Source organism: Micromonospora sp. WMMD998, assembly GCF_029581235.1.
GTDB lineage: Bacteria > Actinomycetota > Actinomycetes > Mycobacteriales > Micromonosporaceae > Micromonospora.
In genome coordinates, this window is the sequence record NZ_CP120740.1 from 2,866,350 (window position 1) to 2,924,020 (window position 57,671).

A 57,671-nucleotide genomic window follows, 5' to 3' on the forward strand; every position below is an offset into this window, starting at 1 on the left:
GGTAGTAGGTCAGTGCCTGTTGCCGGTCCCCGAGCCCGTCGTGCACGTGGCCGATGTTGGTGAGGGTGGTGGCTTCGCCGGCGCGGTCGCCGACTTCCCGGAACATGGGGAGGGCTTGGTGGTAGTAGGTCAGTGCCTGTTGCCGGTCCCCGAGCCCGTCGTGCACGTGGCCGATGTTGGTGAGGGTGGTGGCTTCGCCGGTGCGGTCGCCGACTTCTCGCCGGATGGGGAGGGCTTGGTGGTAGTAGGTCAGTGCCTGTTGCCGGTCCCCGAGCCCGTTGTGCACGTGGCCGATGTTGGTGAGGGTGGTGGCTTCGCCGGTGCGGTCGCCGACTTCCTGCTGGATGGGGAGGGCTTGGTGGTAGTAGGTCAGTGCCTGTTGCCGGTCCCCGAGCCCGTTGTGCACGCTGCCGATGTTGTTGAGGGTGGTGGCTTCGCCGGTGCGGTCGCCGACTTCCTGCTGGATGGGGAGGGCTTGGTGGTAGTAGGTCAGTGCCTGTTGTCGGTCCCCGAGCCCGTGGTGCACGAGGCCGATGCTGGTGAGGGTGGCGGCTTCGTTGCCGTGGTGGTCGACCTGCCGGTAGAGGGTCAGGGCCTGCTCATAGCTGGCCAGGGCCTGCCGTGGGTGCCCGGTGGCTGATTGCGTCCGGCCCAGGTGGTAGAGGGCGTCGGCGTCCGGTCCGAGGCGCAGCGTGGCCTCCGCTACCGCGGCCACGTCGGTGAACCGTGACCTGGGCAGCCACACCCGCCCGATCCGGTCCCCCACCTGGCGGGCGATGGTCGCCTCCCGACCGGCCACCGCCAACCGGTGCACCTCCACCCACCGGGCGACCACCGTAGCGAACCCGGTCCCGGTCAGGCGCTCCTCACCGACGTACCCGCCGCCCACACCTGATCCGGAATCAGCCACCAACCCGGCATCCCTCCCCAGCCGCCCGGCCGCCTCATCCGCCAGACCCGTCCACAGGCCGACAGGGTGCGGTCCCCGGCGACCCCACAACCGTGAACGCTCACCATTGCCCGCTGGCCGACACTCCCGCCCGAGCATCCCGCACCGGCCCACGTCACCGGCTTTCCAACCTAGCTGCCCGTGCCCGGCGAAAATCCACTGACAGACTGTCGATCAAACGACACACCACCACGTGCATCATCAGAAAAGGCCCCGAAAATCGGACTTGTGCATGCAGCATGATCGCCGGTCGAAACGGTGGATCCGCGCGCGACAAGAATTCCTGCGCGGAGCATCACCCGTCACGCGACGTCACCGGCTCGGGCTCGCCGCCAGGTCAGGCGGCGAGTCCGAGGTGGACCAGAGTCGGCGTCGGTGCGTACCCGCACCGAATGTCATCGGTGGATCGGGGTTCAGCGATGGTGGTGACGTCGGCCGGACGCAGTGGACCGATGGCTAGGTTGCTCTGGGTGATCATTCGGCACCGGCACGCGCCCGGCCGTCACGCTGTCCGCGAACGACCCGATCAGCGCCTCCTGCGCGCCGTTGACGTCACCGAGGGTGCCGCTGTCGACCACACATGCCTCACCCGGTCAGGGCCGGGTGGCGAAGCGGCCGGTGCGGGTGGCAGCGACGAACCGGGTCCAGCTCGCCGGGGCGACGCTCAACGTCGGTCCCTGCCGGTCCTTGGTGTCCCGCACCCCCACCGCGTCGGCGAAGCCGGCCACCTCGACGCAGTCACCCTCACCGCCGGATCGGGACGACTTGCGCCACACCCCGTCACGTCCCATGGGTCATCTCCTTCGCGATCTCCGTGATCAGCTCACGGGACTCGTCCGCGTCGAGCGCCCGCTCACCGAGTGAGCGCCACGCGTCCTCGTAGGTCTGGATCTCGTACGGCTTGTCAAGGTAGACCGCGCCGCAGGGGCCGTCCATATAGATGGTGGTCGGCTCCGGTTCCCGCACATCGGCCGGGAAGTCGAGCATGGTGAACGTCCCGGCTGCCGCCCAGCGATAGAGGCCGGCGTTGAGCGGCAGCACTCGAATGCCGATGTTGTGTCGCTGACTGGTCACCACCAGGGCGTCGAGTTGCCTGGCCATCGCACCCGGGGCGCGCAGCGGTCGGCGTAGCACCGCCTCGTTGAGTATCACGTCCAGGTAGGGCGCGCGAGGCACCGGGCGAACCAGCAGCCGCTGCCGGCGCAGTCGGACGTCCGCTTTGGCCTGTCGCTCGGCCGCGCTCATCTGCGGATTGTCGGTGGCGATCACCTCGGTCATGTACTCGACGGTCTGCAACAGGCCCGGCACCAGGTTGGCCTCGTACTTGCGGATCTTCGTGGCGGCGGATTCGAGGCCGACGTAGAGCTTGAACCAGTCCTTGACCGCCTCGCCGTAGCTGTGCCACCAGCCGTGGGCCTTGGTCTCCCGGGCCAGCGCCCGCATCGTCTCGATCGTCTCGCGGGATGCGCCGTAGACCCGGCACATCGCCTCCACGTCGTTCGGATGCATCGGGACCTGGCCCGTTTCGTAACGCCAGATCCGGGGCGTCGACCATTCCAACTCCTTGGCCGCCGCACTCACCGTGATGTGCGCGTTTTCGCGAATCTCCCTCAGATATCTGCCGAGTTGCCTACGCGGGACGGTGCTTCCCGAGTCGTCCACGTCATCTCCTCTGCTGCGGTCGCGTAAGGCACCTCATCCCTTGGTCCGCATTCTGCGGCAAAACATTGTCCGACGCCAGTAATGAATTGACCATTGTGGGCATGACCGACGCGGCCCGGGAACGCCTGCTCCCACACCACGTACGCGCTGTCGTCTTCGACACGCGCTGGCGTGGGCTGGATCCCGTGCAGGTCCGCGACCATCTCGACCGGGTGGCGGACGAACTCGAACGCCTGAATCGCGAGCTGATCACTGCGCGGACCCAGAACGACCGCGTTCGTCAGGCGCTACGCCAATGGCAGTCCCAGCATCGCGCCTGCCGCCGCCGCGATCCGGACCTCCCGGACGGCACGTGATCATGCGAATTCCACATTCACAATTCCCAGCTCGTCCAATCCGCATGGAGAGGCCCGCCGATGTCTGCCGAACGCACCGACGCCTGGCGACTTCCGTGACCGACGAGACCTGTCAATTCTGGACGGCGGTGGAAAATCGTTGTCCGGGGCTGCTGCCGGAGCGAGACGCGCCGCTGTTCTACTCCTCGCTGCGGCGGCTGCTCGAAGGCGACGACGACCGGGCCGGGCGGGTGGCGTCGCTGCGGGCGCTCGGGTCCGCGTACCGAAGCTTCGGTCTGCGGCCCTGGCACGCGGCGGCGATCGGCGACGCCCTGCTGCCCGCGCCCGGCGTGCGCTGGTGGCGGGCCTGGCGGCTGATCGAGCGCAGCGCCGCCCGTCTCGGCGACGGGCCGCCGTGGTGGCCGGTCGAGGTGATCGACCACGACCGACCCGTCGACACCATCGCCATGCTGACGGTACGGCCGTGGCGGCGGCTGCCCCACCGACCCGGCCAGGCCGTCCCGGTGCACACGCCGCGCCGGCCGGGACGGTGGCGGTGGCTGTCCCCGGCCAACGCGCCCCGCCCGGACGGGACGCTGGAGTTCCACGTCCGCGCCCTGGCCGCCGGCTCCGTCTCCCGCAGCCTGGTCGAGGAGGTACGCCCCGGCGACGTGCTCCACCTCGGCGCGCCCGCCGACACCGGTCTGGAGTTGACCGGGCGCGACGAAGATCTGTTACTTGTGGCCGGTGGCACCGGCCTCGCGCCCCTGCGCGCGCTTGTCGAACAGGTCGTCGACGCGCCGGGCGGCCGGCGGGTCACGCTGATCGTCGGGGGGCGGACGTTCGCCGACCTCTACGACGCGATCGCCCTCGACAAGCTCCAACAGGCGCACGACTGGTTGACGATCGTGCCCGTCTTCTCCGACGACCCCGAGGCCGGGCCGTCCGAGCGCGGCAGCGCCATCGCCCTGGCCGCCCGCCACCACCGGCCGGGCCAGCAGGTCCACGTGTGCGGCCCACCCGCCATGCTCGTGACCGCCCGCCGCTGGCTCACCACCGCCGCCGTACCCATCGACGACCGGCACCTGCCCACGATCGGCGAGCGATGACGTCAACGCGCTGATCATGAAGTTGTTGTCACCCCGCCCGGCGTGTCGTGACAACAACCTCATGATCGCCGGTCAGCGGTCCTGGTCGAGGAAGGCCAGGGTGACGGCGGCGAACAGTGGGGAGTCGTGGATGTCGTAGTGGCTCAGGCCGGGCAGGATCGCCAGCGCGTGCCCGCCCGCCGGGCGGCCCTCGCCGGTCCAGCCGGCGTCGCGCAGCCCGCCGTCGAGCAGCGTGAACACCTCGACGTAGTGGCTCGGTGGAGCCATGTCGGCGTCCGCGGCGACCACAAGCGTCGGCACCCGCAGGGCGCGGACCTGCTCGGTGAAGTCGAAGTCCTCCCGCATCGCCGCGCCGATCTTGTCGAGCAGCCGGGGAAAGTCCTCCGGACGTGGCGCCACCCGCTGGTACAGCTCGTACATCGGGGTGTCCGTCAGGAACTCGGCCGCCGAGGCGTTCATCTGACCCTGCTGCGCCAGCATCTCCGGGTAGACCGCGTCGCGGCGGATGTGCGCCGACGCGGAGACCAGCCGGCCCACCTTCTCCGGGTGCCGGAACGCCACGTGCATGGCCACGCCGCCGCCGAGAGAGAAGCCCACCAGGTCCGGCCGGTCCAGGCCGAGGTGGTCGATGAGCGCGGCGATGTCGTCGGCCATCAGCGCGACGTCGAGCGGCCGGTCGATGTCGGCGGTGCGGCCGTGCCCCTGGAGGTCGACCAGGATCACCTGGTGCCCGGTGGCAAGCGCGGGCAGGACCGGCGCGAACATCTCGCCCGAGCCGAGCCCGCCGTGCAGCAGGATCATCGGCCGGCCGGCCCCGTGCGACTCGACGTAGAGGCGGATGCCGTTGACCTCGGCGTACCGGCCGGGGGCGCTCGTCTCGATGGTGGCCATCGGATGCTCCTTCGCATGTTCCGTGTGGACGACTGATGGACCGGACCCGCCCGGCGAACTCATCGGCGCGCGCCACCCGACTTCGGGTGCTCGCGTTCGCGCAGCATGTGGGCTAGTTTCGAACAGGTGAGCGAGGTGGCGAGCGTCCCCGTGGAGACGCAACTCGAGGCGTACCGGTCGGAACTGACCGGCTACTGCTACCGGATGCTGGGGTCGGCCTTCGAGGCCGAGGACGCGGTGCAGGACACCTTCGTCCGGGCCTGGCGCAACTTCGACCGGTTCGAGGGGCGGTCCGCGCTGCGGACCTGGCTCTACCGGATCGCGACGAACGTCTGCCTGAACATGGCCGCCAGCGCGCAGCGCCGGGTCCGGCCGATGGACCTCGGCCCGGCCGGCAGCGGCACCGCCACCCACCCCGGCGAGCCCCGGCCGGAGCAGATCTGGCTCGGCCCGATGCCGGACGACCGGGTGCTGCCCTCGGCCGGCGATCCGGCCGAGGTGATCGCCGGGCGGGAGTCCGTCCGGCTGGCGTTCGTCGCGGCGTTGCAGCACCTCCCGCCGAAGCAGCGGGCCGTGCTCATCCTGCGCGAGGTGCTGGCCTGGTCGGCGCAGGAGGTCGCGGACCTGCTCGACACCTCCGTGCCGAGCGTCAACAGCGCGCTGCAACGCGCCCGGGCCACGCTCGCGTCCGCCGACACCGCCGCCGACGTGCGCCGGCCGCTCGACGAGGAGCAGCAGACGCTGCTGGCCCGCTACGTGCGGGCGTTCGAGGCGTACGACCTGACGGCGCTCACCGAACTGTTGCACGAGGACGCCACGCTGTCGATGCCGCCGGTGCCGCTGTGGATGCGCGGGCCCGACCACATCACGGCCTGGATGACCGGCACGGGCAGCGGTTGCCGTGGCTCGCGCCTGGTGCCGGTGGCGGCCAACGGCATGCCGGCGTTCGGGCAATACCGGCGCGACCCCGACTCAGGGCACGTGCCCTGGTCGCTGATCGTGGTCGGGCTCTCCGGCGGCCGGATCACCTCGCTCAACCACTTCCTCGACACCGACCGCCTGTTCCCGCTCTTCGGCCTGCCGGACCGGCTCGAAGAGGGCGTCGGCCAGCCCGAGCAGGCCGGCCAGGTCGCGTAGGCCGACACCCGCGCCGCGGACCTCCAGCCGCCACCCGAGCCGCCGGGCGGTCAGCCGGAGCCGGGCCAGGATCTCGACCGTCACCACGTCGGGCCGGGTCACCGCGGACACGTCGCAGACCACCACACCCCGCTCGCGACCGCGTACCGCCTCGGCCAGCTCGGCGCAGCGGACCGCGACGTCCGCGCGGGTCGACGTCCGGTCGGCCAGCCGCAGCACGAGTGTGGTCACCCCGATCAGACCGCCGTACGGCCCGAATCTCATCGCTCGTGAAAGGCGAGGACCATGACCGCGTACGCCCGGATCGGGTTGCCGCGATGGAGCCGGCGGGGCGATCCGGCGGCCCTGCGCGCGGAGATCGCCGCGTGGGCGACCTCGCCCGCCATGCGCGACCTGGTCGACTGCTTCGAGGAGAGCTGGCCGACCGGTGACGTGCTCCACGGGCTGGCGGAGATCTCGGCCCGGCACTGGGACTTCCGCCGGGGCGGCGAACGCGCTGCCGCCCAGCGCCGCGACTTCGCGGCCGACGTGACCGAGCGGGTGCGCGCGGCGGTCAGCTCGCTCGGCCTGCGGCACCGCGACAGGCCGAGCCGGGACCGGTACCAGCACGTCCTGATCCACGGCGGCCTGCTCCGTAGCTGCCTGATCCGGGCCCGGCACGCGGCGGCCCTGCTCGACGGCCGGATCACCAGCGACACGGTGTGCGGCCTGGGCAGCCTCCGTCCCACCTCGACACAGGAGCGGACCCTGGCGGTGGACCTGGGCGTCGACGCCTGCCCCACCGAGTTCGACGCCATGGACGTCGCGGTCCGGACCGCGTTCACGGACCTGCGCCGACAGGGCGGCCCCGGCGCCGCCGCGCCCCCGCTGCACGCCTACCGGACCCGCGACGGCCGGCGGTTCACCGTGCTGGCCGCGCCGTCGACCGACCCGAACCGGCGGGCCAACACCGCCGACACGTGCGCGTACTGGGCCGACTCCCGGGCCCGGCCGCAACCGGGGGAGAGCATCCTCCTGATCACCACCGAGCACTTCGTGCCGTTCCAGCAGGCGGACGCCATCCGGACGCTCGGTATCCCGTACGACTGTGCGGTGGAGACGGTGGGTGTCGACCCGGCGGCGGCGCCGGATGCGCGCCTGCGGCACTCGCTGACCACGGCCGAGTATCTCCAGGAGACCCGGTCGGCCATCCGGTCGATGCGGGCGCTGTGGGACGCGGTGCCGGCGTGAACCCGGCTCGCAATTTACCCACGTCATCTTGTCGGATGCAGTTACATCGACGTTAACTGCTATACCAATCATCGGTGGACGGCTATATGATCCCCGGTAGCTCGCCTCATAGCCTCACGAAACCGCAGCTCCAGCACGCCTCAGGCCGCGCTCCGCACCGCGTGCTCCGCGTTGGTGGGCGGCCCGATCCGCCGCGTCAGAATCGGCGCGGGTAATTGCCGGGCGCTGCGCCAGCCTGCCGGAAAGTGGGAACGGATGACAGCGATCCCGTCCTTGGTCATCGGCATCGCGTCCTCGGCGACCGAGCGCCGGCAGCTCGCCCAACTGCTCGGCGGCACCGAGACGTTCCTGATCGTCTCCAGCGCTCACCAGGCCCGCCGGTTCCTCGACCTGGTCCGCCGTCCGTCGGTGCCCCCGGTGTCCCCGGTGTCCCCGGTGCCCCCGGTGTCGCCGGTGTCCGCGGCGTCGTCGGTGTCGTCCCTGTCTTCGGCGTCGGTGTCGCCGGTGTCGGCGGTGCCCGCAACCTCGGCCGACGTCGACGCTGTCGCGCCGGTCGATGCTGTCTTGCCGGTCGATGTCGGCTTGCCGGTGGGTGCTGTTTCACCGGTCGATGCCGGCTCGTCGGTCGGTGCGGTTTCCCGTGTCGAGGTTGGCTCGTCGGTCGATGCCGGCTTGCCGGTCGTCGCCGCCGCTGCCCCCGTCGACGCCCTGCTCGCGCGTTCCTCTGTGCGGGGTACGGCTGCCGATGTCGACGCGCCGGTCGAGCTTCCGGGGCTGGAGTTGGCCGTCGACTCCGACCGGCGGGTGTTGTGCTGGCGGGAGCGGGAGGTCGGGTTGACGCCGCTGGAGCATGACCTGCTGGTCTGCCTCGTCGGCACTCCGGGTCGGGTGTGGACGTACGCGCGACTGCACCGCGCGGTCTGGGGCAACGATCATCTCGGGCGGGGCTCCGACATGCACTCGGTGGTCCGCCGTATCCGGCACAAGCTCGGCCGCCTGGACGCCGCCGCCACGATCCACGCCGTCCGAGGCGTCGGCTTCCGCCTGACCCCCGCCTAACCTGTGTCCTGCCCGCGGTGTCCTGCCCCGCGCTGCCCCTCTCGCCGGCGTGATCAAGGAGTTCGTGTCGCCGAATCCGCTCCCGCGCGACGCAAACTCCTTGATCAACGAAGAGTGCCGGGCGGGAAGGTGGGCGACCCACCCCGCACCGTCGATCATGAAGTTAATGACGACAATTCGGACAGTGCGTGCGAACAACGTCATGATCGACGGGCCGGCTCCTCCGGATTCGTCGATCAAGGAGCTGGGGTAACTGGTAAAAGGCGCAAGAGCCGTATTTCACGAGCTGCAGAGTCCATGATCGGCAAGGCAGGGCGGGAACAGGGCGAGGCGGGGGCGGGGCGAGGCGGGGGCGGGGCGAGGCGGGGGCGGGGCGAGGCGGGGGTGGGGCGAGGCAGGGCGGGAACAGGGCGAGGCGGGGGCGGGGCGGGGCTAGGCAGGAGGTGGCGGGGCGGGGCGCGCGATGTGGGGGCGGGGAGGGCTGCGCGGATGAGGGGGCGGAGGGGGCGGAGGGGGCGGCGTGGGACGGCCCGCCCGGTGGGGAACACCGGACGGGCCGGACCTGTCGGCCGCTACTGGTCAGCAGCGGGTGGGGGCGAGGGTGAAGTCCTCCACGGTGGGCGTGGCGGAATTGATCTTCGTTTGGCGCGTCTGGGGCTTCCAGCCGTCCTTGGCGACGATCAACGTGAGCGGGTTGTTGCGCCGGTCCATCCAGTAGGCGTACTTGCCCTCCGCGTCCGTGGTGAACGTGTAGGAACTAGCCCACGAATCGACCTGGACGGTCGCGCCCGGTAGCGGCGCGGTGCCGCCCTGGCAACTCGTGCCGGAGACCGTGCCGGACAGCTTGGCCCAGGTTTTCGGCGGCTGCGCGACCATGGTGACCGCCACCGGCGCCACCGTGTACGGGGTGTCCTCCTTGATCGCGATGGTCGCCGAGTACGTACCCGGCTGGTCGACGTTCGCGGTCATGCCGACCGTGACGGTGACCTTCGCGCCGGGCGCCAGCGTGACCTTGGACTTGTCCACGGTGAGCCAACTGACGTCCGCCGCGACCTCGGAGCACTCGGAGAATCCGGGCAGGACCTCGCTGTCCTTGGTGGCCGTGAAGCTGCCCGACGAACCGCCGATCTTGTAGAACCCGCAGGCCGCGCCGCCCCGGTAGCGGGGGGTGTTGGCGTTGGGCAGGTTCGCCCACGAGTTGGTCGCCGGGTCGTACGCGAATCCGGCGTTGGTGATGGCGCCGCCCTGCGACCCGCCGACGACCAGGAGCTTGCCGTTCGCCACCGCGTACGACGAGGCCCAGTTGTCGGCCGGCGCGTCCGGGATGGCGGTCCAGGCGTTGGCGGCCGGGTCGAAGGCGTAGCCGGCCTTCTGCGCCACGGTGCCGTCGTTGCCGCCGGTGCAGTAGACGATGCCGTCGATCCCGCCGCAGGACAGGAACGCCACCGACTTCGGGTAGGACGGCAGGGTCTCCCAGGTGTTCGCGCCCGGGTCGTACCTGACCACCGTGTTGGACATCGGCAGGCAACTGGCCGTGGTGCAGCCGCCGACCGCGTACAACTTGCCGCCCGCGACGGCCTGGCCGGCCGCCGACCGTGGCGCCGGGTTGCTCGCCCGGGCGGTCCAGGTGTTCGCCGCCGGGTCGTACGACCAGGTGGTGCCGTCCGGGCCGGAGGCCCCCCAGCCGGCGCTGGCGACGATCTTGCCGTCGATCACGCCGACCGTCATCGCGGTCCGGGCGCCGGGCAGGTCGGCGATGGCGGACCAGGTCTGGGCGACCGGGTCGTAGCGGTAGTTCTTCGTGCTGGACGTGGTGCCGTCACCGCCACCGATGGAGTAGACCTTGCCGTCGACGGTGACGACCCGGTTGTCCATCACGTTCGCCGGGTAGCCCGGGATGGCGGTCCAGGGGTCCGCCTGCGGTGCGGCCGGCGCGGCGGCCGAGGTGGCCGACTTGCCGGCGGGGCGGGCGGCGAAGGACGTCGCCGCGGTCAGCCGCTGGGCCGGCGCGCCGGCCGAACCGAGCAGCGCCTGCTCGGAGAGCTGCGAGCCGTCCGCGCGTTGCAGCACGAACCCGCCGTCCCGCTCGGAGAACTCGACGTTCACCGGCGCCCCGCCGGTGTTCTTCACCGTGAACGTCTTGCTGACCTTGCCGCTGGGCATCCGGGCCGTGCCGGTCAGCGACGTCGGCTGCACCGACAGCCGGCCGGCGGCGAGACTGAAGGTGGCTGCGGTGGCCCAGTCCGTCTCGACGTCCACCTGCTTGGTCTGACTCACGTAGTTGCCGGCGGTGGCCGTGAACGGGTGCGTGCCGGTCAGGGACGAGAACATCCAGTAGAAGCCGTCCGGCAACTCGGTGTCGTCCGGGGTGGCGACCGTGGTGGCCTTCTCCGCCGGACGGTCCTTGCTGGTCACGGTGGCGCCGTTGACGTACCCGTCGTCGTTGGCGTCCCGGACGTGGCCGAGCACCAGGCCGCCGTCGACCGGCTTGCAGACGAGCCCGCTGCCGATCAGCACGTTGTCGACCTCCCACCACCATTCCCAGCTCGCGTCGTAGTAGTGGAAGCGCACCCGCACCTGCGACTGGTTGGCTGCCTGCGGGATCGGCACCTCGGTCAGTTTGCTGCGCACGTCGGCCGCCTGCCGGAGCACGTTGCTCCACGTGTCGCCGCCGTCGAGGCTCAGGTCGACGTCCGCGCGATCGCTGTTCAGCCAGTTGTAGTCCTGGTTGAACCGGATCACCGGGGCGCTCACCCCGGTCAGGTCGACCACCGGGCTGACGAGCGAGGTGTCCTGCTTGCCGCCGCTGCCGTAGTTGTCGCTGTCGATGATGGCGAAGTGGCCGTCGCCGCCGGTCAGGTTGCCGCGCTCACCCGCGTCGGTGAACTCCCAGACCTGGCCGGAGGCGGCGTTGTCCACCACCGACCAGCCCTCCGGCACGTCGGTGCCGTCGAACGTCTCGTACACGCCGTCGGAGCTGACGGTGTAGCCGGGTGCGGTGGTGCACGCCTCCGGGTTCGCCGGCACCGCGATGTTCGCGGTGAGGTTGCCCGAGCCGACCGTGACCTCCTTGGTGACGGTCAGGTAGCCGGCGTACTGCGGCTCGACCTTCAGCTTGTAGGTCGACCCGGCGGGCACCTTCAGGCTGTACCGGCCGTTGGTGGGCGTGGTGTAGTCGGAGATCGGCGTGCCCTCGACGCTCACCTTCGCGTAGAGCGGCCAGCCGTGCCCGGACCCGTCGGTGACCTGCCCGCCGACGGTGACGCTCGGCACCGCGGTCAGCGTGACGTTCAGGGTGGTGGTCGTGTTCGTGGTGACCGTCGCCGTCAGCGTGCGGCTCGCGTAGCCGAACGCCGCGACCACCACCTGGTAGTCGCCGGCCGGCAGCAGCGAGGAGTACGTGCCGTCGGCGCCGGTGACGAGCGTCCGGTCCGCCGCACCGGTCAGGGTGACCGTGGCGCCGGCGATCGGGGCGCCGGCCGCGTCGGTGACCTTGCCGGCAAGGGTGCCGTTGTCCCCGATCGGCGCGGCGGCGAGCAGCGCGAGCGCGTCGAGGCGGCCCTCGCCGTAGACGTTGTTGTCATCCGCGGTGCCGCCGCACTGGGTGTCGGCCTTGTCGATCGCGGTGTCGTTGAGCAGCGCGCGGGTCGCCGTGACGTCGCCGACCAGGCTGGGCGCCGCGGACCAGAGCAGCGCGATCGCGCCGGCCAGGTGCGGCGCCGCCATCGAGGTGCCGCTGATGCTGGCGTACGAGTCGTCCGGCACGCTGGAGCGGATGTTGACGCCGGGCGCCGAGATGTTCGGCTTGATCTCGCCGCTCTGCCCGGTGCCCCGGGAGGAGAAGCTGGCGATGTTGTTGTTGATGTCGTACGCGCCGGCCGAGTAGTTGCTGGCCAGGCTGCCCGGTGACCCGCTGGTCTGACACGACGGGCCGTTGTTGCCGTTGGACCAGACGCCGAAGATGCCGGAGGCGGTCCAGGCGTCGGTGACGTCCTCCATGAACGGCTCGTTCGACGGCTGGGTGGTGCCCCACGAGTTGTTGATGATGTTCGGCCGCTTGCTGGCGTCCGGGTTCTCGCCGTCGAGGTCGGTGGGCTCCAGCATCCACTGCCCGGAGGAGATCAGCGCGGCGTCGGTCGGGCAGCACCCGTTCGCGGCGATCCACTTGACGTCGGGGGCGACGCCGATCTGGTTGGCGCCGTCCGAGCCGGCCATGGTGCCCATGGTGTGGGTGCCGTGCCCGTCGGAGTCGCACGGGCCCTCGTCGCACTCGCCGGCCGCGTCGTACCAGTTGTAGTTGTGGTCGAACGTGCCGTCGCCGTTGTTGCCCCGGTAGGCGTTCACCAGCGCCGGGTGGTCGAACTGCACGCCGCTGTCGATGCTGGCCACGGTGATGCCGGCGCCCTTGACGCCGTACTGGTTCCAGACGTCGTCGGCGTTGATGTTGGCGATGCCCCACTCCAGGGCGTTCGTCGACTTCTCGGCGGTGCCCGGCGTGGTCTTCGGAAGCTGGTATTCGACCGGGGCGTAGATGCCGTCCACCTCGGCGTGGGCGGCGAAGTTCTGCGCCATGGTGAGGGAGCCGCCGCTGACCTTGATGGCGTTGGTGGCCCAGAACGTCTGGTATTTGGTGCCCGCGCGGTCCAGTTCGGCGCGGATCTTCGCCTGGCTGTCGGCGGCGGTCTTCTTCAGCGCCGCGGCGACCGCCGTGCCGCGTTGGTTCCAGTCCTTGACCGAGGCTGCCTTGCCCAGGTCGGCCCGACCGGAGAAGTGGATCCAGAAGTCGCCTTCGCTCTTGCCCTCGAGCTGGCGGGTGAGTTCGGGGCGGATCTTGTCGCCGGCCGTCGCGCCGGTGCCCGTGCCGGCCTGCGCCGACGCGGGGGAGCCGGTGGCGGCCAGTGCGGTAGCGGCGAGGACCAGTGCGGCGCCCGCGCTCACCAGCCGCGCGGCCGGACCCCTTCTGTGTGGACGTCTCAGCATCGGTGCTGCCTCCTCGGATGACCCGCGGATGGTCGAGCCATGACAGAAGGGCCAGGAGACTGCGCTCCCGACTGGTCACACCGGTTTGAAACGAACCCCCCAGGCCCCCTAGGCGCCGTGCGGGTCTACGCCGGTCACCTGTGTGGACACTATGATCGACAGCAGAGGACGATCAATGACCGTAAGTGAGCAACTTGTCACCAACAGGTGGCGACCTGTTTGACAGTCATTGTCACGGTGGGGGCGCGGTGACAGCGGACGACCCGAACGCGACGCGCGCCGGCGCCGACCCGGCGGAGCGGCCGTTCTCGCTTGTCATCGGCGTGACGCCGTCCCCGGCCGAGCGGCTGCGGCTCACCGAGATGCTGGACGGCGTGGCGCCGCTGCTGCTCGTCGCCGACCTGGACGAGTTGCGCGAGCTGATCGCCCCTGCTGGCGATGTTAGGCGGGGGCCCCCGTTAACGCATTCGGAGGTGGCGGGGCCCCCGCCTAACACCCCCGCGCCTCCGGCCGACGGCGCGTTGGTGATCGACGCGGCCCGGTCCACCGCCCGGTGGGGGGACCGGCAGGTCGCCCTCACCCGGCTGGAACGCGACCTGCTGACCTGCCTGACCACCGAGCCGGTACGGGTGTGGAGCTACGCCGAGCTGCACCGCGCGGTGTGGCACGGCGCGCCGACGCAGCGCCGCGCCGACGTGCAGTCCCTGGTCAAGCGGCTGCGCCGCAAGCTCGACGAGCTGGGCACCGGGGTCACGATCGTCGCGGTACGCGGCGTCGGGCTGCGGCTCACCGACCACCGACGCCCGCTGGTGCGCGGCGGCTGACGCCACCTCCGGAAGCGGAGCGTGCGATCGGGGTCAGGCCGGCGCCCCCTCAAGCGCGGCCAGGAAGTCGGCCACCAGGTCGGCGGTGTCCTCGATGCCGGTGGAGACGCGCACCAGGCCCGCGCCGATCCCGGCGGCGGCGAGCTGCTCGGCGTCCACGATCCCGGCCCACATCGAGCGCGGGTGCACCACAAGCGTGCTGACGCTGCCGAGGCTGGCCGCCCGCTTGGCCAGGCGCAGCCCGGCCAGCAGCGCCGCCGCGCCGTCGCGCCCGGCGGCCAGCTCGACGCCGAGCACCCCACCGAACCCGGTCATCTGCCGGCGGGCCAGCGCGTGCTGCGGGTGCGAGGGCAGCCCGGGATAGCGGACCCGGGCCACCGCCGGGTGACCCTCCAACGCCTCGGCCAGGGCCAGCGCGTTGGCGTTGTGCCGCTCCATCCGCAGCGACAGCGTCCGCAGGCCGCGCAGCAGCAGCCAGGCGTCCACCGGCCCGAGCGTGGCGCCGGTGACGATCGCCGTCCGCCACACCCGTTCGATCAGCTCCGCGCCGCCGACCACCACCCCGGCGGACACGTCGGAGTGCCCGCCGAGAAACTTCGTGCCGCTGTGCCAGACCAGGTCCGCGCCGGCGGCCAGCGGGCGCTGGTTGATCGGGGTGGCGAACGTGTTGTCCACCACCACGAGCGCGCCGGCCGCGTGCGCCGTCTCGACGACGGCGGCCAGGTCGGTCAGCTCCAGCAGCGGGTTGCTCGGCGTTTCCACGAGCACCAGCCGGGTCTCCGGCCGCAGCGCGCGGGTGAACGCTTCCGCGTCGGTCTGGTCGACCTGGGTGCAGGCGACACCGAAGCGCGCCAGCAGCCCGGTGGTCAGCGAGGTGGTGCCGCCGTACGTGCTGCGCTGCACCACCACGTGGTCGCCGGCGGCGAGCAGGGCCAACGCGACCGTGCTGATCGCGCCCATCCCGGACGCGGTGACCAGCCCGGTCTCCGCGCCCTCGAGCGCGGCGACCACGGCGGCCACCTGCGCGTGGTTCGGGTTGCCGTACCTGGTGTAGAACGCGCTGCCGCGCGCCTCGGTGGCGATTGCGGTGAACCGCTCGTCGGACTCGGCGCTGAACGTGGCGCTCTGCACGATCGGCGGCGCGACCGCCCCGCCGGGGACCAGGCCGTCGTCACCGTGCACCGCGGCGGTGCCGAACCCGGTCATCCGCGGGCCACCCGGTCGACAAGCTCCCGATAGCTGCCGAGCGCGCTGAACTCCGGCAGCGTCAGGTCGCTGCCGTGGCGCTGGCGCAGCACGGTGACCAGGCGCAGCGCGCGCAGCGAGTCACCGCCGGCGGCGAGGAACCCGGTCGCCGGATCACGCGGCGCCGTCCCCAGCACCTCCTGCCAGGCCGCCGCCACCCGGTCCGCCCACCGCTGGCGCGCGTCCCCGGCGACCGCCGGCGGCGCGGCGACCACCGGCGGCAGCGGCGCGTCCGGGTCCGCCGCCAGCAGCCGGCGGAAGCCGTCGGTGAGCGCGTCCACCCGGTCGGCCGGTACGTGCCGGTGGTCGTACTGGACCATCAGCCCGAGCCGCCCGGCGTCCAACTCGGCGTCGACGGCGAGGCTGAACGCCACGTCCACGGTGACGCCCCGGCTGCCCACGATGCGGCTGCCGTCGCCGGCCGGGCGCGGCGGGAAGTGGGTCCAGTTGAAGAAGTGGTCGAAGCGCGGACCCGCGCCGCCCGCCCGGACGATCTCGGCGAGTGGGAAGCGGTGGCGCCCCATCAGCTCCCGCTCGGCCCGCCACGCCTCGGCGGCCAGCCCGGCCACCGACCGGTCGCCCAGCGTGAGGCGCACCGGCAGCGTGTTGAGGAACAGCCCGAGCGTGGCGGCGCTGCCCTCGCCCTCCGGCCGCCCGCCGACCACCAGGCCGCTGACCACCTCGTCCCGGCCGGTCAGCTCGCCGATCAGCCGCAGGTGCACGGCGAACAGCCAGGACTTGACCGGCACCCCGGCGTCGCGGGCGAGCCCGGCCACCCGTTCGGTGGTGCCGTCCCGCAGCGGCACCCGCTGGGTGGTGGTGGTCCTCGGCGGCGCGCCGCCGACCAGCAGCGGCGGCGCGCCGCCGGGGCCGTCCAGCCAGAACCGCCGGGTCGCCGGGTCGGCGAGCGCCGCCCGCTCCGCCGCCACGTACTCCCGGAACGGCAGCCCGGCGTCGGCCTCCGCGGGCGTGCCGGCCCGTTCCCGGTCGTACCCGGCGAGCAGGTCGGCCAGGAGCAGGTGCAGGCTCCAGCCGTCGAGGACACTGTGGTGCTCGGCGACGAGCAGGGTGAACCCGTCGCCGCCGGTGCGGACCGCGTGCAGCCGCAGCAGCGGCGGCCGGGTCCAGTCGAACGGGCGGTGGCGCTCCTCGGCGACGAGCGCGTCGATCCGGGCCCGGCGGGCCGGCGCGTCGAGGCCGGTCAGGTCCGTCACCGGCAGGTCGACCGGCACCCGCGCGTGGACGAGCTGCAACGGCTCGGCGTACGCGCCGAGCGCGAAGCCGGTCCGCAGCACCGGGTGCGCGTCCACCAGGACGGCCAGCGCCCGGCGCAGCGCCGCCGCGTCGAGCGGCGCGGCCACCTCGTGCGCGGTGACGTTGTGGTAGACGGCCGGGTCGCCGGTCAGCTCACCGTGGTAGACCATGCCGAGTTGGAGCGCGGTCATCGGGTACGCGTCGACGAGCCCGTCCGGCAGCAGCTCCCGGTCGGCGGCGTCGACCATGGCGAACCGCCCGTCGTGCGCGGCCGGCTCGGGTGTGACGCCGTCCAGCGTGATCCGGCCGTGCGTCACCAGGTCCCGGATCGTCTGGTGCGTGAAGATGTCGTTGAGCTGGAACGACAGCCCCCGCTTCTGCGCCGCGACCTGCATCTGGATGCTGCGGATGGAGTCGCCGCCGAGCGCGAAGAAGCTGTCGGTCACGCCGAACGTGGCCACGCCGAGCACCTCCCGCCACGCCTCGACCAGGATCTCCTCGGCCCGGTTGGCGGGCGTCACCGCCGGGTCGCCGGCCGGCCGATCCGGCCGTGGCGCGGGCAGCGCCGCCCGGTCGAGCTTGCCGTTGCGGGTGAGCGGCAGTTCGTCGAGGACCACCACCGCGGCCGGCACCAGGTGCGCCGGCAGCCGCTGCGCGAGCCACTCCCGAAGTGTGAGGCGGGGGCCCCCGTTATCGGATTCTGCTGTGGCGGGGCCCCCGCCAATCACCTCACCGGGGGCGGCGGCGTACTCCGGGCGGACCGCGTGCAGGGTGTGCCGGTCGGTGCCGGCCAGCAGGTCGTCCTGGCGGGTGACCACGGTGAAGCCGCGCGCCTCCAGCAGCACCACCAGCTCGGCCAGCCGACCGGCGGTGGCGGTGCCGGGAGCGTCGTGCACCTCCATGGCCACCTGCGCGACGAGTGGCCAGTGCCGGTCGTCCAGCCCGGCCAGCACGTCCGCCTCGGCGCGCTGCACGTCGATCTTGAGCAGGTCGATCCGGGCCGGCGCCAGCTCGTCCAGCACGGCCGACAGCGGCCGGACCGGCACGGTCAGCTCCCGGCCGGCGAACCGCTCGGCGAGCAACTCGTCGGCCCGGTCGAGCAGCACGTCCCGCTCGCCGGCGACCGCACCGGCCGCGGCGTCCCGCTCGTTGGCCAGGTACCGCTTGATCACCCCGATCTCGGCGTCCGGGTCGGCGTACGCGGCGTGGCCGGACATCATCGAATAGCCCGGGTAGTAGGTGAACGAGACCTCGCCCGGCTCCCGGGACAGCCCGTGCGCGTGCACCGTGGCCGGCACGCCGAACTCGGCGACGTTGCGGCGTAGCGCCTCCACCACGGCCGGGACCGGCTCGAACGCGTGGATCGTGGCGTCCGGGCAGACCTGGTGCACGAAGAGCGAGAACATGCCGATGTTCGCGCCCACGTCCAGCACTGTCGCGCCGGGTCGCAGCACGATCCCGTCGCGCAGGTAGACCCGCTGGGTGAAGATCTCGTCGTACAGGTAGCGGGTCTCGTGCGGGTTGATCCCGGCCACCCGGGTCAGGTCCAGCGACGCGCCGGCGCGGGGCCGGACGTAGGCGACCAGCCGGTCGCCGTACCCGTCGTCGTCGCGGGCGACCACGGCGGCGTCGGCCACCTCCGAGTGGCCGCGCAGCACGGCGGCGACCTCACCCGGTTCCACCCGGAACCCGTGGATCTTCACCTGGTCGTCGAGCCGCCCCAGGTAGCGCAGCCGCCGCTCGGCGTCGAAGCGGACCCGGTCGCCGGTGCGGTAGACCCGCTCGACGCCGCCGTCGGGCAGCGGCAGCTCCACGAACCGGCGGGCGGTCGCCTCCTCGTCGCCCGGATAGCCGTCGGCGAGCTGCGGACCGGCCACACACAGCTCCCCGGCCACACCCGGCGGCACCGGGCGCAGCCGCTCGTCGAGCACCCGCACCGCCACGCCCGGCAGCGGCCGGCCGATCGTCGGCGGGTCCCCGGCGCGGATCTCCGCGACGGTGCTGTCCACCGTGCACTCGGTCGGGCCGTACAGGTTCACCGCGCGCACGCCCGGCCGCGCCGCCACCTCGGTCCACAGGTCGTCGCCGACGGCTTCGCCGCCGAGCAGCAGCAGCCCGGGCAGCCGGGCGTCGCCCGCCCCGGCGAGCAGGATGCGCGCCTGCGACGGGGTCAGGTCGAGCACGTCCACCCGGTGCTCGGCCAGCGTGGCGGCGAGCACGGCGCCGTCCCGGCGGGCGTCCTCCGGCACCAGGAAGAGGCCGCGCCCGTGGGCGAGCTGCACGAGCTGCTTCACCGAGGCGTCGAAGGTCAGCGGCGCGTTCACGGCCACCCGCAGGCCGGCCGGGCTCCCCGCGTACACGGTCGCCTCCAGCGCGCCGGCCAGGTGCGCGGCGGCGGCGTGCGACACCCGCACCGGTCGGGGCGTGCCGGTGGAGCCGGAGGTGAAGATGACGTACGCCGGGTCGGTCGGCGCCGGCGCGGGCGGCGGCGGGCCGCCGGCCGCGACCAGCTCCTCGACGGACACGGTGGCCGGCCCGCCGACGCCCACCACGCAGTCCGCGCCGACCGCGCGGAGCTGCGCGGCCACGCGCGGCGCCGGTGCGTCCGGGTCGAGCGGCACGAACACCGCGCCGGCCCGCAGCACGCCGAGAAACGCCACCACCGTGTCCCGGGAACGGGCCGCGAGCACGCCCACCGGCGCGCCGGCCAGGCCGCGCGCGGCCAGCGCCGCGGCCACCCGCGTGGCCCGCCGGTCCAGTTCCTCGGCGGAGTACGCGCCGTCGGCCGCCACCACGGCCGGGGCCTGCGGGTCCATCGTGGCCAGGCCGGCGTCGAGCAGGTCGACGAGGGTACGGGTGGACGCGGCGCCCGCCGCGCCGCCGGCCTCGGACAGCCAGCCGGCCTCCCCGGCGCCGAGCACCGCCAGCGGGGCGTCCCCGGCGAGCGCGGCCGGCAGGCTGCGCAGCACCGCCACCAGCGAGTCGAGCAACCACCGCCCGCCGCTGACCCGGAGCGTGACCTCGCCGTCGCCGCTGCTGGTGAGCACGGTGAGCCGGGGGCCGGTCGGCGGCGGCGGGACGGGCACCTCGGCGGTCGCCGCGCCCCACGGGGCGAGGGCGTCCGGTGCGACCGCCGGCTGCACCGCGAACCCGGCGACCGCGCCGGTCGCCTCGTCGACCGGGTCGACCAGGTGGAACGTCTCGTCGGCGGTCGCCTCGGCGGCGCGTACCGCGGCCAGCAGCTCGGCCGGTCCGGCCGGCAGCGGCAGGGCCAGCCGGAGCGGGCCGTAGCCGCCGAGCGGGCCGACCACGGCGGCGGTGCCCTCGGCCCGCCGGCCGTCGTGCCAGCGGGCCAGCACCAGATCCGTGTCCTCGGCCCCGTCGGGCGCGTCGGCCCGGCGGGCGACCGCGAGCGCCCAGGCGGCCAGCAGCACCGTCTCGGCGGCGCAGCCGGCGGCACCGGCGATCCCGGCCAGGTCGGCGGCGGGCAGCGCGGCGGTGACCACCGCGCCCGGGTCGTCGCCGTGCGGCTCGACCAGCCGGGCGGCCGGCGCGACCGGCGCGGGCGCCGGGGCCGCCTCCCGCTCCTCCACCTGCCACTCGGTGACGTCGAGGAACTGCAACGCCTCCTCGTCGGCCGGCGGCAGGTCGTCCGCGTACGCCCGGGCCAGGTCGGCCAGGACCAGCCGCAGGCTCGCCGGGTCGGCGATCAGCGGGGTGGCGGCCAGCTCCAGCGCGTCGTCGGTGAGCGTCACCGACAGCTCGCCCTGCGCGCCGACGGTGACGGTACGGTCGTCGTCCACGTCCTGCAACGGCACCCGCAGGCCGGGATGGTGCACCAGGGTCAGCCGCAGCGCCTCGTGCCGGGCCACCACCGCGTCGACGGCGGCCTGCAACCGGGCCCGGTCGAGCGGCCGGTCCAGCCGCACCCGGGCCCGGACCAGGTCCTGCTTGCCGGCCCAGGCCAGCCGCTGGACCGGGGACAGACGGTATCCGTTCACCACACACTCCGGTTGACATAGAGGTCGGACATGGCGACCAGGATCTGCCGGTCGCCGGTGAAGGGTTCCCGGCCGTGGGTGGCCAGGAAGTTGTCCACCACCAGCACGTCGCCGCGCCGCCAGGGCACGGAGAGGGCGTGCTGCCGGTACAGCGCACGGATGCCGCCGACCACCTCGTCGGGGATCGGCTCGCCGTCGCCGTGGTAGGCGTTGCGGGGCAGCCCCTCCGGGCCGTACTCGCGCAGCAGCGCGGCGGCCACCTCGGGCGGCATGTTCGACACGTGGAACAGGTGCGCGTGGTTGAACCACACCGTCTCCCCGGTACGCGGATGCGTGGCCGTCGCCTGCCGCCGCGCCACGGTCCGCAGCCCGTCGTCACCGAGCCAGGTGAACTCGGTCGCCGAGGCGGCGCAGTACGCCTCCACCTCCGCCCGGTCGGTGGTCTGGAACGCCTCCTGCCAGGGCAGGTCCAGGTGCGGGCCGTAGTTGCGCACGTAGCGGACGCCGTCGCGGCCGAACCGTTCCCGCACCTCCGCCGGGATCAGCGGGGTGATCACCCGCTCGGCGGCGAGCGGGGTCGCGCCGCCCTCGCCGGTGGCCGGCTGCGCACAGTGGAAGAAGAGGTGGGTCGGCCAGTTGTGCGAGTACGACATCTCGTGGTGCAGCGGAATCCACTGGGCGGCGTTGAACTCGGTGGAGGTGAAGACCCGGTCGGCCACCTCGTGCCGGGGCGCCGCCCGCTCCAGGTAGCCCAGCAGCTCCGGGCCGACCGTCCGGGCCGCCCGGCCGAAGTCGTCGGCGCTGCGCACGTCGAAGCCGCGGAAGAACACCGCGGCGTGCCGGTCCAGGTCGGCCAGCAGCTCCGCCCGCCGCCCGGCGAGCCAACCGGCCAGGTCGAGGTCGGGCACGGCGGCCTCGACGAGCAGCACGAAGTCGTCCGGCCCGAGCGTGCGGCGGGTCACCGGCTCGGTGGTGGTGCCGCCGGCGGCGCGACGGCGGGGTCCCGGGGCGCTCATGCGGCACCACCGGTCAGCTCGGGCGCGGCCACCGGGTCGGCCATCGCGGTGAGGATCCGCCGGGGCGGGGTGAACGGTTCCCGGGCGTGTGCGGCGAGCATGTTCTCCACCAGCAGCACGTCGCCGACGCGCCAGTCGAAGGAACGGGTCTCCGCGGCGTACGCGGCCCGCAGCTCGGTCAGCACCTCGTCCGGGATGGGCGTGCCGTCGCCGTACGCGGTCTGGTAGGGCAGGTCCTCCTCGGCCAGCGCGGCCCGCAGCCCGGCGCTCACGTCCGCCGGCAGCGAGGTGACGTGGAAGAACAACGCGTGGTTGAACCAGGTGCGCTCCCCGGTGACCGGGTGCCGCCGCACCGCCGGGCGGACCTGCCGGGTGCGCAACTGCGTCTCGCCCACCCACTCCACGTCGATCATCGCGCGCCCGCAGTACGCCTCCACCTCGGCGCGGGAGTCGGTCTGGAACGCGGTCTGCCAGGACAGGCTGATGCCGGGCAGGTAGTTGCGCCGGTAGAGCACGCCCCGCCGCTCGAACCCGTCGACCGTCTCCGGGCGCAGCCGGGCCAGCACCCGGCGGCTGTCCGCGAGCGGCGTACGCCCTCCGGCGGCCGGGGCGACCTCGCAGTGGAACACGATGCGCAGCGGCCAGGTGACCGTGTAGGACTGCTCGTTGTGCAGCACGATCGGCTGGTCGGCCGGGTGCTCCGTGGAGGTGTAGACGCCCTCGGCGACCCGGCTGCGCGGCGAGGACCGCTCGCCGTAGGACAGCACGTCGCCGGAGAGCGCCGCCATCACGGTGCGGAAGTCGTCCGCGCCGGCCACCGCGAAGCCGCGGAACAGCACCGCGCCGGCCCGGCGGGCCAGCTCGTCCACCTCGTCGCGGTGCCCGGCGAGCCAGCCGGCCAGGTCCACGTCGGGCACGGTGGCGCGCACCAGCGCCGGCAGCGGGCCGCCGGGCCAGTCCGGTCGTACGTCCACCAGGGTCCGTTCCCGGCCGCGGCGGGGGACGGGCCGCGCGACCCGGATCTGATCGGTCATCTCTCACTCCCAGCGGTGTCGACGCAGTCGGCGAGACTGCGCCGGGGGTCGGCGGCGGCGGTGCGCAGCAGCGCGGTGAGGCGGCGGTGCCACTCCACCACCGTGTGGTGGTCGAACAGGTCGGTGCGGTAGGTCCAGAGCGCGTCCAGCGCGTCCCGCCGGTCGTCCAGCCAGAGCGTCAGGTCGAGGCGGGCCGCGTCCGGGGTCAGCTCGACGCCGGTGAACTCACCACCGGCGACGCTGACGTGCCGGGCCGGCGGGGCGTTCTGCACCCCGAACGCGACCTGGACGAGCGGGTTGCGGTCCGGCCGCCGGACCGGGCGTAGCCGCTCCACCAGCAGGTCGAACGGGACGTCCTGGCGGGCGGCGGCGAACAGCGTCACCCGCCGCGCCTCGGCGAGCAGGTCGGCGAACGTCCGGTCCGGCGCCGGGCGCAGTCGCAGCGGCAGCGTGTTGACGTGGCAGCCGACGCTGTGTTCGGCGGCCACGCTTGTGCGCCCGGCGAACGCGACGCCGACGAGCAGGTCGTCGCGGCTGGCGGCGGCGCCGAGCAGCGCGGCGAACGCGGCCAGCCCGACCATGTGCAGGCTGACCCGGCGGGCGCGGGCGAGTTCCCGTACCGCCGTGGCGGTCGCCGGGTCCACGGTGGTCCGCAGCGCGGCACCGCGTCGGCCCGGCGTGTTAAGCGGGGCCCCCGCCTCTACCGAATGCGTTAAGCGGGGGCCCCTCCTTACCTCCAGCAGGGTGGGGGCGCCGTGCAGCTCGTGTAGCAGCTCGGCCGCCGCGCGCTGGCCGGCGGGGCCGGCCAGCCAGGCGCGCTGTGCGGCGGCGAAGACGGCCGGGCCGGGCGCCGGAGCGCCGGGGGGCGCGTCCGGGGCGTCGTACGCTTCCGCGAGGTCCCGCACCAGCACCCCGAACGACCAGTCGTCGGCGACGGCGTGGTGCACGACCAGCAGCAGCGCCTCCGCCCGCCCCTCGCCGTCGGAGAGCAGGTGGGCGCGCAGCAGCGGCCCGGCCGCCAGGTCCATCGGGCTCGCGGTGGCCTCGGCGGTCAGCCGGGCGAGGCGGGTGTCGAGCGGGATGCCCGGCTCGGGGGGCGCGACGACGAGACGCGGCCGGGCGTCCGGCCGGACCACCTGCACCGGCCCCTGCGGGCCGGCGGGGAAGACGGTGCGCAGCGCGGGATGCCTGTCGACCACCCGGTGCAGCGCCCGGGTCAGCCGCGCCGCCTCCACCGGCGCGGCGAAGCGGACCGCGAACGCCAGCAGGTAGGACGTGTCGGTCGGGTCGAGCCGGTGCAGGAACCAGAACCGCCGCTGCGTCGCGGACAGCGGCGCCGGCTCGTCACCGCCCGCCGCCGGCCCGGTGGCGGGCGTGGCGTCCGGTGTGGACGGGGCGTCGAGGTGTTCGATGAGCGCGCCGACGGTGGGGTGGGCGAACAGGTCGCCGGGGTCGACCCGGCGGCCGGTGGCGGCGGTCAGCCGGGTGGCGCAGCGCACGGCGAGCAGCGAGTCGCCGCCGAGCGCGAGGAAGTCGTCGGCCGGGCCGGTGACCGGCACGCCGAGCAGATCCCGCCACACCGCCGCCACGAGCGCGCCGGTCACGCCGAGCGAGTCGACGCCGTTGTCGACGCCGGAGTCGGCGGTGGAGCCGAACGCCGGCGCGGGCAGGGCCGCGCGGTCCACCTTGCCGTTCGGCAGCGTCGGCAGCCGGTCCAACCACACCACCGCCGCCGGGACCAGCGGCGCCGGCAGCACCTCGGCCAGCCGGGCCCGGACGTCGTCGCGTCGTGCCCCGACCAGGTAGCCGACAAGCAGCGGGTCCCCGCTCGGGCCGGGCCGGACGGCGGCGGTCGCCTCCCGCACGCCGGGCAGGGCGGCGAGCCGGGCGGCCACCTCGCCCAGCTCGATCCGGTAGCCGCGCAGCTTCACCTGGTCGTCCAGCCGGCCCAGGTAGGCCAGTTGCCCGTCCGGGCGCAGCCGGACCCGGTCACCGGTGCGGTACATCCGCTCGCCGGGCCGGAACGGGTCCGGCCGGAAGCGGGCCTCGGTCTCCGCCGGCCGGTCCAGGTAGCCGCGGGCCAGCCCGGCGCCGGCCAGGTACAGCTCGCCGGCCTCGCCGGGCGGCACCGGACGGCCGTCCGGGTCGAGCACGTACGCCCGGGTGCCCGGCAGCGGACGGCCGATCGGCGGGTCACCGCCGTCGCGCGGCACCTCGGCCCAGGTCGAGTACGTGGTGTCCTCGGACGGCCCGTACAGGTTGCACAGCCGGCGCACGTGCGGACGCGCCCACACCCGGGCGGCAAGCGCGGCGGTGAGCGGCTCACCGGCCAGGCAGACCGTGCGGACGCCCGGCGGCAGCGCCCCGGCGGTGAGCAGCTCGCCCATCGCCGCCGGGACGGTGTTGACGAGCGTGACCGGCAGCCGTTCCGCGCCCGGCGTCGCCAGCGCCAGCACGTCGTCGACGAGCAGCACCCGCCCGCCCCACGCGAGCGGCCCGAAGATCTCGAAGACGGACAGGTCGAAGCAGACCGAGGTGGCGGCGAGCATCCCGCCCAGCTCGGTGTCGTCGAACGTCTGCCGGACCCAGTGCAGCAGCACCGACGCCGAGCGGTGCTCGATGGCCACGCCCTTGGGACGTCCGGTGGAGCCGGAGGTGTAGATGACGTACGCCAGGTCGTCCGGCGTGACCGGCGTCGCCGGGTCGGTGGCGTCACCGGCCGGGTCGAGCCGGTCCACGAGCACGGTCGGGCCGGTGAACACCTCGGCGAGGCCGGCGGTGGTCAGCACCAGCCGCGCCCCCGAGTCGGCGGTCATGAACGCCACCCGGGCCGCCGGGTACGCCGGATCCAGCGGCACGTACGCGGCGCCGGCCTTGAGCACGGCGAGTAGCGCGACCACCAGGTCCGGCGTACGCGGCAGGCAGACACCGACCCGGTCGGCGCGCGTGACGCCACCGGCGAGCAGCGCCCGGGCCATCCGGTTCGCCGCCCGGTCGAGGTCCCGGTAGGTGAGCGTGGTGTCGCCGTGCCGGACCGCCTCCCCGTCCGGGGTCCGCGCCGCCTGGGCGGCGACCATCCGGTGCAGGCAGTCCACGGTGGCCGTGCCGCCCCCGGGTCGGCGGGCGGCGCGGCGGGTCGGGCCGGCGGGCCGGGCGGGCGCGCTCACCGGGCACCACCCACGGCGGCGAGACGGCGGTCCGCCTCCTCCTGGATGCGGTCCTTGTCGGCCAGGACGACGCGGCCCGGGTCGTTGTCCGGCAGCTCGTCCTCCAGCCGCCGGATCCGCCGGTACGCGATGCCGCCGGCGGCGAGCGCCAGCGCGCAGAGCCCGGCCAGGATCGCGGCGAGCGCCATCCCGCGCCCCGGCCCGGTGCCGACCAGCCCGGCGAGCGGGCCGCCGGGCCGGGCCAGCGGCGCGAGCACGTGCTCGGCGAGCGGGCCGGCGCTGAGGAAACCGGCGGGCACCATCAGCCAGGACAGCATCTGCGCCATGGCGAGCACCCGGCCCTGGAGTTCCAGCCCCACCTTGGCCTGCACGATGGCCAGCCAGTGCGTGTTCACCAGCGCGGTGGCCAGGCCCATGCCGAACAGGCCGAGCGCCGGGAACAGCGGGTCCGGCCGCAGCCCGACGGTGAGCAGCGAGACGCCGAGCAGCACGACGCTGGCCAGGATGCCCGTGGTCCGCCGGGCGGTGCCGCCCCAGACGCCCATCAGCACCGACCCGACGACCATGCCGACGCCGCTGGCGGCGAGCACCCGGCCGAGCACCGCCGGGTCGCCGAAGGAGAGCGTGAGCGGGGTGACAAGCACCTCGACCATGGCGAAGAAGTAGTTCAGCGACGCGACCAGGACGACCAGGGCGACCAGCCCGTGCCGCCGGACGATGAACCGCCAGCCGCCCAGCACCTCACGCCGGAACGGTTCCTCCCGCCGTACGAACAGCGTGTCCGGGAAGCGGACCGACAGCGTCACGGTGACCGCCACCGCGAACGTGACCAGGTCGATCACCACGATCCCGCGCAGTCCGACCGCGAGCACCAGCGCGCCGCCGACGAGCGGGGCCAGCACGGTGCTGGTGGCGGTGCCGAGCGAGACGATGCCGTTGGCCCGCCCGTAGTAGCGCTTCGGCACGAGCTGGGTGACCGCCGCCTGGTAGGCGGGTTGCTGGAACGCGGTGGCCACGGCCGTGACGGTGATCGCGGTGAGGATGTGCCAGAGGTGGAGCTGACCGAGCCAGAGCAGCAACGCCAGGCTCACCGTGCCGGTGGCGGCCAGGCAGTCGGCGAGCACCATGATCCGCCGTCGGTCCCACCGGTCGGCCAGCGCGCCGGCGATCGGTGACAGCACCACGGCCGGCAGCAGCGCCAGCACGGTGGCGGTGGCGAACAGCGACACCGAGCCGGTGCGCTGGTAGACCCACAGCCCCATCCCGAACGCGGTCAGCCCACTGCCGATCAGCGAGACCAGTTGACCGATCGCGACCAGGTAGAACACCGCCAGGCTGGGCGTCGCCCGGCGCCGCGTCGCGACGTCCCCGGCGGGCGAGGTCCGCGCGGCGGTCCGGTCCGCGTCCGCCGGCAGGGGCACGGCCGCGGCCCGGTCGGCGTCCGCCGGCGCGGATCCGGCGGCGGTGCCGTCCGGCGCGGCGGCGCAGTGCCGGAGAATGATCCCGGCCAGCTCGGCCGGCTGGTGCTTGGCGAAGTAGTGGCCCGCGCCGTCGATCACCTCCAGCGACACCCGGTCGGCGAAGAACTCCCACTCCAGGTAGCGCTCCTGGTACAGCTCGGTGGCCCGGTCGCCGCCGCCCACCACGCACACCAGCGGCGCGGACAGCTTGCGCGGCAGCCCCTCGGCGTAGACGTCGGTGTAGTAGTCCTCGCCCCGGGCCGCGTCGGCCAGGACCACCCGCATCACGAAGTCCTTCTCGGCGGCGTCGAAGACCTCGGTGAAGAAGCCCATCGCGCGCAGCGACTCCAGGGTCCGCCGCTTCGACGCCCAGCGTTCCACCGGGAACCACCGGCGCAGCCAGCCGAACACCCGGCCGGGCAGCCGGGGCGCGGGGAAGTGCGCGCCGATCACCACGCCGGTGACGTCGACGCCGGCCGCCTCCAGCCGGCGGGCCAGTTCCACCGCCTCCGCGCCGCCCACGCAGTGCCCGTACACCGCCACCGGGCCGGTGATCTGCTCGACCACCTCGGCCACGCAGCGGTCGACCAGCTCGTCCAGGTCGAGCATCGGCTCGTCCGGGCGGTTCAGGTCGTGCCCGGGGCGTTCCAGCGCGTAGAGCGACACCCCGGCCGGCAGGGCGTCCGCGAGCGGCTGGAAGGTGATCGCGGAGCCGCCGCCGAACGGTACGCAGAGCAGCGTCAGCGTGGTCGGTGCGCCCGGCCGGGCCGGGGTCAGCTCGTGCAGCAGCTTCCCGGCGGAGCCGCCGGTGGCGTCCAGGTGCGCGGTCAGCGCCCGGATGGTCGGGTGGCGGAACAGGTCGAGCACGCTGATCGCCGGGTCGCTGCCGGCCAGCGCCTTGATCGCCCGGAACGAGTCGCCGCCCAGGTCGAAGAAGTCGTCGTCGATGCCGACCCGGTCATAGCCGAGCACCTCCGCCCAGCGTCGGGCCAGCGCCGCCCGCAGCGGGGTGTCCGGCTCGCCGGCGCCGGCCGCGGCGCGGTCGCGGCGGGGCGCGGGCAGGGCGGCCCGGTCGACCTTGCCGTTGGCGTTGAGCGGCATCCGGGACAGCGGCACGAACGCCGACGGCACCATGTAGTCCGGCAGCCAGGTCCGGACGTACGCCCGCCACGGCGCCGGGTCGGCGGTGAAGTCGGCGGTCAGCTCGCTCCCGGCGTCGGGCTCGGGCCCGCCGGCCAGGGTCAGGTAGGCCACCACGGTCTTCTCGCCCGCGTCCTCGCGGACCACCACGGCGGCGTCGCGGACCGCGTCGTGCCGGCGCAGCACCGACTCGATCTCGCCCAGCTCGATCCGGAACCCGCGCACCTTCACCTGCGAGTCGCCCCGCCCGAGGAACTCGATCCGGCCGTCAGCGAGGCGGCGGCCGAGGTCGCCGGTGCGGTAGAGCCGGCCACCGCCGTCCGGGTCGGGCACGAAACGCGCGGCGGTCAGCGCCGGGTCGCCGTGGTAGTCCCGGGCCAGCCCCGGCCCGCCCAGGTGGATCTCGCCGGGCACGCCGACCGGGACCGGGTGCGACGTCGCGTCGAGCACGTGCGCCCGCATGTTGCCGATCGGCCGGCCGATCGTGGGCCGGCTCTCGTCCGGGGTGATCCGGTCCATGGTCGCCCAGACGGCGGCCTCCGTCGGGCCGTAGAGGTTCCACAGCGCGTCCACCCGGTCGGCCAGTTGCCGGGCCAGCGGCGCGGGCACCGCCTCGCCGCCGCAGACCGCGGTCAGCCCGGGCGTGCCGGTCCAGCCGGACTCGATCAGCAGCCGCCAGGTCGTCGGCGTGCCCTGGGCCAGGGTGACCCGCTCGGCGGCGAGCAGCGCGGCCAGCCGGGGCGCATCGTAGGCGACGTCGCGGTCCACCAGCAGCATCCGGGCGCCGACCACGAGCGGCAGGAACAGCTCCGGCACGGACATGTCGAAGGCGAAGCTGGCCATCGCCAGCATGGTGCCGTCGCGGGTCAGGCCGGGGCGGTCGCGCATCGCGGCGAGCGTGTTGACCACCGCGCCGTGGGTGGCCCGGACGCCCTTGGGGCGGCCGGTCGAGCCGGAGGTGTAGATCAGGTACGCCAGGTGGTCCGGCCCGACCGACGGCGGGGGCGCGGTGTCCGGCTCCCCGGGCGCATCCGGCGCCGTCACCGTGCCGTCGAAGTCGGCGAACCGGTCGACCAGGCCCGGATCGGTGACCAGCACCGGCGCGCCGCTGTGCGCCAGCACGTAGCGCTGCCGCTCCACCGGGTACTCCGGGTCCACCGGCACGTACGCGCCGCCGGCCTTGAGCACGCCGAGCAGCGCGACCGGCAGCTCGGGCGAGCGGGGCAGGCAGACCGCGACCGGCACGTCCGGGCCGACGCCGGCGCGGCGCAGCCGGTGGGCGAGCCGGTTGGCGCGGGCGTCGAGGGTGGCGTAGTCGAGTGTGGTCGGGCCGAACGTGACCGCCGGCCGGTCGGGGTCCGCCGCCACCCGGTGGGCGAAGAGGTCGACGAGCGTCGGCGACCGGCCCGGCGGGGTGTCCCAGCCGGCCGGCGTGGCGGTGTCGTTCCACTCGGCGAGCCGCGCCCGCTCGGCGGCGGTGAGCAGCGGCAGCGCCGCCAGCCGGACGCCCGGGTCGGCGACCGCGGCGGCGAGCAGGGTCTCCAGGTGGCCGACCATCCGCTCGGCGGTCGTCGGGTCGAACAGCGCGGTGTTGTATTCCAGCCGGAACCGCAGCCCCTCGGCCACCTCGTACGCGTACAGCGCCAGGTCCTGCTGGGCGATGCCCGGCTCGACCGCGAACGGGGTCATCCGCACCCCGGCCGCGTCCACGTCCCGCTGCTCGGGCACGTTGAGCAGGTTGAACATCACCTGGAACAGGGGGTTGCGGCTCAGGTCGCGGGGCGCGTCGACCAGGTCCACCAGCCGCTCGAACGGCACCTCCTGGTGGTCGTAGGCGTCCAGCGCGGTGCGCCGGACCCGACCGAGCAGCTCGGTGAACGTCCAGTCGCCGTCCAGCACGGTCCGCATCGGCAGCATGGTGACGAAGAAGCCGACCATCGGTTCCAGTTCGGCGCGGACCCGGCCGGCGACCGGGGTGCCGACGCAGACGTCCCGCTGGCCGCTCCAGCGGAAGAGCAACGTCTGCCACGCGGCCAGCAACGTCATGGCCAGCGTGGCGCCGTGCTCCTGGCTGAACCGGCGCAGCGCGTCGGCGGCCGGTCGGGACAGGACCAGCGTGCGGACCGCCCCGTCGAACGTCTGCACCGGTGGGCGCGGCCGGTCGGTGGGGAGTTCCAGGGCGGCCGGCACTCCGGCGAGTTGCCCCCGCCAGTACGCCAGGTCCGGGTGGTCCGGGTCGGCCAGCCGGCCGCGCTGCCAGCGCGCGTAGTCGCCGTACTGGACGGCCAGCTCGGGCAGCGGGTTGGCGCGTCCCTCCCGCGCGGCGGCGTAGAGGGTGGCCACCTCGCGGGCCACCACGCCGAGCGACCAGCCGTCGGAGACGGCGTGGTGCATGGTCAGCGAGAGCACGTGCCGGTCGTCGGCGACGCGCAGCAGCACGGCCCGGAACAGCGGCCCGGCGGCCAGGTCGAACGGGCGTCGCACGTCGGCGGCGAGGGCGGCGTGCACCCATCCGGGCAGCGCGCCGGCCACCGCCGGCTCGACGATGCTCGGCGGCGCGTCCGGGTCCGGGTCGGCCGGGGCGCACCGCACCGGCAGCTCCACCGGCCCGGCCGGGAGCACCCGCTGCACCGGGTCGCCGTCGGGGCCGAGCGGGAACACGGTACGCAGCGCCTCGTGCCGCCGCACCAGCCCGGCCAGCGCGGCGCGCAGCGCGTCCTCATCGAGCGTGCCGTCGAGCAGCAGCGTGGTGCCGACGGTGTAGGCGTTCTGCGCGTACGCCTGGTCGAGGAACCACAGGCGGTGCTGCCCGGAGGAGAGCGGCGCCGGGCCGGCGTCCGGCGCGGCGCGCGCGATGCGCTCCCCGTTCGCCGCGTCCGGGGCGACGACCGCTGGCCGGGTCGCCGCGTCGTGGCTGTCCGCCGCGGGCCGGGCCGTCGGCCAGCCGTCGACCGGTACGGGCAGCGCCGCCGCCAGCGCCGCGACGGTGGGCCGGGCGAAGACCGTCTCCATCGGCACCGCCACGCCGAGGCGGGCGCGCAGCCGCACCACCACCTGGGTGGCGAGCAGCGAGTGCCCGCCCAGTTCGAAGAAGTCGTCGTGCGCGCCGATCGGCCGGATGCCGAGCAGTTCCGCCCAGACCTCCGCCACCACTTCCTGCGCCGCCCCGTCCGGCGCCACGAAGGCACTCCCCAACGCCGGCCGATTCCCCCCGTCCGCCGCGCGCTGATTCCCGGAAAGCGTGGCCATCTCGCCAGGAATAGCCACGCTTTCCGGGAAAGAGGCCCCGGCGGGTGAGGGGCGGGCGGGGGCGATCCAGTGGCGGTGTCGGGCGAAGGGGTAGGCGGGCAGGGGCACCCGGCGGTCACCGTCGCTGTGGAAGCGGTCCACGTCGACCGGGACGCCGGCCAGCCAGAGCCGGCCCACGGCGTCGAGCAGCGTCGTCAGGTCGTCGGCGTCGGCGCGGGGATGCCGCATCGCCGCCACCGCGTGCGCCGGGCGCAGCCCGGCGAGCCGGGCCAGGCCGCCGAGCGCGTGCCCGGGGCCCAGCTCGACCACTGCCGCCTCCTGCTCGGCGAGGAGCGCGGCCGACTCGGCGAAGCGGACCGGCTCCCGCAGGTGCCGCACCCAGTACGCCGGATCGGTGACCAGGCCCGGGGTGACCGGACCGCCGGTCAGGTTGCTCAGGTAGGGGCGTTCGGGTTCGGCGTAGTCGACGGCGGCGGCGTGCGCGGCGAACTCGTCCAGGATCGGATCGAGCAGCGCGGAGTGGTAGCCGCGGGCCACCCGCAGCGGCCGGCAGTCGACGCCGTCGGCGGCCAACCGGTCCCGCAGCCGCCCGACCGCCGCCGGGTCGCCGGAGACCACGCACAGCTCCGGGGCGTTCACCGCGGCCAGCGACAGCCCGTCGTCGAGCAGCCCGGTCACCGCCGCCTCGGGCAGCCCCACCGCGAGCATCGCTCCGGCCGGGGTCCGCTCCACCAGCTCGCCGCGCGCCCGCACCAGGCGCAGCGCGTCGGCGAGGGAGAAGACGCCGGCCAGGCAGGCGGCCACGTACTCGCCGAGGCTGTGGCCGACCATCAGGTCCGCGGTGACGCCCCGGGCCAGCAGCGTACGGGCCAGCGCGTACCCGGTGACGAAGAGCGCGGGCTGCACCAGCGCGGGCCGGTCGAGCAACCGCTGTGCCGCCGCGTGCCCGCCCGGCGGCGGGTCGAGCACCTCGCGCAGGTCCCGGCCCAGGTCGGCGCCGAGCAGGTCGGCGCACTCGTCCACCACGGCGCGGTAGGTCGGCTCGGTCCGGCGGAGTCCGGCCCCCATCGCCACGTGCTGGGCGCCGTGCCCGGGGAAGGCGAACGCGAGCGTCCGCCGGCCGCCCGGGTGGCTGCCGGTGAACCGCCGCGCCGGGGTGTCCAGGGCGGACACCGCGTCGGCGCGGTCCGCCGCCACCACGTACCGCCGGTGGGTCATCGGCTGCCGGCGGCCCAGCGCCGCCGCGACGTCCGCGAGCGCCACCTCCGGGTGGGCGTCGAGGTGGTCGCGGAGCTGCCGGGTGGTGCGCTCCAGCGCGGCCGGGGTACGCGCCGACACCACCAGCAGCCGCGGCCCCGGCGCGGCCGGGACCGGTGGTCGGGCCGGCGTCGCCGGCGGCTCCTCCAGCACCACGTGCGCGTTCGTGCCGCCCATGCCGAACGAGCTGACCCCGGCCCGGCGCGGACCGTCGGCCGCCCACGGGCCGCCGACGCGGTCGAGCCGGAACGGGCCGGTCGTGACGTCGATCGCCGGGTGCGGCCGGTCCACGTTGATGGTCGGCGGCAGGGTCCGCGTCCACAGCGCCATCACGGTCTTGATCAGACCGGCCACGCCGGCCGCCGCGTCGGTGTGCCCGATGTTGGCCTTGACCGAGCCGAGCGCGCAGAAGCCCCGCGCGTCGGTGCCGCGCCGGAACGCCTCGGTCAGCGCGGCCACCTCGATCGGGTCGCCGAGGGTGGTGCCGGTGCCGTGCGCCTCCACGTAGCCCACCGAGCGCGGGCTCACCCCGGCTGTGGCCAGCGCCCGGCTGATCACCTCGACCTGCCCGGCGACGCCGGGCGCGGTGTAGCCGGTGCGACGCGCCCCGTCGTTGTTGATCGCCGAGCCGCGGATCACCGCGTAGACCGTGTCGCCGTCGGCGAGCGCGTCGGCCAACCGCTTGAGCACGACCACGCCCACGCCGCTGGACTCGATGCTGCCGCGCGCGTCGGCGCTGAACGGCCGGCAGTGCCCGTCGGGGGAGTAGATGCCCCCGTCGTGCCAGAGATACCCGCGCCGCTGGGCGGGGAAGACGCTGACGCCGCCGGCGAGCACCACGTCGGACTCGCCGGTGAGCAGGCTCTGCCGGCCCAGGTGCACGGCCACCAGCGAGGTCGAACAGGCGGTGGCCACGGTGACCGCGGGGCCGGTCAGGTCGAGCTGGTAGGCGACGCGGCTGAGCAGGAAGTCCTTGTCGTTGCCGAGCGAGATCTGATGTTCGCTGAGCCCGCCGGTCAGCTCCGGGTGGCCGTTGAGGTGGTCGAGCAGGTAGGAGCTGCGGCCCGAACCGGCGAACAGGCCGACCCGGCCCCGGTGGCGGGACGGGTCGTGACCGGCGTGTTCGAGCGCGTGCCAGGCGCACTCCAGCAGCAGCCGGTGCTGCGGGTCCAGCGTCTCCGCCTCGCGCGGGGTGAAGCCGAAGAAGGCCGCGTCGAACTCGTCGATGCCCGGCAGGTACGTGCCGGCGCGCACGTACGCCGGGTCGTCGACGCGGGCCGGGTCGGCGCCGTCGGCGAGCATCTCCTCGACGGTGAACTCGCGGACCGACTCCACCCCGTCACGGATGTTCGCCCAGAACTCGTCTACCGTGCGGGCGCCCGGGAACCGGCAGGCCATGCCCACCACGGCGACCGGGCCGTCGGCCGGACCCGCGCCCGCGGCCGGCGGCGTGACGGGCGGGGCCTGCGTCGCCGGCTGCGGGTCCGCGCCGGTCGTCGTGACCCCGACGAGGTACGCGGCCAGCGACTCGGGCGTGGGATGGCGGAACAGGTCGGTGGCGGTCAGCACGTCACCGAGGCGGGCGCGGAGCCGGTCGAGCACGGCCAGCAGCCGCATCGAGTGCCCGCCGAGGTCGAAGAAGCTGTCCCGGGGGCCGACCTCGTCCACGCCGAGCACCTCGCGCCACACGTCGGCGACGAGCCGCTGAAGGCGTACCCGGTCGGCGTCCCACCGGTCCGGCGCCGCCGTCGTCGTGCCGCCGGGCCGGGCGGGGACGGGCGTGGCGCTGTCGGCGCTGCCCGGCGCGGCGGACCTCCCGGTGGCGTCGTCCGGCCCGGTGACGCGGACGGCGGCCGGACCGGGCGCGGGCAGCGCGTCCGGGTCGAGCTTGCCGTTGCCGGTCAGCGGCAGCGCGTCGAGCCGGACGAACGCGGCCGGCACCAGCCAGGACGGCAGTTCGGCGGCGAGCGTGGCGGCCAGCCCCGCCGGGTCCGCCCCGTCGCCGGCCAGGTAGGCCACCAGGCGCGGGTCGGCCGGGTCGTCGTGGCGCAGGTGGACGGTCACGTCGGCGCCCGGCCGGTGCCGTCGGATCGCCGCCTCGATCTCGCCGCACTCGATCCGGTAGCCGTGCAGCTTGACCTGCCGGTCGGTGCGGCCCAGGTATTCCAGGATCCCGTCCGGCCGGCGACGCGCCAGGTCTCCGGTGCGGTACAGGCGCGCGCCGGGGACGCCGGAGAACGGGTCGGGCCGGAACCGCTCGGCGGTGCGGTCCGGCTGCCCCAGGTAGCCGCGCGCCACCCCGGCGCCGCCGACGTACAGCTCGCCGACCACGCCCACCGGCACCGGGTTGCCCCACGTGTCGAGCAGGTACAGCGCGGTGTTGGCGATCGGCCGGCCGATCGGCACCGAACCGCCGGCCGGGGTGTCCGGATCCACCTCGTACGCGGCGCAGCCGACCACGGTCTCGGTCGGGCCGTACTCGTTGACGAGCGCGGTCTCCGGCGCGTGCGCCCGCCACGGCGCGACCTGGTCGGCACGCAGGTTCTCGCCGCCGATCACGAAGCACCGGGTCCGCCCGGCCAACTCGTCCGGGCGGAGCTGGTGCGTGACCAGCTCCAACTGGGCCGGGGTGATCTTGACGAGGCCGAACGGGGCGGCGGTGTCGCGGAGCGCCTCGCCCAGCGCGGCCGGGCCGAGGTGCGCGCCGATCATCCGGACGGTCGCGCCGGCGGCCAGCGGCACCAGCAGGCTCGTCACGGTCAGGTCGAACCCGACCGACGAGTGCAGCGGGACCACGTCACCGGCGCGCAGCCGATAGGACTGGACGGCCCAGCGCACGTAGTTGGACACCCCCCGGTGGGTGACCATCACGCCCTTCGGGCGGCCGGTCGAGCCGGACGTGTGGATGACGTACGCCAGGTCGTCCCCGGCGGGCGCGGGCCGTCGTCGCGGCCGTCGGCGCGGCCCGCCGCCGCGCGCCGGCTCCACCACCGTCGCCGGGCTCTCCGGCCCCGGCACCAGCAGCGCCGCGTCCCCGGGGACCAGGTGCGCCAGCTCGGCGCAGGTGAGCACGACCCGGGCGGCGGTGTCGTCGATCAGGTGCCGCAGCCGGGCCGGCGGGTTCGCCGGGTCCATCGGGACGTAGGCCGCGCCGGCGCGCAGCACCGCCAGCACCGCCACGGTGAAACCGACCGTGCGGGGCAGCAGCACCCCGACCAGGGCGCCGACGCCGACCCCGCGTGCGCGCAGCGTCTCCGCCAGCGCCTCGGCCCGGGCCTGCAACTCCCGGTAGCTCAGCGCGGCCACGTCGTCGGTCACCGCCACCCCGTCGGGGGTACGCCGGGCCTGCTCCTCGATCAGCACGTGGACCAGCTCGTCCGGCTCGGCCGGCGTGGCGGTGCGGTTCCACTCGGCGACCAGCCGCCGGTGCTCGGCGGCGGTGAGCATCGCCGCCGAGCCGACCGGCGCGCCCGGATCGGCCAGCAGCGACGCCAGCAGCCGCTGGAAGTGCCCGGCGAGGCGGGTCATCGTGTCGGCGTCGAACAGGTCGGTGCGGTACTCCAGCACGGTCCGGAGACCACTGTCGTTCTCCCGGACGGCGACCGTGAGGTCGAACTTCGCGGTGTCGACCGGCACCTCCACGGCGCGCACCTGGAGGCCGTCCAGGCGGGGCGGGGCGGTCTCGCGCCCGTACACGAACATCACCTGGAACAGCGGGCTGAACCCGGCCCGCCGGGCCGGGCGTACCGTCTCCAGCACGGTCGAGAAGGGAAGCTCCTCCCGGCTCAGGGCGTCGAGCACCGCGCCGCGCACCCGGTCCAGCAGCATGTCGAAGGACGGGTCGTCGTCCAGTCGGGCCCGGATCGCGACGGTGTTGAGCAGCAGGCCGACGAGCTGCCGCGTCTCCGGACCGCGTCGGCCCGCCACCGGCGTGCCCACCACCACGTCACGCTGGCCGGTCCACCGGGCCAGCAGCACGTGCAGCACCGCCAGCAGCACCATGTACGGCGACACCGGGGCCCGCCGGCAGAACGCGGCCAGCTCCTCGGCGGGTATCTCCAGCGGCACCGTGAGGGTGGCGCCGGCGGCGGACGGCACCGCCGGGCGCGGACCCCGGGTGGGCAGGTCGAGCGCCGCCGGCGCGCCCGCGAGCTGTTCCCGCCAGTAGTCGAGCTGGGCTGCGGACTCCGCCCCGGCGAGCCAGTCCCGTTGCCGGATCGCGTGGTCGCGGCAGTCGCCGGCCACCGGATCGAGCACGGCCGGCCGCCCGGCACGGTGGGCCGCGTAGAGCCGTTCCCACTCCTCGGTCAGGATGCCCAGCGACCACTCGTCGATCGCGACGTGGTGGAACGTCAGCAGGAGCAGGTGCTCCTCCGGCGAGCACCGCAGCAGATCGGCCCGCAGCACCGGCCCGCGTCGCAGGTCGAGAGGTTCGCGGGCGGCGGCCCGGAGTCGGGCCCGCACCTCCCGGTCGCGCTGCCAGCTCGGCAGGCCACTGAGGTCGTGCAGCCGCAGCAGCCCCGGGCGCGACTCGTGGACCACCTGGACCAGACGGGCGTCGTCGCCGTCGCCGTGCCCGGGCGCGAGGGTGGTGCGCAGCGCGGCGTGCCGGGTCACCAGATCGTCGAGCGTCGCGGACAGCGCCGGCACGTCGAGCGGGCCGTGCAGCCGGTAGGCCAACGGCACCAGGTAGCCGGCCGATCCCGGGTCGAGTCGGTCCAACTGCCACATCTGGCGCTGAGCGGCGGTGGCCGGCGCGGTGTGGTCGGGCTCGGGCCGCGCCGGTCGGGCCGGTCGCCGGGTCCGCAGGACGTCGGTCATCGCCTCCGCCTTCGTCATTCCCAGCCGCCGGGTGGGCGTCGTCCGGGCACGGCAAACCGCGCCCGGATCGGCCGGGTGATGGAAAAGATCAGGATTCCTCGATGGGGAACCTGGCCCATCATGGCACCGGCGATCTTCGGCCGCCGATCCCCGGATCGTGTCGGCGGTTGATGCGTTCGGTGCCTGAGGCAACACGTTCGGCCAATTCCCGAGCGACGGCAAGAAATGCGATTGCGGCACCCCGGCCCCCGATGGTGTCGACCGGGCGAGAGTATTGCCTGCTCACGGTGTTGCCGGGCGGTGTCGTTGACAGCCTGAACTTGATCGATTACCGTCACGATCGATCTTCGCGTGGTCGGCCGGGCGATCGTCGACGTGTTCGTCCGGGACGGATCGCGCCGGCCTCGTCAATGATTCGACAATTGCGTCGGCATGCTGCCGGCCGCGTCGGAATCGCTCCTCGGCGCACTTCTCCGATCGCTGTCGACATTTCCCGCGAGGACAGTCGTCCACATGTCAGATCGGGCATGGTCGACACCATTTCGCCGAGGTGGTGGGTGGCGGCCACCCGATCGGTGGACGGGAGCCGCCGGTGTGGCCGAAATTGATGCCGAGCGGTCGATAACCGGCGCGGCGGCGTATCGCGAGAACTCCTTGCTTCCCTACGGTGACCTCCGGCACGCGGACGGAGGGAGTCGGGAGCCACCCGAGGGCGCCGTCCGCGCGGACAGGGAGAGTTGACTCGATGCGAGTTTGGAGTCGCGCCGTCGCGGTGCTCGCCGCGGGCGCGGTCGTGGTGGCGGGGGTGCCGGCGCTCGCCGCCACCGTCACCGTCACCGACGCCGGCACCGCCGGGCGGACCGGCGCCCGGGCGATGGGGGGCAGCGCCGCGCTCGGCGCCGCCCGTACGGTCGCCACCAGGGCTCAGGTGACGCCGGGGGACACCCGGCTGATGCCCACCACGCCCCGCGCCGACACGCCGCGGATCAACAACGGTGAGATCACCGACATCGAGGTGATCGGCAACCGGGTCTTCATCGCCGGCACCTTCACCTCGATCACCAACGTCGGGGGCAGCGCGATCGCGCAGCGGTCGCTGGCGTCCTACAACCTCGACACCGGCAAGGTGGACACCGGCTTCAAGCCGACCATCGACGGCGCGGTGGCGGCCGTCGAGGCGTCGCCGGACGGGTCGTCGCTCTACATCGCGGGCTCGTTCAACACGATCAACGGGGTCACCAAGCGCAAGATCGCCCGGCTCAACCCGTCCACCGGCGCGCCGGTCGCCGCGTTCACCGCGACCGCGAACGCGCGGGCGACCGCGCTGGCGGTGAGCCCCACCGCGGTCTACGTCGGTGGCCAGTTCGCCACCGTCAACGGGGTCTCCCGCAGCGGCCTCGCCGCGCTCAACCCCACCACCGGCGCGGTCGACACCGCGTTCGACCTGCCGCTCACCGGCGGCATCGGCGTCGGCGGCATGCTCACCGTGCAGCAGCTCAAGCTCACCCACGACCGCAGCAAGCTGCTCGTCGTGCACACCGGTCGCCAGATCGCCGGCGAGGACCGCTACGGGGTGGCGCTGATCGCCACGGCCAGCAAGTCGCTGCTGCCGTGGCGGACCCGGCTGTGGGAGGACAACCTCTCCTTCGTCGGCGGCATCCAGCGCGTTTTCGCCGGTGACATCGCGCCGGACGACTCGTACTTCGTCGTCACCAGCGGCTCCGGCGGTGACCGCCCGCCGATCAACGACACCGCCATCGCGTACTCGCTGACCGGAAACGACCACGTCGAGCCGCTCTGGGTCTCCCGGCACTTCGACAGCATCTACTCGGTCGCGATCACCGAGACCGCCGTCTACGTCGGCGGCCACTTCAGCTGGCAGGAGTCGCCCACCTCGAACGTGCCCTGGCCCGGCCTGGACAACGTCGGCTACGGCACCGGCCAGGGCCTGAGCGGTTACGGCCTCGGCGACCAGGTGGTCCGCCGCGACCACCTCGGCGCGCTGGACCCGGTCACCGGCACCGCGCTGGAGTGGAACCCCGGCTCCAACTCGTACGAGGGGGAGAAGGCGATGCTCGCCACGTCGCGCGGCCTGCTCGTCGGCGGCGACGGCAACGTCAAGGGCGGCAAGACGACCGGCCGGGTGGCCTTCTTCGACCTGTCCGCCGAGCCCGCGCCGTCGCCGCTGGACACCACGATCACCACCCCGATCGAGGGCGCGGTGAAGCAGGCCGGCGAGTCGTTCGACCTCGCCGGGCAGGCGCTGGCCCCGGCCGGCGTGTCGAAGGTCCAGGTCGAGATCATGGACCGCGTCAGCGGTCGGTACCTCCAGGACGACATGACCACCTGGGGCGCGTTCAAGGGCATCAAGGCGACGCTCGCCGAGCCGAACGCCACGTCCACCACGTGGACGCTGCCGGTGTCGCTGCCCGCCGGCACCTACCAGATCCAGGCCAAGACGTTCGCCGTCGGCGGGGCCGGCGACACCACCAAGGCGGTCAAGAAGATCGAGGCGTTCCGCTTCGACGACCTGCCGCCGTCGACCCGGATCAGCGCGCCGGCCGCCGGACTGCTGGCCACGCAGAGCTTCGTGGCCAGCGGCACCGCCACCGACGACCAGGGCGTCAGCTCGATGATCTACTCGTTCCGCACCCCGGACAACCGCTACCTCCAGGACGACGGCAGCGTCGCGGCGGTCTACAACACGTTCCGCGGTGAGCCGGACGTGATCGGCGCGACGTCCGCCACCTGGCAGTACGAGGTGACGCTGCCGATCGAGGGGCAGTGGCGGATGACCGCCACCGCCGTCGACACGGCCGGGCAGAGCGACCTGCGCGGCGACACCCGGGACTGGACCATCTCGGCCACCGGCGTCCCGCCGACGGTGGCGATCACCGCGCCGGTGGCGATGACGCCGCCGACCGCCGCCCCGCCGCTGACCGTGGAGCCCGGCGCGACTGTCACGTTCGCCGGCACCGCCACCGACGAGGACGCGCTGCGGTCGGTCGAGATCTACCTACGCAACAACACCACCCGCGAGGCGCTGGCCGCCGACGGCACCTGGGGCGCCGACTCGGTCGCCGCGTACCACCGGATCTCCCCGACCAACCTGAACGCCGCGACGTTCGACTGGTCCTTCACCAGCGTGCCGCTCACCCCCGGGGTCTACGACTTCCGGGTACGCGCGACCGACAACCTCGGCCTGACCACGTCCAGCTCCAACATGGGCCGGCTCACCGTCACCGCGCAGACGCCCGGCGACGCCTTCCCGAACGGGCGGCTCACCTTCACCGGCACCGACCAGAACGTCGACCAGTTGCACCTCGACCTGGCCGGCACGGCCACCGACGACAAGGGCGTCCGGGCGGTCCGGGTGGCGTTGCGCGACCTGGACACCGGCCGGTACGTGCAGCCCAACGGCACCATGGCCGCCGCGTTCGCCACGGTCGACGCGACGCTCGCCGATCCGGACGCGACGAGCACCGCGTTCACGCTCTCGATCGACCTGCCCACGAAGGGCACCTACAGCGTCGAGGCGTGGGCCGTGGACACGGCCGGCCAGCAGGACGGGAACACCTCCGGCGCCACCGCGAGGTACCTGGTCTACCCCGGTGACCTCGACCCGACGCTGGAGCCGAGCATCACGCCGGTCGAGGGCGAGGTCTACTCCGGCGGCCGGATCGTGGTGACCGGCCGGGCCGTCGACGACGTCGGCATGCAGAAGGTGGAACTCCAGATCACCAACAGCGCCGGGCAGGGGATGAACGCGGCCGGCACGTTCGGCCGGAGCACGTGGATCGCGACGTTCCTCACCAGCCCGGGTTCCCCGGGGTCGAACTTCGCCTACACGTCCCCGGTCATCCCGGCCGGCACGTACACGGTGACGATCCGCGGGATGGACAACTACGGGCAGTACCAGCAGCCACCTCGTGCGGTCTCGGTGACCGTCACCGACTGAGCCGGTCGGTCCGCGGGCCGGTCCGCGTCGAATCCTTCGACGCCGGGCCGGCCCGCGGCCGTTTCACGTGGACGGCTCCCATGCGGCACAACCCCCTGATCACGGGCATCCGGACGGCAAGGAGCAGGGCGCAAGTTGCGGGAAAGCGGCAGAAACAGATTGATGCCGGCACATCTTGACTCGTGTTCGACCGGAAGCGCACGGTAAGGACAGCGGCCGGTAGCGCAGGAGGCGGTCATGCGGTTGAATCCGTTCGCGGGGGCCTATATCACCGATCCGGCCGGCGTCTGGGCCCGGCTGCTGGACCGCGACGGCGGGGTGCACCACGACGAGCAACTCGGGTTGTGGCTGATCACCCGGCATGCCGACGTCCGGCGGGCGCTCGCCGACGCGCGATCCTTCGGCAACGCCCTCACCCTCGCCCCGGTCTACGACATCTGCCCGGAGGCGCTGGCCCTGGTCGCCCGGATCGACGCGCCACCCACCACCGCCGCCGCCGACCCGCCGGTGCATCCGCGGACCCGGCGGGCGCTGCGGGTGACGTTCGCCAACACCCCGGAACGGGTCGAGCAGCGCTACGGCCGGATCGTCCGTCGCCGGGTGGACGAGCTGGTGGCACGTCTGGTCACCCGGGCCGGAGCCGAGGTCGACCTCGTGCCGGAGTTCACCGCCGAGTTGCCGCTGCTGGTCCTGCTGGACATCCTCGGCGTGCCGGCGCGCGACGTGCCGCGGATCCGGGCCTGGGCCGACGGCCAGATCGCCCTGGTCTGGGGGAGTCCGGAGCCGGCCGAGCAGGTCCGGCTGGCCGGTGGGCTGCTGGAGTTCTGGCGCTACTGCCAGGATCTCGTCCGGCGCCGGCTCGACGGCGGTGGTGACGACTACGTGACCGAGCTGCTGGCGTACCGGGACGGCGACGACGAGGTCCTGACCATCGCCGAGGCCGCGAGCATCGTGTTCAACCTGCTGGTCGCCGGCCACGAGACCACCGCCGGGCTGCTCGCCCACGCGGTGGACCGGGCGCTGTCCGAGCCGGGCCGGTGGCGGGCGCTCGCGGCCCGGCCGGAGCGGGTGCCGGCGTTCCTCACCGAGACGCTGCGGTACGCGCCCGCGATCGACGGCTGGCTGCGGGTGACCAACCAGCCGGTCACGCTTGGCGGTGTCACCATCCCCGCCGGGGCGCGCTGCCTGCTGCTGATCGGCGCGGCCAACCGGGATCCGGCGGTGTTCGACCATCCGAACCGGTTCGATCCGGACCGGACGGACGCGCACGACCACCTCTCCTTCGGGCACGGGCCGCACTTCTGCATCGGCGCGGCGCTGGCCCGGCTGGAGGCGGGCACCGCGCTCACCCGTCTCGCCACGGCCCTGCCGGAGCTGCGTCCGGCGGCCGGGCACCACCGGGTCTTCCGGCCGAACCTGGCGTTCCGTGCGCACCGCGCGCTGCCGGTGACCGTCGACGTGACGGTGCCGGCAGGTCCGCGTCCGGCCGCCCGACCGGCGGCGTGACCGCCTCCGGTGCGGCCGTCGACCGACCGGCGGGAGTGGACACGCAGCGCGTTCACGTCTTCACACCCACGTGCCGGTGGGTTAAGAATGGCTCCCTGCGAACGCCCATTCATCACCCACCCTCGATCTGCTGCCGATGCCGGCCCGGCGTCGCGAAGGTGAGCACATGGATCGCACGCCCGCTCCCTCCGCCGCCAGCCACCAGTTCCGTGCCGAGCTGCGCCGCTGGCGGACCCGGCGCGGCCTGACCCAGCGGGCGCTGGCCGAGCGGGTGCGGTTCAGCCGGGAGACGGTCGCCGCGGTCGAGTCCGGCCGGCGGTTCGGCAGCCAGGAGTTCGCCGTCCGCTGCGACGAGGTGCTCGCCACCGGCGGCCGGCTGGCCGAGTTGTGGCCGCTTGTCGCGGCGGAGCAGTTGGCGGCGGACGGGCGGCGGGGCCCCCGGCCCGGCGAGCCGGAACCACTCGGCCGTCCGGCCGCGCGACGCGACCCGCGCGATCCGCAGGCCGTGGTCGCGGCGATCGACGAGCTGCGGGAGCTGATCGGCCAGGTGCTCGCCCAGCCCGAACCCGAGGGCCCGTCGTCGGCGGCCGGCCGGCGCTGACCGGCCCGGCCCCAACGCCTTCGGGCCGCCGTCGGTGTCGCCAACTCTGGGTACAGATGCTGGTACGGCCTGTTTGTACCACGGTCGGGTCTGGTCTCGACACGTCGCTTCCGGCGCAATGAACGTGCAATCCGCAAATGCAGATGGAACGTTGCCGATCAGCGCGGGGAGTCAGCAGTGGCGTCGAGCACGAGGTCCCACGCGGCCCGACCCTACCCGACCCGCCGCCGCCGGTGGCGCATCGGTGGCCGCATGCGTCTCATCGTGGCCGCCCCGCTCGTCGCCGTGATGGGCTTCGCCGGCCTGGCGCTCACCGAGAGCGCCCGGCAGACCGCCCGCGCCAGCGATCTCGGCCAGCTCGCCCAGCTCGGCGCCGAGGCGGGCGGCCTGGCCCACCGCCTCCAGCACGAGCGGATCGTCGCCGCCGACCTGCTGACCCGGGGCGCTCCGCCGCAACAGGACGCCTTCGCCGCCGCCACCGCCGCCACCGACACCGCGGTCGCCGGATACCGCCGGCAGCGCGCCCGGGTGCCCGCGGGCGTCGCCGCCGAACGGGCCGTCCTGCCGCGCATCGACGCGGCGCTGGCCGGGCTCGCGCCGCTGCGCGCGCAGGTACGCACCGCCGAGCGCGCCTCGGTCTCGGCGATGACCTTCAGCTACCGGATCGTCATCGCCGACCTGCTCGCCCTGCGGGAGAGCGTCACCCTCGGCGTGGTCAACCCGCGGATCGCGGACGGCATCCGCGCCTCCGCCGCGCTGTCCAAGGTGGCCGAGACGGTCGGCCAGCAACAGGTGGCCGTGCTGCGCGCGGTCACCGCCGGCCAGGTCACGCCCGCGTTGCAGCAGGACATCACCGCCGCCCGGACCGGCTTCACCGAGGCGTCGCTGGCTTTCCTGTCCCTCGCCCGGCCGCCCTGGCAGGGCTGGTGGGAGCAGGCCGGCAGCGGCGAGAGCGCCGTGCGGCTGCAACGGATCCTCGACCAGGTGGCCCGGACGGCCGCCGGCGACCGCCTCGAACTGGACCTGGACACCTGGCTCACCGCCACCGGGCAGTGGGCGGTACGCCTGGCCGAGCTGCGCCTGCGGGTCGACGGGGCGGTGCTCGACGACATCCGCGCCGCCCACGCCGACCAACGGCGGCGCACCGTCGTGGAGGCGGCGGCGGCCGTGCTGGCCCTGCTGCTGACCGCGCTCGTCACCTGGGCGGTGGCCCGCCAGATCACCCGGCGGCTGCGCCGGCTGCGGGACGCGGCGAACGCGGTCGCGTACGAGCGGCTGCCCCAGGTGGTGGCCCGGTTGCAGGAGCGGGACAGCGCCTCGGTGGACCCGGACGAGCTGGCCCGCCGGCAGGCCCTCGACACGATCGAGGTCTCCGGCGACGACGAGATCGGCGAGGTCGGGCAGGCGTTCGACGCGGTGCACCGGGCCGCCGTGCGCACCGCGGCGGAGCAGGCCGTGATGCGGGCCAACACCCAGGAGATCTTCATCCACCTGAGCCGGCGGGAGCAGCGCCTGGTCGACGCCGTGCTGGCCCAGGTGGACCTGGTCGAGCGGGACGAGACCGACCCGGACCGGCTGCATCGGCTCTACGCGCTCGACAACCTCGCCACCCGGATGGGCCGGATCAACGCCAGTCTGCTCGTGCTCGGCGGAGTGGGCGTCGGGCGGGTCCGCCACCACGACGTGCCGCTGCCGCAGGTGCTCCAGGCCGCCCAGAGCCAGATCGAGCACTACGCCCGCATCCGCCTCGGCCTGGTGGACGGCGACGTGGCGGTGGCCGCCGAGTCGGTCGACGAGGTGGTGCACCTGCTCGCCGAGCTGATGGAGAACGCCACCGGCTACTCGCCGCCGATGACCGAGGCGTGGGTGACCGGCCGGAGCCTCGGCGACCGGGTGATCGTGCAGATCAGCGACGAGGGCGTCGGGTTGCCCCCGCACCGCCGGCAACAGCTCAACGACCTGCTCGCCCAGCCGCCCGCCATCGACGTGGCCACCGTCCGGGCGATGGGCCTGGTCGTGGTGGGGCAACTCGCCACGCGGCTGGGCGCCGCCGTCCAGCTCCGGTCCGGGCCGCGTCGCGGCACCATCGCCGAGGTGGCGCTCCCGGCCGCGTTGATCCGGTCGTTGCCCCCCGAGGAGTTCCTGCTCACCCCCGAACGGCCATCCCGCCGGGCGGCCCGCAGCACGGTCGCCTCCCCGGCCGGACGGGCCCCCGTCGTGTCCGCCGGCCCACGGCCCGCCCCGCAGCCGTGGGCCGGCGGGCCGGCCGCCGACCGGCCGCTCCCGGTCGCCCCGGTCTTCCAGCCGGTGCCGGCCGGCGCCGGCGACGCGCCCACCGCGGAACTGGTCATCTTCCAGCAGGTCAACCACTGGTTCCAGGCGGACCGGCCGGACGGCGACGGCACGTCCTGGTCCGGCCCCGCCGACGACGCCTGGCGCACGGCGGCGCGCGCCGACGAGCCTCGGGTCGCCGGCACCACCACGTCCGGGTTGCCCCGACGGCAGCCGCAGGAGCACCTGCTGCCCGGCGGCGTCCCGACCCCCCGCCCGGCCAACGAGCACCGCGACCCGGCCCGGGTGGCCACTGCGATGGCCGCGTACGCCCGCGGTGTCGCCGGCCGGCGGCCCAACCTGATCACCCACTGACCCGACAAGGGAGTGCACGTGACCGATCACCAGGATCTCGGCTGGCTGCTGGACGCCTTCGCCGAGCGCGCCACCGAGGTCACCCACGCGATCGCCATCTCCAGCGACGGGCTGATGGTGGCCGCCACCCGCGACCTCCCACCCGACCGGGCCGACCAGTTGGCGGCGACCGGCAGCGGGTTGGTCAGCCTGCTGCGCGGCGCGGCGGCGTTCTTCGACGCCGGCGCGGTGATCTCCAACGTGACCCAGTTGGAGGGCGGCTTCATGTTCTCCATGGCCTTCAACGACGGCGCCTCACTGCTCGTGCTGGCCGACCCGCGGTGCGACGTCGGCAAGGTCTCCTACGAGATGACCGAGCTGGCGAACCGCATCGGTGACGCGCTCACCCCCGCGGCCCGGGCGGCCCTGAGCCGCAGCCGCTGACCGCCGGCGTCCCGCCGGATCCGCACCCCTGACCACAGGAGAGACACCATGTCCCTGACCCTGCCCCGGCGCAGTCGTGCCCGCACCGCGGCGCTGCTCGCCCTCGTCCTGCTCGCGGCGCCGGCCTGCGCCGACGACGGACCGTCCGCCGGTTCCGCCGATCCCGTCAAGATCGGCCTGCTCGCGTCGCTCTCCGGCACCTACCAGTCGGTCGGCAAGGACATCCGCGACGGCTTCCAGCTCTACCTGTCCGCCCACGACGGCAAGCTCGGCGGCCGGCAGGTCGAGCTGGTCGTCGCGGACGAGGGCAACGGCGCGGCGACCGCCGTACCCGCCGCCACCAAGCTGCTCAAACAGGACCGGGTGGCGGCGCTGACCGGCATCGTCGGCGGCGGCTCGGTGGCCGCGGTCTATCCGCTGCTGAACGAGACGAAGGTGCCGTTCGTCGGCTCCAACGGGCGGCCGGAGATCAAGGACGTGTCCCGGGTCTGGCACACCTCCTACCTCTCCGACGAGCCCGGCCAGGCGATCGCGGCGCACGTGCGCGAGGACGTCACCGGCAGCGTCTACGCCATCGGGCCGGACTACCAGGGCGGCTGGGACGAGCTGCGCGGCTTCACCGAGGCGTTCGCCGCCGCCGGCGGCAAGCTCGCCAACCCCGACGGCAAGACCACGTTCACGCCGTTCCCGGCGACCACCAACTTCACCCCGTACTTCGCCCGGATCAAGGCGTCCGGCGCGGACGCGGTCTACACGTTCTACGCCGGCAGCGCGGCGATCGACTTCGTCAAGCAGTACGCCCAGTCGGAGATCAGGGACGTGCCGCTCTACGCCGCCGGCTTCCTGACCGAGGGCGGGGTGCTCGACGCGCAGGGCGACGCCGCGCGGGACATCTACTCGGTGTTGAACTACTCGCCCGACCTCGACAACGCGGAGAACCGGGCGTTCGTGGCCGCCTGGAAGGCCGAGCACGACGGCTCCCCGACGACCTACGCGATGGCCTCCTACGACGCGGCGGCGGTGCTGGACCGGGCGGTCGCGGCGGCCGGCGACGACGCCACCCCGGAGAAGATCAACGCCGCGATCGGCCAACTCGGGCAGATCGCCAGCCCGCGCGGCACCTGGCAGTTCTCGCCGACCACCCACGCGCCGGTGCAGAAGTGGTATCTGCGCCAGGTCCGCCAGGACGGGCGGGCGCTGTCCAACACGGTGGTCGGTGACCTCGCCACCGTCGGGGGCTGACCGGCGTGCCGATCGACCCGTACGTCGTCCCGGCCCTGGACGGGGTCGCCTACGGGCTGCTGGTGTTCGTCGCCGCGGCCGGGCTGGTGCTCTGCTTCGGCGTGGCCGGCATCCTCAACCTCGCCCACGGCACGCTCTTCGCGATCGGCGGCTACACCGCCGCCGCGCTGCTGGACGGCGGCTGGCCCAGCCTGGCGCTGGCGTTGGCGGTCGGCGTGGCCGCCGCCACCGCCGCCGGAGCGCTCGTCGCGGTGCTGCTCACCCGGGTCGCGGCGGCCGGGCACCTCACCCAGGCGCTGCTCACCTTCGGCGTCGCGCTGGCCGGCGGCAGCCTGCTCGTGGCCGCGTTCGGCCCGGACGACCCGCCGGTACGGGTGCCCGCCGCGCTCGACGGGTCGGTCGCGCTCGCGGGTCACCGCTACGCCGCGTACCGGCTGGTCTTCATCGTGGTGGCCGGGTTGCTCGCCGGCCTGCTGCACCTGGTGGTGCGCCGCACCCGGGCCGGCATGCTGGTGCGGGCGGCGGTCGACGACGCCGAGATGGTCGCCACGCTCGGGGTGAGCCCGGCGGTGGTCCGGGTCGGCGTGCTGGCCGCGGCCGGCGCGCTGGCCGGGGCCGCCGGCGTGCTGGGCGCGCCGATCATCCGCCCGGGGCCCGGCACCGCCGACGCGGTGCTGCTGCTCTCCCTGGTCGTGGTGGTGCTCGGCGGCCTCGGCTCGATGACCGGCACGCTGCTGGCGGCGCTGGCGGTCGGCCAGATCCAGACGCTCGGCGTGGCGCTCGTCCCGTCCGCCGCCCCGTTCCTGCTCTTCGCCGCCATGGCGGTCGTCCTCGCGGTCCGGGCGCGGGGCCTGGCCCCCGCGCGGAGGACGACATGAGGGAGCGGGCGGCGCGGGCGCTGCGACCGGCCGTCGCCGCGGTGGTGCTCGCCGGGCTGGTCGCCGTGCGGTCTGGTCGCCGTGCGGTGGGCGACGTGCGGGCGCCGCGGCTGGCTGTCGCCGCGGCGGTGCTGGCCGGGCTGGTCGCCGCTCCCTGGGCGGTGGACGACTACACCGTGGCGCTGCTGGCCCGCACGCTGGCGTTGGGCCTGGTCGCGGTGAGCGTCGCGCTGCTGACCGGCGTCGCCGGGCTGCCCACGCTCGGGCAGACCGCGCCGTACGCGGCCGGCGCGTACGCCGGTGCGGTGGCCGGCGGCCAGCTCTCCGACGTCGGGCCGGTGCACCTGCTCGTCGCGGCGGTGGCGGGCGCGGCGCTGGCCGTGGTCGCGTTGCCGCTCGTGCTCCCGGCCCGGGGCGTGGTGCTCCTGATGATCACGCTGGCGATCGGTGAGCTGGCGGTGATCCTCGCCGGGAGGTGGACCTCGGTGACCGGCGGCACCGACGGGCTGGCCGGCATCGCCCCGACGCGGCCGTGGTGGGGGCTGCCGGTGCTGGCCACCGACCGGGCCCGCTACCTCTACACGCTCGTGGCCGTCGCGGTCCTTGCCGGCCTGGTGCTGCTGGTGCTGCGGACCCGCGTCGGGTTGCTGCTGCGCGCCGGCCGCGCCGACGAGGCGCGGCTGCGGGCCAGCGGGCACCGCGTGCCGTCGCACGTGGCGGGCGTCCACATCGCCGCCGGCGCGGTCGCCGGTGCGGCCGGCTCGCTGCTGGTCACCGCCCAGCAGTACGTCTCACCTGCCGACTTCGGGTTCGACACCTCCGCGTTGCTGCTGCTCGGTGTGGTCGTCGGGGGCACCGCCTCGGTCGGCGGCGCGCTCGTCGGCGCGGTGCTCGTCGTCGCCGCCCGCGACTGGCTGTTCGGCGCGCTGCCCGGACAGGGGCCGCTGGTGCTCGGGTTGGCCTTCGTCGTGGCCGCGCACCTGCTGCCCACCGCCCGGTCCGCCCGGCCGGCGGCCCGGCGCTACCGGCCGGCCACCCCGGACGCGCGCCCCGCCGACGCGGAAAGACGCGCCGTCACGACCGGGGTACGCGCGTGACGCCCCTGCTCACCGCCGAGGCGGTCACCGTGCGCTACGGGTCGCTCGTCGCGTTGGACGCGGTCGACCTGCGGATCCCGCTCGGCCAGCGGCACGCGCTCATCGGGCCGAACGGCGCGGGCAAGACCACGCTGCTCGACGTGGTCGCCGGCGCCACCCGGCCGACCGCCGGCCGGATCCGGCTGGGCGGTCGGGACGTCACCGGGCTCGGTCCGGCCGCCCGGGCCCGGCGCGGCGTCGGCCGGATCCACCAGCGTCCCGCCGTCTGGGGTTCGTTGACCGCCCGGCAGAACGTGCTCGTCGCCGCGCTGCCCCGGGCCGAGCGGCCCGGCCGGTGGCATCCGACGGCCCGGCGGCGGGCGGCCGGGCACACCGCGGACGCGCTGCTGGACCGGGTGGGGCTCGGCGACGTCGCCGCGACGCCCGCCGGGCAGCTCGCCCACGGGCAGCGCCGGCAACTGGAGATCGCCGTGGCGCTCGCCGGCCGGCCACGGCTGCTGCTGCTCGACGAACCGGCCGCCGGGCTGTCCACGGTGGAGACCGGCTGGTTGGTGGAGTTCCTGCGCAGGCTGCCCCGCGCGGTCGCGGTCCTGCTCGTCGAGCACCGGCTGGACCTGGTCTACGCGCTCTGCGACACGGTGACCGTGCTGCGCGACGGCCGGACGCTCGCCACCGGGTCGCCCGCCGAGATCCGCTCGTCCGGCCCGGTCCGTCAGGCGTACGCGGAGGGGGTGACGTGATGCTGCGCATCGAGGCGCTCCGCGCCGGCTACGCCGGTGGCACGGTGCTGCACGAGGTGGATCTCGACGTGCGGCCCGGCGCCGTGCAGGCGGTGGTGGGCCGCAACGGCGCCGGCAAGAGCACGCTCGTGCACTGCGTGGCCGGTCTGGTCCGGCCGCAGGCCGGGCGGATCGAGATCGGCGGCGTGCCGGTCGCCGGCCGGCAGCCGCACCGGATCGCCCGCGCCGGGGTGGGGTTGGTGCCGCAGGGCCGGCGGATCTTCTCCCGGCTGACGGTGGCCGAGCATCTCGTCCTGGCCGCCGCGCCGTGGCGGGCGGCGACCCCGGGCGGGGAGGGCTGGACCGTCGCCCGGGTGCTGGAGCTGCTGCCCCGGCTCTCCGCGCGGCTGCGGCACCGTGGCGACCAGCTCTCCGGCGGCGAGCAGCAGATGCTGGCGATCGCCCGCGCCCTGCTCGGCCAGCCCCGCGTGCTGCTGCTCGACGAGCCGTGCGAGGGGCTCGCGCCCGACCTGGCCGCCCGGGTCCGCGACCTGGTCGGCTCCCTGGCCCGGGCCGGCATGACCGTGCTCCTGGTCGAGCAGCAGATCCGGCACGCGATCGAGGTCGCCGACCGGATCGCCGTGCTGGAGTACGGCCGGGTGGTCTACGACCGACCGGCCGACGAGGCCCGGGCCGACCCGGGCGCGGTGGCGGCGCTGCTGAGCGTCGCCGCGGTCGCGGAGCCACCGGCTCCCCGGCCCCGGCCCGGGCTGGCGACAGCTCCGGGCGCGCGAACCGACCGCCCGCGACCGGAATGAGGAGCGATGCCGACCGACACCCCCGAGACCGACTACGCCTTCGACACCGGCGCCGCCGACGCGGTGCCCCAACTGCACGCCCTCGAATCGTTCCTGGACCCGATCACCACCGGCCGGATCGCCGCGCCGCTGCTCGCCCCGGCCGGCCGGTGCTGGGAGGTCGGCGCGGGCGGTGGCTCGGTCGCCCGGGCCATGGCCGCCGCGGTCGGCCCGGCCGGCCGGGTGCTGGCCACCGACCTCGACCTGACGCACCTGCGCCCATCGGGCAACCTCGACGTACGGCGGCACGACGTGCGCCACGAGCCGCCGCCCGGGGACGACTTCGACCTGATCCACGCCCGGCTGGTGCTGCTGCACCTGCCGGAGCGGCGCCGGGTCCTGCGTACCCTGGCCGGCGCGCTCGCCCCAGGCGGGTGGCTGGTGGTCGAGGAGTTCGACTGCACCGCGCCGCTGCGGGTGCTGACCGCGCCCAGCGACGACGCGGCGAAGCTGTTCGCCCAGGTGACGGACGCGATGCTCGGCATCCTCCAGAGCCACGGCGCGGACCTGGCCTGGGCGCAGGACGTGCACGCCGAGCTGATCGCGGCGGGCCTGGTCGAGGTGGACAGCGTGAGCCACGCGCGGAGCTGGCCCGGTGGCTCGCTCGGCATCTCGCTCTACGGCACGAACTCCCGGCAGCTCGAACCGGAGCTGCTCGACGCCGGGCTGTCATCCGGCCAGTTGGACGCCTTCCGCCGGCTGCTGCGCGACCCGGCGTTCGCGGCGATGTCGTACCAGTTCGTGTCGAGCCGGGGCCGGCGACCCGGCCCGGGACGGCGGTGACCTGCCGGCTGGTCGCCGGTGGTGCGGACGGGCAACCGGGGGTGCTTCACTGGACGCCATGCCCAACCCCGCGATCCTCACCGTCGACGACGACCCGGCCGTTTCCCGGGCGGTCGCCCGCGACATCCGGCGCCGCTACGGCGACCGCTACCGGGTGGTGCGGGCCGACTCCGCAGAGGCGGCTCTGGAGGCGCTGCGCGAGCTGAAGCTGCGCGGCGAGCAGGTGGCGGTGCTGATCGCCGACTACCGGATGCCGCAGATGAACGGCATCGAGTTCCTCGAGGCGGCGATGGACCTGTTCCCCGCCGCCCGCCGGGTCCTGCTCACCGCGTACGCCGACACCGACGCCGCGATCAACGCGATCAACGTGGTCGACCTCGACCACTACCTGCTCAAGCCGTGGCACCCGCCGGAGGAGAAGCTCTACCCGGTGCTGGACCAGCTCCTGGAGGCGTGGACCGCCGGCGGGACCACGACCGCGCCGGAGCTGCGGGTGGTCGGGCACCGCTGGTCCGCGCCCTCGTTCACGGCCCGCGACTTCCTCGCCCGCAACCTGGTGCCGTTCCGCTGGGTGCTCGCCGACGAGCCGGAGGGCGCCGAGTTGCTCACCGCCGCGGGCGTGACCGCGAACGACGTACCCCTGGTGGTGACCGCGGACGGCAAGTCGCTGGTGCAACCGTCGACGGCCGACCTGGCCGCGCAGGTCGGGCTGGCCACCACGCCGGCCGCCGACTTCTACGACCTGGTGGTGGTCGGCGCCGGCCCGGCCGGGCTCGGCGCGGCCGTCTACGGCGCCTCCGAGGGGCTGCGGACGGTGCTGATCGAGCGGCGGGCCACCGGCGGGCAGGCCGGGCAGAGCAGCCGGATCGAGAACTACCTCGGTTTTCCCGACGGGGTGTCCGGCGCGCAGCTCACCGACCGGGCCCGCCGCCAGGCGTTGCGTTTCGGCGCGGAACTGCTCAGCGCCCGGGAGGTGGTGTCACTGGAGAACGCCGGCGGGGCGCGGGTGCTGCGGTTCAACGACGGCAGCAGCGTCGCCGCGCACACCGTGGTGCTCGCCACCGGCGTCTCCTACCGGATGCTGCCCGCGCCGGGGCTGGCCGAGCTGACCGGTCGCGGCTGCTTCTACGGCTCGGTGGCGAGCGAGGCGCCGAGCTGCTCCGGCGCGGACGTCTACATCGTCGGCGGGGCCAACTCCGCCGGCCAGGCCGCCGTGCACTTCTCCCGGTACGCCCGCCGGGTGCACCTGCTCATCCGCGGCGACGACCTGACCCGGTCGATGTCCAGCTATCTGATCGACCAGATCGCGCGGATCGACACCATCGAGGTGCACCCGTGCACCGAGGTGGTCGGCGGCGCCGGCCAGGAGCATCTGGAGCGGGTGACGCTGCGGGACATGCGCACCGGCGAGACCCGGGAGGTGGACACGTCGTGGCTGTTCGTGTTCATCGGCGCGGAGCCGCACACCGACTGGCTCGACGGCGCGGTGGTCCGGGACGGCCGGGGCTTCGTGCTGACCGGGCCGGACCTGACCCGGAGCGGCAAGCGGCCGGCCGGCTGGTCGCTGCCGCGCGACCCCTACCATCTGGAGTCCAGCATGCCCGGCGTGTTCGCCGCCGGTGACGTGCGGGCCGACTCGGTGAAACGGGTCGCCTCCGCCGTGGGTGAGGGCGCGATGGCGGTCTCGCTCGTGCACCGATACCTGGAGGCGCAATGACGACGGACCGGCTCGCCCCGGACGAGTTGCGGCAGCTCTTCCTGTTCGAGTCGCTCACCCCGGAGCAACTCGCGCACCTGGCCGAGCACGGCCGGGTGGAGCGGCGTCGCGCCGGCGAGGCCGTCTACGTCGAGGGTGAGCCGGCGAGCTGCTTCTACGTCCTGCTCGACGGCACCGTGGCGATGCACCAGCGGGTGCAGGGCGACGAGGTGGAGGTGAGCCGCACCAGCCACCGCGGCGTCTACGGTGGCGCCATGCAGGCGTACATCGGCGACCCGGCCGAACAGCGCTACCGCAACAGCCTGCGCGCGGTGACCGACGTCGCGGTGTTCGCCCTACCCGCGGAGATCATCGCGGACGCCATGCGCGGTTGGTTCCCGATGGCCACCCACCTGCTGGAGGGGCTGTTCGTCGGGATGCGCAACTCGCAGACCATCGTGGGGGAGCGGGAACGGCTGCTGGCCCTGGGCGCCCTGTCGGCCGGGCTCACCCACGAGCTGAACAACCCGGCGGCGGCGGCCGTCCGGGCCACCTCGGCGCTGCGCGGCCGGGTGGCGAAGATGCGGCACAAACTCGCCATGATCGCCGACGGCCGGCTCGACGGGCGGCGCCTGCACGACCTCGTCTCGTTGCAGGAGGAGGCGGTGAAGCGGGCCGCCGCCGCGCCCGCGCTGTCGCCGCTGGCCGCGAGCGACGCCGAGGACGAGCTGGCCGACTGGCTCGACGACCACGGCGTACGCGGGGCGTGGGAGCTGGCGCCGACGCTCGTGGCCGGCGGCCTCGACACCGGCTGGCTCGCCCAGGTCGACGCCGCGGTCGGCGGCGACGACCTGGAGTCGGCCGTGCACTGGATCACCTACACCATCGACACCGAGCTGCTGATGGGCGAGATCGACGACGCGGTCACCCGGGTCTCCGGGCTGGTCGGGGCCGCGAAACAGTATTCCCAACTCGACCGGGCGCCCTACCAGACGGTGGACGTGCACGACCTGCTCGACGCCACGCTCGTCATGCTCCAGGCGAAGATCCCGGCCGGCGTGCGGGTGGTCAAGGAGTACGACCGGAACCTGCCCGCCGTCGCGGCGTACGCGGCCGAACTCAACCAGGTCTGGACCAACCTCATCGACAACGCGCTCGCCGCGATGGCCGGCGACGGCACGCTGACGGTGCGGACCGGGCGCACCGACGACCGGCTGACCGTCGAGATCCGCGACACCGGCCCCGGCATCCCGCCGGAGGTCCGCCCGCGCATCTTCGAGCCGTTCTTCACCACCAAGGCGGTCGGCGAGGGCACCGGTCTCGGGCTGGACATCTCGTACCGGATCGTGGTCAACAAGCACCACGGCGACATCCGGGTGCGGTCCGAGCCCGGCGACACCCGGTTCATGGTGCTGCTGCCGCTCGCGCCGGCCTGACCGCGGGCTTCGGGTGCGGTTGTGGTCGCCGGGGCGACGACAACCGCACCCAAAGGCGCGGGTCAGTCAGAACAGTGTGGCCGGGCCGACCGGTGTCGGCTCGGGCAGCGGCGCCAACTCGGGCAGGCGGGCGCGGACCTGGTCGTGGAACCGGCGCGCCAGGTCGGGAGCGTCCGCGTTGTCGGGCGTGTGCACGAACACGGTCGGCGAGCGCCCCTCGCGCAGCCAGCCGGTGACCACGTCCAGCCACGGCTGCCAGCCCTCGACCGTCACGGCCGGGTCGTCCCGGCCCAGGTAGCGCACCACCGGCCGGTCGGTGAGCGCCTCGGTACGCGACGGCAGGCGGGGCTTGCGCGTCCACGCCTCCCGTTCCGCGTCGCTCGTCGGCGGCGTCCGGAAGAACGCGGTGGTGTCGAACGGGACCCACTCCGCGTCGACTCTGCGTAGCATCTCCGCGAGCGTGTGAGCCGCGCCGGTGTCGGTGAAGAAGGCGGGGTGGCGGACCTCGACGGCGTACCTGTGGGTGGCGGGCAGGGCCCGGAGAAACCGGTCCAGCTCGGGCACGTCGCCGGGGCCGAACGAGCCGGGCAGTTGCACCCAGAGCATGTGTGCCCGCGGCCCGAGCGGTTCCATCGCGTCCAGGAACGCCCGCAGCTCGGCCTCGCCGCCGGTGAGCCGGCGCTCGTGCGTGACAGCCTTCGGCAGCTTCGCCAGGAAACGGAAGTCCGGGTCGGTCTGCTCCGCCCAGGACGCCACCGTCTCCCGGGCCGGCGTGGCGTAGAACGTGGTGTTGCCCTCGACCGCGTCGCACCAGCCGGCGTACGCCCGCAGCCGCTCGTGGGCCGGCAGGAGCCGACCCGGCCAGGCCCGGTGCGTCCACATGGCACACCCGACGTGCAGTCGCATCCGGCTCCCTCCTGACCGCGCCCACCGTATCCGACCCCGCTCCCACGGCCGTCCCTGCCCCACGAACCGATCGCACCTGGTCCGGGCGGAACCGAACAGATGATCAAGGCGTCGGGCGACCGGATGTCGTCGACATCGGATCACCGAATCCATAGACTCCGGTCGTTCTGGTACCACGAGTCCAGGGAGGACCCACGTGTCGAGCGAAACCCGACCGCACGCCGCCTTACCGCTGCTGGCCCGCCTCGCCGGGGTGACTGTGGCCGCCGCCGCGCTCGTCGCCGCCGGCGGAGTCGCCGCGAGCGCGGCGCCGGCCGCCGAGCCCGCGCCCACGAAGGGACCGTGCGCGTACACGCCGACGCCGGACGAGCCCGCGGCCCGACCGGTGCCGCTGCCGCCGGACCCGCGTCGCACGCCGGACCGGGGGACGGTACGGGTCACGCTGCGCACCAACCAGGGGCCGATCGGGCTGCTCCTCGATCGAGAGCAGGCGCCCTGCACCGTGCAGAGTTTCCTGCACCTGGCCCGGCACCGGTTCTACGACCGGACGCCCTGCCACCGGCTCACCGCGTACCCGACGTTGACGGTGCTCCAGTGCGGCGACCCGTCCGGCACCGGCGAGGGCGGCCCGGGCTACCGCTACCGCGACGAGCTTCCCACCGACCTGCCGCCCGCGCCGACCGACCCGACCGGGGTACGCCGTCTCTACGCCCGCGGCACGCTGGCCATGGCGAACGCCGGGCCGGACACCAACGGCAGCCAGTTCTTCCTGGTGCAGGCCGACTCGGCGTTGCGGCCGAACTACACCGTCTTCGGCCGGGTCGACGCGGCCGGGCTGGCCACCCTGGACCGGATCGCGGCCGGCGGCATCGCCGCCACGCCGGAGGATCCCGCCCCGGTCGACGGCGCGCCGGCCCACCCGGTGCAGATCTGCCGGGTCACGCGAGGCCGCTGACCCGACCTGCCGGCGGGGCGGCGCACCCGGCCGCCCCGCCGGAAGGGCGTCAGGCCGGCAGTCGCCACACCTGGTTGGCGCCGCCGAAGCAGTCCCAGATCTGGAGCCGCGTGCCGTCGGCGGAGCTGTTGTCGGTGGCGTCCAGGCA

The 57,671-nt window shown here is 74.4% G+C and carries 33 protein-coding genes and 1 pseudogene (2 of these 34 cut by a window edge); 20 read left to right on the forward strand and 14 right to left on the reverse strand.

The features are described from left to right. From O7619_RS13510 to O7619_RS13520, 3 genes are all read right to left on the reverse strand, one after another. On the reverse strand, window positions 1–910 hold the 5' portion of the coding sequence (locus tag O7619_RS13510) for a tetratricopeptide repeat protein (protein ID WP_282288083.1). Its footprint begins 335 nt before the window's first position; 910 of the gene's 1,245 nt are visible here — the first part of the coding sequence; it begins with the start codon at window positions 908–910; its stop codon lies off the left edge, out of view. A 632-nt stretch (window positions 911–1,542) separates the two neighbouring features. After that, complete coding sequence (locus O7619_RS13515) at window positions 1,543–1,725, reverse strand: DUF397 domain-containing protein (protein ID WP_282288820.1); 183 nt, start codon at window positions 1,723–1,725, stop codon at window positions 1,543–1,545. A gap of 4 nt (window positions 1,726–1,729) precedes the next feature. Further along, window positions 1,730–2,611: a helix-turn-helix transcriptional regulator gene (locus O7619_RS13520; protein ID WP_282288085.1), complete on the reverse strand. Its 882-nt coding sequence runs from the start codon at window positions 2,609–2,611 to the stop codon at window positions 1,730–1,732. A gap of 101 nt (window positions 2,612–2,712) precedes the next feature. Here O7619_RS13520 and O7619_RS13525 point away from each other — a divergent pair, with 101 nt between their 5' ends. Then, complete coding sequence (locus tag O7619_RS13525; RefSeq protein WP_282288086.1) at window positions 2,713–2,967, forward strand: DivIVA domain-containing protein; 255 nt, start codon at window positions 2,713–2,715, stop codon at window positions 2,965–2,967. 128 nt (window positions 2,968–3,095) lie between these two features. Then, window positions 3,096–4,055 carry an FAD-binding oxidoreductase gene (locus O7619_RS13530; RefSeq protein ID WP_282288087.1) on the forward strand — a complete coding sequence of 320 codons (960 nt, stop codon included), beginning with the start codon at window positions 3,096–3,098 and terminating at the stop codon, window positions 4,053–4,055. Window positions 4,056–4,127: 72 nt separating this feature from the next. On the opposite strand, the gene O7619_RS13535 is transcribed toward O7619_RS13530, so the two are convergent. Beyond that, window positions 4,128–4,946, reverse strand: coding sequence for an alpha/beta fold hydrolase (locus O7619_RS13535; protein ID WP_282288088.1), 819 nt, complete (start codon window positions 4,944–4,946; stop codon window positions 4,128–4,130). Window positions 4,947–5,051: 105 nt separating this feature from the next. Between O7619_RS13535 and O7619_RS13540 the strand changes: the two genes are divergently transcribed. Then, complete coding sequence (locus O7619_RS13540; RefSeq protein WP_282288089.1) at window positions 5,052–6,083, forward strand: sigma-70 family RNA polymerase sigma factor; 1,032 nt, start codon at window positions 5,052–5,054, stop codon at window positions 6,081–6,083. 30 nt (window positions 6,084–6,113) lie between these two features. Here the strand turns inward: O7619_RS13540 and O7619_RS13545 are convergent. After that, window positions 6,114–6,347: pseudogene (locus O7619_RS13545) on the reverse strand (hypothetical protein); the annotation flags it as partial. A gap of 21 nt (window positions 6,348–6,368) precedes the next feature. On the opposite strand from O7619_RS13545, the gene O7619_RS13550 reads away from it, so the two are divergent. Further along, a complete protein-coding gene (locus O7619_RS13550; RefSeq protein ID WP_282288090.1) occupies window positions 6,369–7,313 on the forward strand; it encodes a hypothetical protein in 945 nt (314 codons plus the stop codon). 174 nt (window positions 7,314–7,487) lie between these two features. Next, the gene (locus O7619_RS13555; RefSeq protein ID WP_282288091.1) at window positions 7,488–8,372 is read left to right on the forward strand and encodes a winged helix-turn-helix domain-containing protein; all 885 of its coding nucleotides are present in this window, start codon (window positions 7,488–7,490) and stop codon (window positions 8,370–8,372) included. Between the two features lie 579 nt (window positions 8,373–8,951). Here O7619_RS13555 and O7619_RS13560 read toward each other — a convergent pair. Then, the gene (locus O7619_RS13560) at window positions 8,952–13,352 is read right to left on the reverse strand and encodes a S8 family serine peptidase (RefSeq protein WP_282288092.1); all 4,401 of its coding nucleotides are present in this window, start codon (window positions 13,350–13,352) and stop codon (window positions 8,952–8,954) included. A 248-nt stretch (window positions 13,353–13,600) separates the two neighbouring features. Here O7619_RS13560 and O7619_RS13565 point away from each other — a divergent pair, with 248 nt between their 5' ends. Next, window positions 13,601–14,176, forward strand: coding sequence for a winged helix-turn-helix domain-containing protein (locus tag O7619_RS13565; RefSeq protein WP_282288094.1), 576 nt, complete (start codon window positions 13,601–13,603; stop codon window positions 14,174–14,176). Between the two features lie 33 nt (window positions 14,177–14,209). On the opposite strand, the gene O7619_RS13570 is transcribed toward O7619_RS13565, so the two are convergent. From O7619_RS13570 to O7619_RS13595, 6 genes are read right to left on the reverse strand one after another with little or no spacing between them, the layout of a single operon-like run. Then, window positions 14,210–15,382 (reverse strand): aminotransferase class I/II-fold pyridoxal phosphate-dependent enzyme, encoded by a 1,173-nt coding sequence (locus O7619_RS13570; protein ID WP_282288096.1) that lies wholly within the window; start codon window positions 15,380–15,382, stop codon window positions 14,210–14,212. Continuing rightward, window positions 15,379–20,676 (reverse strand): non-ribosomal peptide synthetase, encoded by a 5,298-nt coding sequence (locus O7619_RS13575; RefSeq protein WP_282288098.1) that lies wholly within the window; start codon window positions 20,674–20,676, stop codon window positions 15,379–15,381. The genes O7619_RS13570 and O7619_RS13575 overlap by 4 nt, the downstream gene beginning before the upstream one ends. Beyond that, window positions 20,673–21,692 (reverse strand): TauD/TfdA family dioxygenase, encoded by a 1,020-nt coding sequence (locus tag O7619_RS13580; RefSeq protein WP_282288100.1) that lies wholly within the window; start codon window positions 21,690–21,692, stop codon window positions 20,673–20,675. The genes O7619_RS13575 and O7619_RS13580 overlap by 4 nt, the downstream gene beginning before the upstream one ends. Continuing rightward, a complete protein-coding gene (locus O7619_RS13585; protein ID WP_282288102.1) occupies window positions 21,689–22,726 on the reverse strand; it encodes a TauD/TfdA family dioxygenase in 1,038 nt (345 codons plus the stop codon). Before O7619_RS13585 ends, O7619_RS13580 begins: the two co-directional genes overlap by 4 nt. Continuing rightward, window positions 22,723–25,893, reverse strand: a complete 3,171-nt coding sequence (locus O7619_RS13590) for an amino acid adenylation domain-containing protein (protein WP_282288103.1) — start codon at window positions 25,891–25,893, stop codon at window positions 22,723–22,725. The genes O7619_RS13585 and O7619_RS13590 overlap by 4 nt, the downstream gene beginning before the upstream one ends. Next, window positions 25,890–37,820, reverse strand: a complete 11,931-nt coding sequence (locus O7619_RS13595) for a non-ribosomal peptide synthetase/type I polyketide synthase (RefSeq protein WP_282288106.1) — start codon at window positions 37,818–37,820, stop codon at window positions 25,890–25,892. Before O7619_RS13595 ends, O7619_RS13590 begins: the two co-directional genes overlap by 4 nt. Before the next feature lie 745 nt (window positions 37,821–38,565). On the opposite strand from O7619_RS13595, the gene O7619_RS13600 reads away from it, so the two are divergent. The 13 genes from O7619_RS13600 to O7619_RS13660 all read left to right on the forward strand — a co-directional run bounded on the left by O7619_RS13600 (window position 38,566) and on the right by O7619_RS13660 (window position 55,662). Then, window positions 38,566–41,778: an Ig-like domain-containing protein gene (locus O7619_RS13600; protein WP_282288107.1), complete on the forward strand. Its 3,213-nt coding sequence runs from the start codon at window positions 38,566–38,568 to the stop codon at window positions 41,776–41,778. 237 nt (window positions 41,779–42,015) lie between these two features. Continuing rightward, window positions 42,016–43,284 carry a cytochrome P450 gene (locus O7619_RS13605; RefSeq protein ID WP_282288109.1) on the forward strand — a complete coding sequence of 423 codons (1,269 nt, stop codon included), beginning with the start codon at window positions 42,016–42,018 and terminating at the stop codon, window positions 43,282–43,284. A gap of 166 nt (window positions 43,285–43,450) precedes the next feature. Beyond that, window positions 43,451–43,885 (forward strand): helix-turn-helix transcriptional regulator, encoded by a 435-nt coding sequence (locus O7619_RS13610; protein WP_282288110.1) that lies wholly within the window; start codon window positions 43,451–43,453, stop codon window positions 43,883–43,885. A 252-nt stretch (window positions 43,886–44,137) separates the two neighbouring features. Then, window positions 44,138–46,531 carry a nitrate- and nitrite sensing domain-containing protein gene (locus O7619_RS13615; RefSeq protein ID WP_282288111.1) on the forward strand — a complete coding sequence of 798 codons (2,394 nt, stop codon included), beginning with the start codon at window positions 44,138–44,140 and terminating at the stop codon, window positions 46,529–46,531. 18 nt (window positions 46,532–46,549) lie between these two features. Then, window positions 46,550–46,954 carry a roadblock/LC7 domain-containing protein gene (locus O7619_RS13620; RefSeq protein ID WP_282288112.1) on the forward strand — a complete coding sequence of 135 codons (405 nt, stop codon included), beginning with the start codon at window positions 46,550–46,552 and terminating at the stop codon, window positions 46,952–46,954. A gap of 48 nt (window positions 46,955–47,002) precedes the next feature. Then, window positions 47,003–48,196, forward strand: a complete 1,194-nt coding sequence (locus O7619_RS13625; RefSeq protein ID WP_282288115.1) for an ABC transporter substrate-binding protein — start codon at window positions 47,003–47,005, stop codon at window positions 48,194–48,196. A 5-nt stretch (window positions 48,197–48,201) separates the two neighbouring features. After that, window positions 48,202–49,074 carry a branched-chain amino acid ABC transporter permease gene (locus O7619_RS13630; protein ID WP_282288116.1) on the forward strand — a complete coding sequence of 291 codons (873 nt, stop codon included), beginning with the start codon at window positions 48,202–48,204 and terminating at the stop codon, window positions 49,072–49,074. Then, a complete protein-coding gene (locus tag O7619_RS13635) occupies window positions 49,071–50,171 on the forward strand; it encodes a branched-chain amino acid ABC transporter permease (RefSeq protein ID WP_282288117.1) in 1,101 nt (366 codons plus the stop codon). The genes O7619_RS13630 and O7619_RS13635 overlap by 4 nt, the downstream gene beginning before the upstream one ends. Next, window positions 50,168–50,911, forward strand: coding sequence for an ABC transporter ATP-binding protein (locus tag O7619_RS13640; protein ID WP_282288118.1), 744 nt, complete (start codon window positions 50,168–50,170; stop codon window positions 50,909–50,911). Before O7619_RS13635 ends, O7619_RS13640 begins: the two co-directional genes overlap by 4 nt. Continuing rightward, on the forward strand, window positions 50,911–51,708 hold the full coding sequence (locus tag O7619_RS13645; RefSeq protein ID WP_282288119.1) for an ABC transporter ATP-binding protein: 798 nt from the start codon (window positions 50,911–50,913) through the stop codon (window positions 51,706–51,708). Before O7619_RS13640 ends, O7619_RS13645 begins: the two co-directional genes overlap by 1 nt. 6 nt (window positions 51,709–51,714) lie before the next feature. Next, window positions 51,715–52,530, forward strand: a complete 816-nt coding sequence (locus O7619_RS13650) for a class I SAM-dependent methyltransferase (RefSeq protein ID WP_282288120.1) — start codon at window positions 51,715–51,717, stop codon at window positions 52,528–52,530. Between the two features lie 58 nt (window positions 52,531–52,588). Then, window positions 52,589–54,247 (forward strand): FAD-dependent oxidoreductase, encoded by a 1,659-nt coding sequence (locus tag O7619_RS13655; RefSeq protein ID WP_282288121.1) that lies wholly within the window; start codon window positions 52,589–52,591, stop codon window positions 54,245–54,247. Next, on the forward strand, window positions 54,244–55,662 hold the full coding sequence (locus O7619_RS13660; RefSeq protein ID WP_282288122.1) for an ATP-binding protein: 1,419 nt from the start codon (window positions 54,244–54,246) through the stop codon (window positions 55,660–55,662). The genes O7619_RS13655 and O7619_RS13660 overlap by 4 nt, the downstream gene beginning before the upstream one ends. 66 nt (window positions 55,663–55,728) lie before the next feature. Here O7619_RS13660 and O7619_RS13665 read toward each other — a convergent pair whose 3' ends face one another. Further along, window positions 55,729–56,544, reverse strand: a complete 816-nt coding sequence (locus tag O7619_RS13665; RefSeq protein WP_282288821.1) for a DUF72 domain-containing protein — start codon at window positions 56,542–56,544, stop codon at window positions 55,729–55,731. Between the two features lie 220 nt (window positions 56,545–56,764). Here O7619_RS13665 and O7619_RS13670 point away from each other — a divergent pair, with 220 nt between their 5' ends. Beyond that, window positions 56,765–57,523 (forward strand): peptidylprolyl isomerase, encoded by a 759-nt coding sequence (locus O7619_RS13670; protein ID WP_282288123.1) that lies wholly within the window; start codon window positions 56,765–56,767, stop codon window positions 57,521–57,523. A 49-nt stretch (window positions 57,524–57,572) separates the two neighbouring features. On the opposite strand, the gene O7619_RS13675 is transcribed toward O7619_RS13670, so the two are convergent. Further along, window positions 57,573–57,671, reverse strand: partial view of a glycosyl hydrolase family 18 protein gene (locus O7619_RS13675; protein WP_282288124.1) — the end only. Its footprint extends 1,278 nt past the window's final position; only the last 99 of its 1,377 coding nucleotides appear in the window; the start codon falls outside the window, past its right edge; the stop codon is at window positions 57,573–57,575.

What these genes read in the sequence shown, in the direction of transcription:
- O7619_RS13525 (WP_282288086.1), top strand. Translation starts at nt 2,713, where the DNA reads ATGACCGACGCGGCCCGGGAACGCCTGCTCCCACACCACGTACGCGCT.
- O7619_RS13535 (WP_282288088.1), bottom strand. Translation starts at nt 4,946, where the DNA reads ATGGCCACCATCGAGACGAGCGCCCCCGGCCGGTACGCCGAGGTCAAC.
- O7619_RS13540 (WP_282288089.1), top strand. Translation starts at nt 5,052, where the DNA reads ATGTGGGCTAGTTTCGAACAGGTGAGCGAGGTGGCGAGCGTCCCCGTG.
- O7619_RS13550 (WP_282288090.1), top strand. Translation starts at nt 6,369, where the DNA reads ATGACCGCGTACGCCCGGATCGGGTTGCCGCGATGGAGCCGGCGGGGC.
- O7619_RS13560 (WP_282288092.1), bottom strand. Translation starts at nt 13,352, where the DNA reads ATGCTGAGACGTCCACACAGAAGGGGTCCGGCCGCGCGGCTGGTGAGC.
- O7619_RS13570 (WP_282288096.1), bottom strand. Translation starts at nt 15,382, where the DNA reads ATGACCGGGTTCGGCACCGCCGCGGTGCACGGTGACGACGGCCTGGTC.
- O7619_RS13580 (WP_282288100.1), bottom strand. Translation starts at nt 21,692, where the DNA reads ATGAGCGCCCCGGGACCCCGCCGTCGCGCCGCCGGCGGCACCACCACC.
- O7619_RS13585 (WP_282288102.1), bottom strand. Translation starts at nt 22,726, where the DNA reads ATGACCGATCAGATCCGGGTCGCGCGGCCCGTCCCCCGCCGCGGCCGG.
- O7619_RS13595 (WP_282288106.1), bottom strand. Translation starts at nt 37,820, where the DNA reads ATGACCGACGTCCTGCGGACCCGGCGACCGGCCCGACCGGCGCGGCCC.
- O7619_RS13600 (WP_282288107.1), top strand. Translation starts at nt 38,566, where the DNA reads ATGCGAGTTTGGAGTCGCGCCGTCGCGGTGCTCGCCGCGGGCGCGGTC.
- O7619_RS13605 (WP_282288109.1), top strand. Translation starts at nt 42,016, where the DNA reads ATGCGGTTGAATCCGTTCGCGGGGGCCTATATCACCGATCCGGCCGGC.
- O7619_RS13610 (WP_282288110.1), top strand. Translation starts at nt 43,451, where the DNA reads ATGGATCGCACGCCCGCTCCCTCCGCCGCCAGCCACCAGTTCCGTGCC.
- O7619_RS13615 (WP_282288111.1), top strand. Translation starts at nt 44,138, where the DNA reads ATGCGTCTCATCGTGGCCGCCCCGCTCGTCGCCGTGATGGGCTTCGCC.
- O7619_RS13625 (WP_282288115.1), top strand. Translation starts at nt 47,003, where the DNA reads ATGTCCCTGACCCTGCCCCGGCGCAGTCGTGCCCGCACCGCGGCGCTG.
- O7619_RS13635 (WP_282288117.1), top strand. Translation starts at nt 49,071, where the DNA reads ATGAGGGAGCGGGCGGCGCGGGCGCTGCGACCGGCCGTCGCCGCGGTG.
- O7619_RS13645 (WP_282288119.1), top strand. Translation starts at nt 50,911, where the DNA reads ATGCTGCGCATCGAGGCGCTCCGCGCCGGCTACGCCGGTGGCACGGTG.
- O7619_RS13650 (WP_282288120.1), top strand. Translation starts at nt 51,715, where the DNA reads ATGCCGACCGACACCCCCGAGACCGACTACGCCTTCGACACCGGCGCC.
- O7619_RS13655 (WP_282288121.1), top strand. Translation starts at nt 52,589, where the DNA reads ATGCCCAACCCCGCGATCCTCACCGTCGACGACGACCCGGCCGTTTCC.
- O7619_RS13660 (WP_282288122.1), top strand. Translation starts at nt 54,244, where the DNA reads ATGACGACGGACCGGCTCGCCCCGGACGAGTTGCGGCAGCTCTTCCTG.
- O7619_RS13665 (WP_282288821.1), bottom strand. Translation starts at nt 56,544, where the DNA reads ATGTGGACGCACCGGGCCTGGCCGGGTCGGCTCCTGCCGGCCCACGAG.